40 protein-coding genes (1 of these 40 running past the window's edge) are annotated in these 47,797 nt (G+C 54.7%); 14 read left to right on the top strand and 26 right to left on the bottom strand.

What is annotated here, in order from left to right:
- Positions 1-78 precede the first annotated feature (78 nt).
- A complete protein-coding gene (locus HZS81_RS15035; RefSeq protein ID WP_277815005.1) occupies positions 79-1,686 on the top strand; it encodes a methyl-accepting chemotaxis protein in 1,608 nt (535 codons plus the stop codon).
- Between the two features lie 191 nt (positions 1,687-1,877).
- On the opposite strand, the gene HZS81_RS15030 is transcribed toward HZS81_RS15035, so the two are convergent.
- The 12 genes from HZS81_RS15030 to HZS81_RS14975 all read right to left on the bottom strand — a co-directional run bounded on the left by HZS81_RS15030 (position 1,878) and on the right by HZS81_RS14975 (position 16,690).
- Entirely contained in the window at positions 1,878-3,152 is a 1,275-nt protein-coding gene (locus tag HZS81_RS15030) for a methyl-accepting chemotaxis protein (protein WP_179931328.1), read from the bottom strand.
- Between the two features lie 113 nt (positions 3,153-3,265).
- Positions 3,266-4,111, bottom strand: coding sequence for an HAD-IIB family hydrolase (locus HZS81_RS15025; RefSeq protein ID WP_179931327.1), 846 nt, complete (start codon positions 4,109-4,111; stop codon positions 3,266-3,268).
- Positions 4,112-4,214: 103 nt separating this feature from the next.
- Positions 4,215-5,291 (bottom strand): ABC transporter ATP-binding protein, encoded by a 1,077-nt coding sequence (locus HZS81_RS15020; RefSeq protein WP_179931326.1) that lies wholly within the window; start codon positions 5,289-5,291, stop codon positions 4,215-4,217.
- A gap of 23 nt (positions 5,292-5,314) precedes the next feature.
- Positions 5,315-6,160, bottom strand: coding sequence for a sn-glycerol-3-phosphate ABC transporter permease UgpE (gene ugpE, locus HZS81_RS15015; RefSeq protein WP_179931325.1), 846 nt, complete (start codon positions 6,158-6,160; stop codon positions 5,315-5,317).
- Positions 6,160-7,041, bottom strand: coding sequence for a sn-glycerol-3-phosphate ABC transporter permease UgpA (gene ugpA / locus HZS81_RS15010; protein ID WP_179931324.1), 882 nt, complete (start codon positions 7,039-7,041; stop codon positions 6,160-6,162). The genes ugpE and ugpA overlap by 1 nt, the downstream gene beginning before the upstream one ends.
- A gap of 71 nt (positions 7,042-7,112) precedes the next feature.
- Entirely contained in the window at positions 7,113-8,423 is a 1,311-nt protein-coding gene (ugpB, locus tag HZS81_RS15005) for a sn-glycerol-3-phosphate ABC transporter substrate-binding protein UgpB (RefSeq protein WP_179931323.1), read from the bottom strand.
- A 193-nt stretch (positions 8,424-8,616) separates the two neighbouring features.
- Positions 8,617-9,468: a carbohydrate ABC transporter permease gene (locus tag HZS81_RS15000; RefSeq protein WP_179931322.1), complete on the bottom strand. Its 852-nt coding sequence runs from the start codon at positions 9,466-9,468 to the stop codon at positions 8,617-8,619.
- A gap of 27 nt (positions 9,469-9,495) precedes the next feature.
- Positions 9,496-10,383 (bottom strand): carbohydrate ABC transporter permease, encoded by an 888-nt coding sequence (locus tag HZS81_RS14995; protein WP_179931321.1) that lies wholly within the window; start codon positions 10,381-10,383, stop codon positions 9,496-9,498.
- A 98-nt stretch (positions 10,384-10,481) separates the two neighbouring features.
- Positions 10,482-11,765 carry an ABC transporter substrate-binding protein gene (locus HZS81_RS14990; protein WP_179931320.1) on the bottom strand — a complete coding sequence of 428 codons (1,284 nt, stop codon included), beginning with the start codon at positions 11,763-11,765 and terminating at the stop codon, positions 10,482-10,484.
- A gap of 8 nt (positions 11,766-11,773) precedes the next feature.
- Positions 11,774-12,922, bottom strand: coding sequence for an ABC transporter ATP-binding protein (locus HZS81_RS14985; RefSeq protein WP_179931319.1), 1,149 nt, complete (start codon positions 12,920-12,922; stop codon positions 11,774-11,776).
- A gap of 358 nt (positions 12,923-13,280) precedes the next feature.
- Positions 13,281-14,015: a response regulator gene (locus HZS81_RS14980; protein ID WP_179931318.1), complete on the bottom strand. Its 735-nt coding sequence runs from the start codon at positions 14,013-14,015 to the stop codon at positions 13,281-13,283.
- Positions 14,012-16,690, bottom strand: a complete 2,679-nt coding sequence (locus HZS81_RS14975) for a sensor histidine kinase (RefSeq protein WP_179931317.1) — start codon at positions 16,688-16,690, stop codon at positions 14,012-14,014. Before HZS81_RS14975 ends, HZS81_RS14980 begins: the two co-directional genes overlap by 4 nt.
- 176 nt (positions 16,691-16,866) lie before the next feature.
- Between HZS81_RS14975 and HZS81_RS14970 the strand changes: the two genes are divergently transcribed.
- The 7 genes from HZS81_RS14970 to HZS81_RS14940 all read left to right on the top strand — a co-directional run bounded on the left by HZS81_RS14970 (position 16,867) and on the right by HZS81_RS14940 (position 23,677).
- Entirely contained in the window at positions 16,867-17,094 is a 228-nt protein-coding gene (locus tag HZS81_RS14970; RefSeq protein WP_179931316.1) for a hypothetical protein, read from the top strand.
- Positions 17,081-18,556: a Trk system potassium transporter TrkI gene (gene trkI, locus HZS81_RS14965; protein ID WP_179931315.1), complete on the top strand. Its 1,476-nt coding sequence runs from the start codon at positions 17,081-17,083 to the stop codon at positions 18,554-18,556. Before HZS81_RS14970 ends, trkI begins: the two co-directional genes overlap by 14 nt.
- 49 nt (positions 18,557-18,605) lie before the next feature.
- Entirely contained in the window at positions 18,606-19,979 is a 1,374-nt protein-coding gene (gene trkA / locus HZS81_RS14960; protein WP_179931314.1) for a Trk system potassium transporter TrkA, read from the top strand.
- A 497-nt stretch (positions 19,980-20,476) separates the two neighbouring features.
- Positions 20,477-21,634 (top strand): hypothetical protein, encoded by a 1,158-nt coding sequence (locus HZS81_RS14955; protein WP_179931313.1) that lies wholly within the window; start codon positions 20,477-20,479, stop codon positions 21,632-21,634.
- A gap of 106 nt (positions 21,635-21,740) precedes the next feature.
- A complete protein-coding gene (locus tag HZS81_RS14950) occupies positions 21,741-22,169 on the top strand; it encodes a hypothetical protein (RefSeq protein ID WP_179931312.1) in 429 nt (142 codons plus the stop codon).
- Positions 22,170-22,213: 44 nt separating this feature from the next.
- A complete protein-coding gene (locus HZS81_RS14945; RefSeq protein WP_241697526.1) occupies positions 22,214-22,954 on the top strand; it encodes a C39 family peptidase in 741 nt (246 codons plus the stop codon).
- 15 nt (positions 22,955-22,969) lie between these two features.
- The gene (locus tag HZS81_RS14940) at positions 22,970-23,677 is read left to right on the top strand and encodes a hypothetical protein (protein WP_179931311.1); all 708 of its coding nucleotides are present in this window, start codon (positions 22,970-22,972) and stop codon (positions 23,675-23,677) included.
- Positions 23,678-23,724: 47 nt separating this feature from the next.
- Here the strand turns inward: HZS81_RS14940 and HZS81_RS14935 are convergent, their stop codons facing one another.
- The 3 genes from HZS81_RS14935 to HZS81_RS14925 all read right to left on the bottom strand — a co-directional run bounded on the left by HZS81_RS14935 (position 23,725) and on the right by HZS81_RS14925 (position 27,380).
- A complete protein-coding gene (locus tag HZS81_RS14935; protein WP_179931310.1) occupies positions 23,725-24,801 on the bottom strand; it encodes a transporter in 1,077 nt (358 codons plus the stop codon).
- A complete protein-coding gene (locus tag HZS81_RS14930; protein ID WP_241697525.1) occupies positions 24,798-26,225 on the bottom strand; it encodes a sigma-54 dependent transcriptional regulator in 1,428 nt (475 codons plus the stop codon). Before HZS81_RS14930 ends, HZS81_RS14935 begins: the two co-directional genes overlap by 4 nt.
- A 285-nt stretch (positions 26,226-26,510) precedes the next feature.
- On the bottom strand, positions 26,511-27,380 hold the full coding sequence (locus HZS81_RS14925) for a LysR family transcriptional regulator (protein ID WP_179931309.1): 870 nt from the start codon (positions 27,378-27,380) through the stop codon (positions 26,511-26,513).
- A 152-nt stretch (positions 27,381-27,532) separates the two neighbouring features.
- Here HZS81_RS14925 and HZS81_RS14920 point away from each other — a divergent pair, with 152 nt between their 5' ends.
- From HZS81_RS14920 to HZS81_RS14910, 3 genes are read left to right on the top strand one after another with little or no spacing between them, the layout of a single operon-like run.
- Positions 27,533-28,414: a HalD/BesD family halogenase gene (locus HZS81_RS14920; RefSeq protein WP_179931308.1), complete on the top strand. Its 882-nt coding sequence runs from the start codon at positions 27,533-27,535 to the stop codon at positions 28,412-28,414.
- A 54-nt stretch (positions 28,415-28,468) separates the two neighbouring features.
- Entirely contained in the window at positions 28,469-29,752 is a 1,284-nt protein-coding gene (locus HZS81_RS14915) for a M24 family metallopeptidase (protein WP_179931307.1), read from the top strand.
- A gap of 4 nt (positions 29,753-29,756) precedes the next feature.
- A complete protein-coding gene (locus HZS81_RS14910; RefSeq protein ID WP_179931306.1) occupies positions 29,757-31,262 on the top strand; it encodes a CoA-acylating methylmalonate-semialdehyde dehydrogenase in 1,506 nt (501 codons plus the stop codon).
- Between the two features lie 56 nt (positions 31,263-31,318).
- Here HZS81_RS14910 and HZS81_RS14905 read toward each other — a convergent pair whose 3' ends face one another.
- The 6 genes from HZS81_RS14905 to HZS81_RS14880 form a co-directional block, all read right to left on the bottom strand.
- On the bottom strand, positions 31,319-32,161 hold the full coding sequence (locus tag HZS81_RS14905) for a nitrilase-related carbon-nitrogen hydrolase (protein ID WP_179931305.1): 843 nt from the start codon (positions 32,159-32,161) through the stop codon (positions 31,319-31,321).
- A gap of 88 nt (positions 32,162-32,249) precedes the next feature.
- Positions 32,250-33,134 (bottom strand): glycine betaine ABC transporter substrate-binding protein, encoded by an 885-nt coding sequence (locus HZS81_RS14900; RefSeq protein WP_179931304.1) that lies wholly within the window; start codon positions 33,132-33,134, stop codon positions 32,250-32,252.
- Between the two features lie 70 nt (positions 33,135-33,204).
- Entirely contained in the window at positions 33,205-34,086 is an 882-nt protein-coding gene (locus HZS81_RS14895) for a glycine betaine ABC transporter substrate-binding protein (protein WP_422141722.1), read from the bottom strand.
- Between the two features lie 52 nt (positions 34,087-34,138).
- Entirely contained in the window at positions 34,139-34,870 is a 732-nt protein-coding gene (locus tag HZS81_RS14890) for an ABC transporter permease (RefSeq protein ID WP_179931302.1), read from the bottom strand.
- A gap of 2 nt (positions 34,871-34,872) precedes the next feature.
- A complete protein-coding gene (locus tag HZS81_RS14885) occupies positions 34,873-36,033 on the bottom strand; it encodes an ABC transporter ATP-binding protein (RefSeq protein WP_179931301.1) in 1,161 nt (386 codons plus the stop codon).
- Between the two features lie 41 nt (positions 36,034-36,074).
- Positions 36,075-36,740, bottom strand: coding sequence for an ABC transporter permease (locus HZS81_RS14880; protein WP_179931300.1), 666 nt, complete (start codon positions 36,738-36,740; stop codon positions 36,075-36,077).
- A gap of 596 nt (positions 36,741-37,336) precedes the next feature.
- On the opposite strand from HZS81_RS14880, the gene HZS81_RS14875 reads away from it, so the two are divergent.
- Positions 37,337-38,704: a peptidoglycan-binding protein gene (locus HZS81_RS14875; RefSeq protein WP_179931299.1), complete on the top strand. Its 1,368-nt coding sequence runs from the start codon at positions 37,337-37,339 to the stop codon at positions 38,702-38,704.
- Here the strand turns inward: HZS81_RS14875 and HZS81_RS14870 are convergent.
- Both HZS81_RS14870 and HZS81_RS14865 read right to left on the bottom strand, forming a co-directional pair.
- Positions 38,660-39,403 (bottom strand): Crp/Fnr family transcriptional regulator, encoded by a 744-nt coding sequence (locus HZS81_RS14870; RefSeq protein WP_179931298.1) that lies wholly within the window; start codon positions 39,401-39,403, stop codon positions 38,660-38,662. The two genes, HZS81_RS14875 and HZS81_RS14870, sit on opposite strands and share 45 nt — an antisense overlap.
- 211 nt (positions 39,404-39,614) lie before the next feature.
- Positions 39,615-40,352, bottom strand: a complete 738-nt coding sequence (locus HZS81_RS14865) for a Crp/Fnr family transcriptional regulator (RefSeq protein ID WP_179931297.1) — start codon at positions 40,350-40,352, stop codon at positions 39,615-39,617.
- A 292-nt stretch (positions 40,353-40,644) separates the two neighbouring features.
- On the opposite strand from HZS81_RS14865, the gene HZS81_RS14860 reads away from it, so the two are divergent.
- Both HZS81_RS14860 and HZS81_RS14855 read left to right on the top strand, forming a co-directional pair.
- Entirely contained in the window at positions 40,645-42,483 is a 1,839-nt protein-coding gene (locus tag HZS81_RS14860) for a putative bifunctional diguanylate cyclase/phosphodiesterase (protein ID WP_179931296.1), read from the top strand.
- Entirely contained in the window at positions 42,480-43,901 is a 1,422-nt protein-coding gene (locus HZS81_RS14855) for a GGDEF domain-containing protein (protein ID WP_179931295.1), read from the top strand. The genes HZS81_RS14860 and HZS81_RS14855 overlap by 4 nt, the downstream gene beginning before the upstream one ends.
- Positions 43,902-43,906: 5 nt before the next feature.
- On the opposite strand, the gene HZS81_RS14850 is transcribed toward HZS81_RS14855, so the two are convergent.
- The 3 genes from HZS81_RS14850 to HZS81_RS14840 form a co-directional block, all read right to left on the bottom strand.
- Positions 43,907-44,920: a GGDEF domain-containing protein gene (locus tag HZS81_RS14850; protein ID WP_179931294.1), complete on the bottom strand. Its 1,014-nt coding sequence runs from the start codon at positions 44,918-44,920 to the stop codon at positions 43,907-43,909.
- Positions 44,910-47,195 (bottom strand): putative bifunctional diguanylate cyclase/phosphodiesterase, encoded by a 2,286-nt coding sequence (locus HZS81_RS14845; protein ID WP_179931293.1) that lies wholly within the window; start codon positions 47,193-47,195, stop codon positions 44,910-44,912. Before HZS81_RS14845 ends, HZS81_RS14850 begins: the two co-directional genes overlap by 11 nt.
- Before the next feature lie 308 nt (positions 47,196-47,503).
- A protein-coding gene (locus HZS81_RS14840; RefSeq protein ID WP_179931292.1) for a PRC-barrel domain-containing protein crosses the window boundary here: on the bottom strand, positions 47,504-47,797 show its 3' end. Its footprint extends 339 nt past the window's final position; 294 of the gene's 633 nt are visible here — the last part of the coding sequence; its start codon lies beyond the right edge, outside the window; its stop codon occupies positions 47,504-47,506.

Here is a 47,797-nt window from a genome sequence, read left to right as displayed (position 1 = left end):
CGGATAGTCCGGCTGGCAGGAAAAACAGATCACCTGAGATGGTCAGAAAATGATCGCTGATGCGGTGATTTTGCTACTCTGAGCCCTTCAGCCGCTCAGAGGCTAATTGTTCAGCGGTTCCCTAATTCATCACTCGCCGAGTTAAATCAAACCGCAGTGGATCAAATGCTACCGCTAAACCGCAGCCAGCGGTCACTCGCTTACGCACAACTGTTTTATGAGAACAGCTTAGACGCCATGAATGAAGGGAACGACGCTGAGGCACAGGAGTATTTTAGCCAAGCGGAAGATTCGCTAACGACTGCGCAGAAGTATTTTGCAGTCTTTGAGTCGTCCCCCTCCCAAGCCGCGCGGCAAGTACTTGTCGATGATGTGGTTCGTGCCTTTCATAACTTGTTGGACGAGGGCTTGTTGCCTTTTGAAGAGGCGTTACAAGCTGGCAACTATGCTCAGTTTCGCGACGCAAGGCCAGAAGCAAGAGAGTATGTTGAACAACTACAGGTAGCCGTCACCGCGTACAACGACCAAGCAGCTGAGCATGGCAGCGAGTTAGTGGCAGACTTTCAACACCAAGTGGCGCTGATGGGCTATATCGAACTCGCCGTACTCTTAATTGCGGCGTTGATCGTCCTATTTGTGCGTATCGCCATGGTGGGATCTATTGTAAAACCGCTAAATGAAGCGGTAGCGCACTTCGAGCGTATTGCCAAAAATGATCTTTCAGGCCAAGTTAGTGACCGTGGCCGCAACGAGATCGGTAAGTTGTTTAGCGCCATGCAGTATATGCAGAGCAATTTGGCGAGTACGGTTTCGGAAGTACGCGACAGCAGTGGCTCGATCCATATCGGTGCGCGTGAAATTGCCAGTGGCAATGCGGATCTGTCATCGCGCACTGAGCAGCAGGCCGCCTCGCTACAAGAAACTGCCGCCAGCATGGAGCAGTTAACCACCACCGTGAAACAGAACGCTGATAATGCCCGTCAGGCGAGCCAACTGGCTAACGACGCCTCAAGCACGGCCAGCAGTGGTGGCGAAGTGGTGGAAAAAGTCATTACCACCATGCACGGTATTTCGGATAGCTCTAAAAAAATCACCGATATTATTAGCGTTATCGATTCCATCGCCTTTCAAACCAATATTTTGGCCCTCAATGCCTCGGTGGAAGCGGCACGTGCGGGTGAGCAAGGCCGGGGGTTTGCGGTCGTGGCCAGCGAAGTGCGTAACTTAGCCAGCCGCAGCGCCGATGCCGCCAAAGAGATCAAGGCCTTAATTGACGCCTCGTCCACTCAGGTAAAAGAAGGTTCCGTCTTGGTCGAAAGCGCCGGTACCACCATGCGGGATGTGGTCGCCTCGGTGCGCCGCGTGAACGATATTATGGATGAAATTTCGTCGGCTTCTCAGGAGCAGAGCGCGGGTATTGAGCAGGTCAATCAGGCGATTACTCAGATGGATGAAGTGACCCAGCAGAACGCGGCGTTGGTTCAGCAGGCATCCTCAGCGGCGAGTTCGTTGGAAGAGCAGGCAGCCAAACTTGAAAGCGTTGTTTCCTCCTTCCGTTTGGTTGAAGGGCAGGCGAGTGGCCATCGAGCGCCTTTGACATCGTCTAAGCCGCAGGCGGCATTGCTTCGTCCAGCGCTGTCTAACAAAGCCAAGGCTAACGCTGATCAAGAGTGGGAAGCGTTTTAAGCCTATAGCCCACAGGGCTTCTACGTCGGCCTTAAGCGTTTGTCGCGCTTAAATTAAGCCATACTCTTTTGTTTACGCAAACGCCACCGCCTTCACTACGTGAGGGCGGTGGCGTTATCTATTGCGTTAATTAACGTGATGCACAGCTCTACTTTAACAATACATCTATAACGAGCTTGACCTACGGCCGATCATGCAAGTCGAGCAGGGCTACTCAGCTTTTCGACGGACTGCGACACATTCTGAGCTCCGGTCAAAATTTCACCCACTATTGATTCAATCTCTCCAATACTCTCCTGGCTCTTTTCGCTATTGTTAACAACATCCTGCATTGCTTGAGAGGTTTTCTCTACCAGGGCACTATTTTCTTGAAGCACGCGCGTGATTTTCGCCACCGCTTCACTTGACCCCTTAGAAAGCTGGCGTACTTCGTTGGCCACAACAGCAAAGCCGCGTCCCTGCTCACCAGCGCGTGCTGCTTCAACTGCGGCATTTAGTGCGAGAAGGTTGGTTTGATCGGCAATTTTTGAGATATCACCTGTCATTTTATTGATTTGCTCAGATTGCTGATTCAGGGCGTACATCAACTTTTGGGCTTCAGCAAGCGTTTGTGCTGCTTTTTCAGAGCCTTTAAGCACGCTATCAAGATGTTTCAAACCATTTTGCGCAATGTTCTCTGTTTGTGAAGAAATGCTCTGTGTCGAAAGTACGGCTTGGTGCGCGGATTCGCTTTCGTTAACTGCCTGAGTGACGTCAGTGGCAAATTTGACTATCTTCGTTACGCTGCCTTGCTTGTCTTTGATCGGATTATAGGTTGCTTCAAGCCAGAGCGTTTTGCCTTGAGCATCAAGGCGTTCGAATTTACCCTTCATAAACTCGCCGTTCGCAAGTTGTTGCCAAAAATCAGGGTGATCTCGATAGAACTCATCGGGGCATAGCTTACGGTGATGGCTACCTATTAATGCTTCCTTATGATAACCAACCGTTTGTTCAAAATTTTCATTGGTATCTAAAATAGTGCCATCAGGAGTGAACTCTATTACAGCCATCGAATAATCCAGCGCTTGTAAAATAGCGTCTTGCCTTTCTGCTTCCTGATGTTTTTGAGTTACATCGTTGGCCACTTTGAAAACCCGGGTCACTTGACCTCGACGGTTTTTTATCGGCAGATAAGTGGCTTCCAACCAAATTTCATGCCCTTCAGCGTCTAAATGACAAAATGTGCCTTGATGGCTTTCGCCTGCCGCTAATGAACGCCAAAACCGATCATACTCAGGCGAGTTCGTTGCATGTGTACTGCATAAAATACGGTGATGCTGGCCACGTATTTCATTTAGTGGATAACCCACCGTGTCAAGAAACAGTTGACTTGCGTCTAAGATAGTGCCGTCGCTCTTAAAAAGAATACAGGCCGTGTGTTCAAACAGGGCTTTCTGAAGGCTGCCGGAAAGGCTTTTACTCAACATAAAACGTCCAGTGTCAATTTTTGCTTAAGATACCTCCAGGAAATGCTGTACACAATGTACAAGTTCAACGCTATTTCAAGGTAAGCAGATTGACAATGAATTCATGGCTGATATTAAGGGCCCTTGCCGTTGGCCAATATCGACCTTCCGTCGTTCCCGCCAATGTCGGCTTTCGATTCACGTCTTTGTGCTCGCAATAACAGGGTAGCCAGTTCGCTAAAGCCGATTCCCCCGCGTTGTGCAAGAAGGTAGCGCGGATGGTGTGTCATCCGGTCTAGCCACCGGCCGATATTGGCCACACCGAAAGTGTGCGTCAGGTAAGCAAACATGGATTCGTCGTTGGGTGAATCCCCGACAAAAGCGACGTATTGCTGAATATTCGGCTCGGTTAAGCCATATTTTTGCTGTAAAAGACGTTGCGCCATCGCTTGTTTGCTGTAGTCACCGAACCACGCATTGATATGAATGGAGCTAGCGCGGGCATTAGCCCCTGCCTCGCGAAACGTTGCTAACGCTCGGTCAATGTCTTCGGCAGATACGCCGCTTACATCCTGGCCGTGATCTAACGCGACATCGGACAACCGGTAGGGTTGATCTTTTGCTAACCGGAGCGCGGGTACACATGCCATGGCGACTTCAGCGATGTTAAGCAACCGTTGCCGGCTGGCGAGCCCAGCTTCTGGAGTATCCCAACTATGGAATTCGACCTTGCCGGTAGGATCGCGGACGAAATAAAAGGCGCCATTTTCACCGATCACGGCAGGCACGGGCCAGAGCCGAATCATTTGATCGCACCAGCCGGCACAGCCTCCCGTTACTGGTATCACATCGATACCGGCGTCCTCCAGACGGTACAGTGCGGCAAGTGTTTCGGGCAGTAGGCGGCCATCCGTGGTGAGTGTGTCGTCCACATCGGTCAGGAGGTAGCGAATAGAGGTGAGGTTGTCGGCAAGAGGCATCACGTGTCCGGTGTTGTATCAATCGTCAGTTAATCAAGTTTAATGTCGATGGGGGCGTGTTGGTTAATCCGTTGTAGAGTGTTGGGGCAATAGCGGCGCGACGTCATTCGGTCAGGCGCACGCCGCTGGCCGGATCGAACAGGTGTAGGGCGTCGGGGGGCAATCGCAGCGGCAGATGTGCGTCGCGCCAAACGTTCGGCGTGCCGTGCAAGCGCAGGGCGACGTTGGTCTCAACACTATTGAAGCGTCCGTGTACCAGAGTCTCGGCGCCCAGTGGCTCAACCATGTGAACGACAAATTGGATGTCGGCGGGCTCCCCTTGCTTGGCCACCACCAAATGCTCGGGCCGAATACCCAGCGTCACGTCGCGGCCGTCTGTCCCTGCGGGCGCATTGGGGCATTCCACGAGTAGGCCTTGGCCCAGCTCCAGCATGCCGCCGCGCAACCGCGCAGGCAGGAAGTTCATGTTGGGAGAGCCGATAAATCCCGCGACGAAGACCGTTCGCGGACGCTCGTAGATTTCCATGGGTGTGCCTACCTGCTCGGCCACGCCGGCGTTCATCACCACCAAGCGGTCGGCCATGGTCATCGCCTCCACTTGGTCGTGGGTGACATAGAGCGAGGTGGTGCGCAGCTCCTGCTGCAGGCGCTTGATCTCCAATCGCATCTGCACGCGCAGCTTAGCATCCAGGTTGGACAACGGCTCGTCGAATAGAAAAGCGGCGGGGCTGCGCACCATGGCGCGCCCCATGGCAACGCGTTGGCGCTGGCCGCCTGACAGCTGGCCCGGCCGGCGGTCGAGTAGATCCGACAACTGCAGGACGCCCGCCGCCCAATTCACGCGCTTTTCGATGTCAGCCTTCGACATTTTCCGCATCTTCAGGCCATAGGCCATGTTCTGGCGCACACTCATGTGCGGGTATAGCGCGTAGTTCTGGAACACCATGGCAATGTCGCGGTCTTTGGGCTCCAGATGATTGACCACACGTCCGCCGATCTCGACCGTGCCTTCGGTGATTTCCTCCAGGCCTGCCACCAAGCGCAGCAGGGTCGATTTGCCGCATCCGGACGGACCGACGATGACGACAAACTCGCCGTCATGGACGGTCAGGTCGATGCCGTGGATGACGTGGGTGGTGCCGTAGGATTTGCGAACGTTGGACAGTGTGATTGAGGCCATGTTTTTTGTGTTTTCCCTTACTTTTACTTTTCGACTTCGACCAAGCCTTTGACGAACAGCCGCTGCATGATCACAACCACCGCCACTGGCGGCAGCATGGCGAGGATGGCCGCTGCCATGGCGAGATTCCACTCGACGACATCGTCTCCCACCGCGATCATGCGCTTGATGCCCATGACGATGGTGTACATGCTCTCGTCCGTGGTGACGAGTAGCGGCCACAGGTACTGGTTCCAGCCATAGAGGAACAGAATGACGAATAGCGCCGCCATGTTGGTGCGCGACAGCGGCAGAAGCACGTCTTTGAAGAACCGCAGCGGGCCGGCACCATCGATGCGCGCCGCCTCTACCAGCTCATTGGGCACCGTCATAAAGAACTGACGAAATAGGAAGGTGGCGGTAGCTGAGGCGATCAGCGGTACGATCAGGCCAACGTGGGTGTTGAGCATCGACAGGTCAGCGATCACTTCGTAGGTGGGCAGGATGCGCACCTCCACAGGTAGCATGAGCGTGGCGAAGATCAGCCAGAAACATACCATGCGCAGCGGAAAGCGGAAGTAGACCACTGCAAAGGCTGACAGGATGGAGATGACGATCTTCCCCACTGCGATACCCAGCGCCATGACCGCACTGTTGATCAGCATCGGCCCCACCGGCGCGGCGCCTGGGGCGGCGGTGCCTTCCAGAATGACGCGCGCGTAGTTATCGAAGAAGTGTGTGCCGAAGGTCATCGGCACACCGGCAATCAGGGTTGTGGTGTCGTGGCTGGAGGCGACTAGAGCAACGTAGATGGGAAAGATCGTCACCACTAAGCCAAGCAGCAGCACAGCATGGGTGAAGAAAGTCCACAGCGGGCGTCGTTCGACCATCAGTACTGCACCTTGCGTTCGATGTACTTGAATTGGATGGCCGTTAGGCCGATGACGATCACCATCAGCACTACTGACTGCGCCGCCGAACTGCCAAGGTCGAGACCAATGAAACCGTCCTTGAATACCTTGTAGACCAGGATTTCGGTGGCGGTACCAGGGCCGCCCTGAGTGACGGTGTGGATCACGCCAAAGGTTTCGAAGAAAGCGTAGACCAAGTTGACCACCACCAGGAAAAAGGTCGTCGGCGACAGCAACGGAAACATCACACTGAAGAAGCGGCGGGCCGGTCCGGCACCGTCGATAGCGGCTGCCTCTATCAGCGAGCGCGGAATGGACTGCAACGCTGCCAGGAAGAAAATGAAGTTATAGGCAATGCGCGGCCAGGCCGCCGCCGTGATGACCAGGGCCATAGCTTGCTCGCCATTGAGGTAGTGATTCCAGTTGTAGCCGATGGTGCGTAACGCCAGCGCTAGTACCCCGTTCGACGGATTGAACAGGAACAACCACAGTACGCCGGCCACCGCCGGGGCTACCGCATAGGGCCAGGTCAGCAACAGCTGATAAGTGCGCTTGCCGCGTAGTACCCCATCGGCCATTACCGCCAACAGCATAGCCACCACCATGGTCACCACGGTGACGCCGATGCTGAACAAGGCAGTATTGATCATGACCTCATAGTAAGCGGGGTCGGTGAACAGCGCGACGAAGTTGTCGAACCAGACGAACTCGGACGATAGACCGAAGGCATCCTCGACCAGAAATGACTGCTTCAGCGCCTGCGCCGCCGGCCAGATGAAGAACACGATGGTCACGGCCATCTGTGGCAGAACCAGTAGATAGGGCAGCCAGGGGTTCTTGAAGGTGACATTCTTGTGCATGGGTATCGTCTTGTCGGAAGGACAAGTGGCGGCCAGCGAAGAGTTCGCCGCCCGCCACGTCGATGAAAGACTTAATCGTTGGCGCTCTCGAACTTGCGTAGCAGCTTGTTGCCCTGCGTGACAGCGTCGTCCAGGCCTTTTTGAGGTGTCTTTTTACCGACGAAGATGTTTTCCATTTCCTGCTCAATGATGTCGCGAACCTGGACGAAGTTGCCCAGGCGAAGGCCCTTGGAGTTGGCTGTCGGCGGATTCAGCGTCAACTGCTGTACGGCCACTTCCTTGCCCGGCTTGCTGGCGTAAAGGTTGCGCTCCTCGGCGAGTTCGAAAGCAGCGTCAGTGATGGGCACATAGCCGGTATTGCTGTGCCAGAAGTACTGCGCCTCGGCGCTGGACAGGTACTCGAAGAAGTCGGCGACACCCTTATACTCGGCCTCGTCGTGGCCATTGAGGACCCACAGCGTGGCGCCGCCGATGATGGAGTTTTGCGGCTCCTTTACCTCGTTGGCGTAATAGGGCAGCTTGGTTACACCCCACTCGAAATTGGTGCCCTCTGCGAAGGTGTCGTAGTAGGCGGAAGAGTTCATCACGGCCCAGCACTCGCTATTCATGAATAGCGGGTTGGAATCGCCACGGCGGCCGCCGTAGACGAAGATGCGGTCCTCCTGCCAGTCGGCTAGGTTCTGCATGTGCCCGACCTGGAAGTCCGAGTTGATCGTGAGCTCAGTGCTCAGACCGCCGAAGCCGTTGGCTTGGGTGGCGATAGGTTTGTCGTGCCAAGCTGACATGTTCTCGATCTGCACCCAGGACGGCCAGCCGGTAGTGAAACCGCAGGTAGCGGCATCGGCGTCTATAATCTTTTGCGACATGTCCGCTAGCTCGGTCCAGGTTTGGGGCGGCTGGTTCGGGTCGAGCCCCGCCTTCTTCATGGCGTCTTTGTTGTAGAACATGACCGGCGTCGAGGAGTTGAACGGCAGTGACAGCAGCTTGCCGTCCTGTGTCGTGTAGTAGGACGCCACCGCGTCCAAGTAAGGCTCAGAAGAGAAGTCTTTGTTGCCGGTCTCCTGCATCAGCTCGTGGACCGGATAGATCGCACCATGAGCGTTCATCATGGTGGCGGTGCCGACTTCAAACACCTGCACGATGTGCGGCTGCTCTTCGGCGCGGAAGGCGGCGATGGCGGTGGTCATGGTCTCGGTGTAATTGCCCTTGTAGACCGGCTTCACCTCATACACGTCCTGAGAATTATTGTATTCGGCCACCATCTTCTCGACGGTCTCGCCGAGTTGCCCGCCCAGCGCATGCCACCACTGGATTTCTTGCGCGGCTTGGGCCTGCACGGCTATCGCTGACAAAACCAGTGTGGCTACTGTTTTACGCAACATAATCTGCTCCATCGATTAGTCTTGAGATGACTGCTTAGGCGAACAACCACCTGTCGCCCGATGCTGAGGAGCATCTCAACAGAGGTTTGTTTCATTTGAAGGACAATAAGCTTTCAAATGAAAGACACTTTTTGCCAACGTGTGCCAAAGCGGTGCTGAAGGAAGTGAAGTTGAGGGGTAAGAACAACGAACATTAGCGAATGCCCGAACGTAAGAACGACTGCACAAACTGACGCTGAAATAGCAAAAAGGCCACTAATAGCGGGGCGATGCTGAGTAGGGTAGCGGCGCTAACGGTTGCCCAATTCACGCCAGTTTCCGGTGCTGAGAAGACCCCAAGCCCCACCGTCAATGGGCGGCTTTCCACTGAGTTTGTGACCACCAGCGGCCAGAGGAAGTTATTCCAGTGGTGGCTGATCGAGACGAGCCCATACGCCAGATAGGTGGGTTTGGCTAACGGTACGTAGACCTTCCAAAGAATCGCCATCCAGCCGCAGCCTTCAATTCGTGCGGCGTCTTCAAGTTCGCGAGGAATGGTCTTGAACGTTTGACGTAAAAGAAAGATGCCGAACGCGCTGGCGACGTAGGGCAACCCCACACCGGTGAGTGTGTCGATCAAGCCCAGTTCGCTGGCGATGCGGTAGTTTTCAACAATCAATACTTCAGGAAAGACAAACAGCTGGATCAGCACCAGCATGAAGAGCAGGTTTTTGCCCGGAATTGGAAAGCGGGCAAACGCAAAACCGGCCAACGTACACACCACGAACTGCGCCAGTACCACGCCAGTGACCAGCGCAAAGGTATTGAGGTAGTAACGCGCAAAGGGGGCCTGCGTCCATGCGTCGATAATATTGGAAAGCGTCAGCGGCGCGGTTAGATCAAACGTCACCATAAAGGCGGGCGGATGGAAGGCCGCCCAAAAGGCATAAAGGAGAGGAAAAATCCAGATCAGTGCCAGTAGCCAAGCGGCCAGTGTTTCCAGGCTGGGGAGGCGTAGGCTCGTGAAGGTAAGCGCGTTGGATGTAGAAGCAGTCGCAGGGCGCATGAGAGTCTCAACGTGACGGTTAGCGATCTATTGATAGTGGGTTCGGCGGTCGAGAACCGTGAACTTTAGCGTTGCCACCAAGGCAAGCACCAGCAATATCACTACGGTAATGGTGGCGGCGTAGGTGCGATCAAAAAATGAAAACGCGTTTTCGTACACGTAATAAAGCAACAAGTTTGTGGCGTTATTGGGGCCACCCTTGGTGAGAATGAACAGATGATCCACGACCCTAACCGCGTTGATGAGGGCATTGATCAACACGAATAGCGTGGTCGGCATTAAGAGTGGAAACGTGACGCGCCAGAAAAAGCTCCAACGACTCGTGCCTTCCAGATCGGCTGCTTCTTTGAGCTCCGGCGCCATGCTTTGCAAGGCGGCGAGATAAAAGATCATGAAAAAGCCGGCTTCTTTCCAAACGCTCATCACGATCACGGAACTTAACGCCACATTGGGATCGCCCAGCCAGTTGATGCCGCTGATGCCCACTATCGAAAGCAGTTTATTGAACAAGCCGATCTGCGGTGCGTAGAAGAACATCCAAATATTGGCCGCCGCGATCATCGGCAAAATAGTGGGGGTAAAGTACGCCATACGAACCATACCGCGACCGGGCAGGCGTGCGTTAACCAGCAGTGCCATCCCGAGGGCTAGCGCGATGGAGGTGGGAATGGTGCCGAGTGCATAGAGAAAGTTATTGCGCGCCACCTGCCAAAAGGTGGTGTCGGAGAGCAGGTCCTGGTAGTTTTCCAGCCCCACGAACGTTCGCGGCTCTCCACGAAAGCTGGGTATATAGAGGCTATTGATCAGCGTGTTAGCCGTGGGTAGGTAGGCAAACGTGATGAGGAGAATCGCCGCAGGTAGCAGCAATAACACGCCATAAAACTGCATACCGCGATACGCATTCAACGAATACATGTCGCACCTCTTACGTTGGGTCGAGGCGGGGTACCATCGATCATCGAAGAAAAGGCTCCCCACGCGCCACTCATTAGGGGAGCCATGTCGTTTCGCATTTAACGCGCGTAGCGGCGTAGAACACTTTCGGCTTCACGTTGTGCTTGCGCGAGGGCGTCGGCAGGTGACATCTGCCCGGTGAGCGCGGCCTGTACCGCATTGTCGAGCGCCTGGCGAATACGCCCGCCTTGGTAGGTGGAGAGCTCGGCCGTAGCATGCTCTAACTGATCGCGAGCAACGGCAGCCGGCGGGAACGTCTCAACGTACTCTTCTAGCGCGTCCGTGGCGTAAGCATCGGGGCTGACGCCCATGTAACCGGTTTCAATCGACCAAGTAGCGGCACGCTCGGGCGCGGTCATCCAACGGATAAAGGTCATCGCGGCCCGTTGCTCTTCTTCACTGCTGTCCTTGAAAAGGTAAAAATTACCGCCGCCGGTAGGGCTCCCGCGTTGGGTTTTCATCGGCAACATGGCCACACCGAAATCAAAGTCGGCCTGATTGCGTACCGCCGTCAAATTGCCGGTGGAATGCCACATCATGGCCGTGGACTGCTCAAGAAAATTTTGCCGCAGCGTGCCCCACTCCAAGGCCCCATCGGGCATGGCGTTGTGTTCGTTAGCCAAAGACACCCAGTATTCCAGTGCTTCAACGGCGGCTGGGTCGTCAAAGTAGACTTCCGTGCCATCAGCACTCATCAGACGGTGGCCGTTCTGGAACGCCAATGCCTGAAACATCCAGTACGGGTAGCCGGTCGAGGGGATCATCACACCCCATTGTTCCCCGTTTGAGGCGTCACGCACGGCGGCTGCCATTTGGGCCATTTCGTCCCAGTTTTCCGGCGGCGTGTCTGGGTCCAGACCCGCGTCAGCAAAGGCTTCTTTGTTCCAGTACATGACGATGGTGGAACGCTGGAAAGGAATCCCATACGTCTTTCCGTCAACTTGGCCGTTTTCCATCAATGCCGGGTAGAAGCTATCTAACCAGGCACGTTCCTCATCGGTTTCGACGACCTCATCGAATGCCATAATCGCGTCTTGTTCCAGCAGTTCATAAAGGTCGATAGAAAACATGACCGATAGCTGCGGGGCTTCGCCTGCTTCGATGGCGGACATGGCCCGAACACGAGTGTCGTCATAATTGCCGGCATAGATGGCATCGACGTTAATGTCGGGATGCTGGGCTTCAAAATCCTCGACAAGACCGTCAACGACGGCGGTGAGCTCGCCGCCGACGGCAACCGGGTAGTACATGGTCAGCTCGACCGGATCATTGGCCATAGCGCTCTGGGTGCTAAGTAAACCGGCGGCGAGAGTGCTCAACGCGAAAGGAAGTCGGGTACGCATAAGAACTCCTAAGAAGCGGGTGAATCGAGGGTGATACGTTCGGATGGCATTGGCGTGGTATCGCCATTGCCGTTTAAGCGGTCAGAGACCGCGGAAAAGGGCAGGGGGTGTATATCGTCACGGCGTAGGCCGTCCTGCCCAAAAACATGCGCAGCTTTTGCGGGCCAGCTAAGACGAAACAACTGCCCGACTGGCAAGGGATGTTGGCCCGCAAGACGAATACGTACTGTCTGATCGCCAACGCGAAAACGCCCGATGGTATCGGCACCCAAATATTCGCTGTCGATCACGGTGGCAAGGATGCCCGATGCCGAGGGGGCATGCAGCGAGACATCTTCTGGGCGAATGCCCAAATGCCCCCCAACGGCGGCCCTGGGAGCAACAGCGATACTCGGTTCGCCTTGCACGGTCGCTCCATGCTCGCCGTCTTCGAGCGCGAGCAGGTTCATCGCGGGGCTGCCGATAAAGCTGGCGGCAAAAGTTGAGGTGGGGTATCGATAAAGCTGTTCCGGCGTACCGTCCTGCACAATACGGCCGTTCTCCATCAGAATGACACGATCCCCCATGCTCATGGCTTCGACCTGATCATGGGTGACATACACGACGGTCATATCGAGGCGTGTCTGTAGTGCCTTGATTTCACGACGCATCTCACCGCGTAGGCGCGCATCGAGGTTGGAGAGGGGCTCATCCATCAGGCAAATCGGGTGCTCGGAAATGATGGCGCGCGCCAATGCCACACGCTGACGCTGACCGCCTGATAGCTGGGCAGGTTTGCGGTTAAGGTAGGCGGTTAAATCCACCAGTTCCGCTACGCGCTCAAGGTGTTTACGTTGTTGTGCTTTCGGCACTTTACGGCTACGCAGGCCGAACACGATATTGTCGGCAACGCTTAGATGGGGAAACAGAGCATAGGACTGAAATACCATGCTTAGGCCACGGTCGCCGGGCGGTAAATTAGTGACGTCACGTTGCTGGATATGAATGCGACCTTGGCTTGCCTGCTCAAGGCCCGCGATCATACGTAAGGTGGTCGATTTACCGCAGCCGGATGGTCCTAGAAGAATGACAAATTGCCCCGGGTCGATGGCGAAGCTAATGCGATCGACAGCCGTGGTGCTGCCCCAGGATTTGCTGACGTGATCAAGCTGAATCATGAAATGACGCCAAAAAGTGATGAGCTAAAAAGAGCAACGGTTAACGTAGCCGCTCTCTCATGACAGTTGGGCGTCAGTTCAGTGAGGGTTTTATGACGTTTTCGAGAATGGGGTAACTGGCCAGCCTTTAAGTGAAGCCGAGGTCGAGTTTTGGTTCGATTAGCCAACGGTAATGCGTTGGCACGTCAACGCCGCAAAGACCGCGATCACAAAAGAAACGGCCAAAAGCCTTCACCGGAAAATCGGCATTAGAAAAGCCAGTTCTGGGAAAGTCAGTACTAAGTAGCACTCATGGTACTGTTTCATAGTGCTTTCCTGCTGGGTTCAACTTGCCAGGGTTGCCTGCTTTTATCGATTTTTACTCAGCGTTATCAACGCTCTCCAGAAAGCGGTAACCCACGCCGGGCTCCGTCTGAATGTAACGTTGTTCCGTTGGGTCATCTCCCAGCTTTTGTCTTAGCCTGCCAATGAGAATTCGCAAGTAATGGGTATCCTGGGTATGGGTCGGCCCCCAGATATCTTTTAAGAGCTGCGATTGCGTGACGATTTTTCCGGACGCAAGCATCAGAACTTTCAAAACAGCGAATTCTTTGGGCGTGAGTCTGACCGAGTTGCCGTCCACCGTGATTTTTCGCATAGAAAGGTCGATATGTAATGTGCCATCGTCAAAAATTGCCGATGCATCGTTGGATGCACCACGGTTACGCCCATTATGGCGCAGCTGCGTTCTGACGCGGGCCAGTAACTCATCCACACCGAATGGCTTGGTTACATAGTCATTGGCGCCGAGGTCGAGCGCCTTTACTTTTTCCAGCTCCCGGTCGCGGACTGACAGAATGATGACCGGAACCGTGGACCACTCGCGAAGGGCGGCGAGCACATCGGAGCCATCCATATCCGGCAGCCCAAGATCCAAAATCACAAGGTCCGGCGAATGCCTGGCACACAAACCCAGCCCGGTTTCGCCATTTTCGGCCTCTAGTAGCTCGTAACCCTCGGTTTTCAGACTGATCAGAAGGAAATGCCGAATTTGCGGTTCGTCGTCGATAATCAGAATGCAGGGCTTTTCCCGGTTGTATGTTGGAACAGTCATTGACTCGGTTCTCGGTTAGACGTTGGCTCCGGTGATTCTATCAAGGGAAGAGCAATTTCGATGGTGGCGCCGCGATTATTTGGGCCTGACAGTGCCCGAATACGCCCGCCATGAGCGCCAATCATGCCGTGACAGATGGCGAGCCCAAGACCGCTACCATGGGGGCCACGGTCACCCTCGCCGCCGGTGAAGAACATATCAAATACCTGTTCCCGTTGATCTTCGGGAATACCAGGACCTTCGTCAGATACGGCGATAATGAGCTCATCGTTTGTCTGAAAGGCGCGAATACTCAGCGTCGATCCGTCTGGAGCAAACTTCGCCGCGTTTTCAAGCACGTTTACCAACGCTTGCTCGATAAGCGCAGGGTGCACGTAGAGTAAGGGCAAATCATCAGCCACGTCGCGCTCTAACCGCACCTTATCCATCAAGCTTCTAGTGCGTCTCAAGGCTGAAGACAGGATGTCCGTCAATGCAATCCAATCTCGCTCAATCTTGAGCGTTCCGTGACCAAGTTTCGTCATGTCGAGGAGGTTGCGGATGTAACGATCCAACCGCTCACCTTCTCCCAAAACCGAATCCAGAAGACTTTCCCGATCTTCGTTTGAAAGCCGGTTTGACATGGCTTTCAAGGTGCTCGCCGAGCCGATCATGGAAGAAAGCGGGGTGCGCAGATCGTGCGAAATTGAGGACAGCAGCGCCGAGCGTAGCCGTTCGGTTTCTTCGACCACCCGTGAAGCGGAGAGATTGGCAGCCAGTTGAGTTCGAAACCACGCCAGCCCCAGTTGGTGCACATAAACGCCGATGGCAAGCCCTCGATAATACTCAGGCGACATATCGTTCACCCACAAACCTAGAACGGCGTAGACCTCTCCATCCGCCTCGATAGGTTCAAAGCGCCACGGTAAGCTGTTCAGCGTATCCGAGAAAGCACCGCTGGGTTTCCCATTGCGCATTGCCCAGTCAATCGCCGAGTAAGCTGCTTCATTTAGCGACTGTGTTGGCCCACTCTGGGTGGCCACTTCCAGCTCGTTGTTGTCCGGGCTGCGTGGAACAATCACGAGAGGGATCTTCAGTTGCGCGTAAAGCACTTCAGTAGCTTCATTCTGTACCGATGTAATATCGGGTGCGGAGGCGAGGCGACGCGTGAATTGGAGGTGCGCGTCTGTCAGGTCATTTGAGGCCCGCAGCATCTGAACCTGATCTCTGAGCCTGCCAGCGAGATTGCCGCCACTTACCGCAATAATGAGGAAGAACACGACGGTGAGGAGTTCATCCGTATCCACCATGTGAAAGGTCAGACGGGGTTCCGTAAAGAAAAAGTTGTAAGCCAGAAAGCTCAGCATGGCGGTCACTAACGCGGCCCGAATGCCCGTTTTGGCGGCAACCCAGAGCACCGATGTCAGAAAGATCAGAGATAGGTTTCCGAGAGGCAGGACATCTTGAAAACCCATTGACACAGCCGTCGCGGCAACAACACTAGCGACCGCCCAAGCATAGTCACTCCCCCTTGTTTGCCTGACGGTCACTTCGGTCAGGCGCCGACGATGCTTACGTGGCACCGGGATAAAAGTGACCTCAAAAGCCTCGGCCTGTTTCAGTAGACGGCGGCTAGTAGATTTACGCAAATGCCACCAACGAGTGTAGGAACGGCCCAGAATCAGTGTGGTGACGTTCTGTTCCCTTGCGAATGCCAAAATTTCTTCCGCTACATCGTAACCGCGAAGGGTTCTGACTTCCGCCCCCAACCTGGAAGCCAAGTCAAATACCTTTTCCAAGCGCTGACGTTCAGCAGGACCCGCACGGCCATTGTCGACCGTGACGACGGTCCAGGGCGCTTTGCGACGATCCGCAATTCGCCGTCCGGCTCGAATCAGTGTTTCGCCCTGACCCGAGCCGTCTACGGCGACCAACATTCGCGATCGAATGTGCCACGGACCCTCGATGCCTCGGGATTGCATACTCTCTCGGACATCCGCATCCAGGCGTTCAGCGATGGTCTGAACCGCCAGTTCCCGAAGAGCTGATAGGTTCGAGGGGGAGAAATAGCCATCCATGGCGGCGCGAGCCTGCTCGGGCACATAGACCTTGCCCTGTTTCAGGCGCTCCAGTAGTTCTGAGGGGGTGAGGTCCACCAGCACGATGTCTCTCGCCCTTTCCAGCATCGAATCAGGCACGGTTTCCCGCATTCGCACGCCGGTAATACCCGCGACCACATCCGAGAGACTCTCCAGGTGCTGAATGTTGACCGCAGTCCAGACGGCAATGCCTTGGTCCAGCAACTCTTCGATGTCTTGGTAGCGACGAGGATGGCGGGTGCCCGGAATATTCCGGTGCGCTAACTCATCCACCAGTAGCACGTCTGGCTTACGCTTGAGTGCTGCGTCCAGGTCAAACTCATGAAATGGCTTGCCAGAGTACTCAATTTCTTTGGCCGGCAGCTGCTCTAGGCCCTCACACAAGGCCAAGGTTTCTGATCGCCCATGGGTTTCGGCCACGCCAACGACAACATCGACGCCTTGCCGCCGTAATTCGTGGGCAGCCTGGAGCATCTGGTACGTTTTCCCCACGCCAGGTGCTGCGCCAAGAAAGACTTTAAGCCCGCCACCCGCTTCGCGCTCCTGTGCCTTCAGAAGCGCATCGGGATTGGGGCGATTTTGGTCGCCTTGATTCAATCTAGGGTCTCCTTACCATCCATTTGTTGGGAGTTCTCTGCTACCAGATTAAGGTTCACTTCCTACCCCGTAAAAATGCCGTAAAAATTCAACGGCTGCCGTCCTAAATCGCCTACAGATATGGTTTGCTTATGCTTTGGTAAAGCAAATTTGGCCTTAAAAGGGGCTCGCGGGCCATGAAACCATTTCGACTAGATCAACGTATGGCTGTACACATGGTAATCGCTTCTGCCTGGCTTGTTTTTTTGGTCATAGCAAATCAACAGGCATCTCAGCCGGAGGTGTCGATTTTCTCGTATTTGGCTTTCGTCGTGTTTTTTGCTTTGGGGCATGGTGCCAAATGGGAGCAGAGCGTGAGTCGTGTTGATAGCATGCAGAGGGAAGCTTGTGATGAATTGGAATAGCGTGAGCGATCGCTGGCACCATTGGGCGCCTATCTTCAAAGTGTTGGCCATGCTGTGGCTTGTGCTTGCGGCTTTTATGACCATTCCGCTTACGGTATTGCTGTTGGAAGGTGAAGCCGATGCCTTGGCGTTCGCGCAGTCTATCGGCATTGTGTTGTTGGCCGTAGGCGTGGTAGGCGTCTCGACATGGCGCATGCCGTTAGCACTTAAACCTTGGCAAATGTTCTTGGTGACCACTTTGAGCTGGGTGTCCATCAGTGGTTTTGCCAGCTTGCCTTTGGCATTGGGGGCACCGCAACTGAGCTTTACCAATGCCGTTTTCGAGTCAGTGTCGGCGATCACGACCACCGGTTCCACGATCCTCGTGGGTATTGAACACCTGTCCGATGGGCTCAAGCTTTGGCGTGGGCTGATGCAGTGGTTGGGTGGTATTGGCATTATCGTCATGGGTATCGCTATCCTCCCGCTGTTAAAGGTCGGCGGGATGCGGCTATTTCATACTGAATCGTCCGACTGGTCGGACAAAGTCATGCCAAGAACAGGGGGCATTGCCAAAGCGACCCTGAGTATTTACTGCTTTATCACTTTTACCGCAATACTGGCTTATTGGCTGGGTGGCATGACGATTCTCGATGCCGTTGTGCATGCCATGACGTCCGTTGCGACCGGTGGGTTTGCTAACTCCGATGCCTCGTTTGGGGCTTACGCCGAAAGCCCTCATCTTCTTTGGATGGGAAGCCTGTTCATGCTTGGCGGGTCATTGCCTTTTGTGCTCTATATCCGTTTTTTGCGCAGTTCACGCTCAGCGCTCTGGCGAGATCAGCAAGTTAGAGGGTTACTGATGCTGCTTGTCAGCGTCATTGCCGGATTGACGTTTTGGCGGATTCAATCGGGGACTGACGCGTTCGAGGCGCTAACGCACACCACGTTTAATGTGATCTCAGTTGTAACCACCACCGGCTACGCCTCCGACGACTACACCAAGTGGGGCGCACTTGCGGTTGTGGCGTTTTTCTATCTGACGTTCGTCGGCGGCTGCAGTGGCTCCACCAGTGGTGGCATGAAGATTTTCCGTTTTCAGGTAGCCGCGCTGCTGTTGCGTAACCAGTTGCGCTATCTCATCCACGCCAACGGTGTTTTTCCCAATCGTTACAACGGACACCCGATGACCGATGATGTCACGCGCGGCGTGGTGGCGTTTTCGTTCTTCTTTTTTCTCACCATTGCCGGATTGGCATTAAGCCTCTCGTTGATGGGGCTGGATATGGTGACGGCACTTTCAGGCGCTGCCACCGCTGTGGCCAATGTGGGACCTGGGCTTGGCGATATTATCGGCCCTTCAGGCAATTTTGCCTCTTTGCCGAATGCGGCTAAGTGGCTTTTATGTATTGGTATGTTGATGGGGCGGCTGGAAATTCTGACTGTATTGGTCTTGCTAACGCCCATGTTCTGGCGCCGCTGAATATGAATCGTCGATCTCGACCCACCTGTGACTTGAGGGAACTACGGCTATGAAAATTATTATTCTCGGTGCTGGCCAGGTCGGCGGTACGTTGGCAGAGAACCTTGTGATGGAAGATAACGACATTACCGTGGTCGACACTGACGCGAACAGGCTGCGCGAATTACACACTAAACTCGATATTCGTACCGTTACCGGCGCGGGTTCCTATCCCATGGTGCTGCGCCAAGCGGGATGCGAAGATGCCGACATGTTGATCGCCGTGACGAATGCTGACGAAATCAACATGATCGCCTGCCAAGTGGCCCACACGTTGTTTCGCACCCCGACTAAAATTGCCCGGGTGCGGTCCACCGCCTACATGACCCGCAAGGGACTCTTCGCTCACGATGCGATCCCGGTCGACGTACTGATCAGTCCCGAACAGGTGGTCACCGACCACGTGCGCCGTTTGATTGAGCATCCTGGTGCGTTACAGGTGCTAGAGTTTGCCGGGGGGCTCGTGCAGTTAGTCGCGGTAAAAGCCATCTACGGCGGCCCTTTGGTAGGGCAAGACCTTGCCTTTCTGCGTCGCCATATGCCTAACGTTGATACCCGTGTGGCTGCGATCTACCGCCGTGATCGGCCGATTATTCCGCGTGGGGATACGGTCATTGAAGCCGATGATGAAGTCTTCTTCATCGCCGCGCGGCGCGACATTCGTTCGGTAATGAGCGAACTTAAGCGCGTCGAGGGCCACCATCACCGCATAGTGATCGCTGGCGGAGGGAACATTGGCGAGCGCCTAGCTGAATACTTGGAGCACAGCCATCAAGTCAAAATCATTGAGCATAGCCTTGAGCGCTGCACCCAGCTCTCCGAGCGGCTTGACCGCACGGTGGTGCTTCACGGCAGTGCCACCAGCAAACGAATGCTGGAAGAAGAAAATATTGAAGATTGCGATATTTTCTGCGCGCTGACCAACGACGAAGAAGTCAATATCATGTCGTCGCTTTTGGCCAAGCGCCTCGGGGCGAAGAAAGTGCTAACGCTGATCAATAACTCTGCCTACGTTGATCTCGTTCAGGGCGGTGATATCGATATTGCCATTTCTCCTCAACAGGTGACCATCGGCAGTTTGCTAACCCACGTGCGCCGAGGCGATATCGTCAATGTTCACTCGCTGCGACGTGGTGCGGCGGAAGCGATAGAGGCCATTGCTCACGGCGACAAGCATTCGTCGAAAGTGGTGGGCCGCATGATCAGCGAGATCGACTTGCCCGAGGGCACGACGATTGGGGCCGTGGTGCGCGGGAAAAAGGTGCTGATTGCCCACGGTGACGTTGAAATACAATCCGGCGACCACGTTATTTTATTTGTGATCGACAAACGCCGTATTCGTGATGTGGAACGGCTATTCCAAGTTGGGCTAACGTTCTTTTGACGTTAAGGATGGGAGTGATAATACCGCTCGTGTTTTGTGGTGATTCATCAATGAAGCACTCTTCCAGGCCTTAATAAGGTCATGGTAGATGTCCACCTATCGTCCGATAATTTTTGATTGCTCTTTAGATGGTGTTGCCCACCACTCAAATACCTTTCCGATTTGTCGCATGAATAAGGCACGTCATAAAAAATTGACGAGGCCCGTTATTACAAGCGCAGCGATAAGTTGAAAGGTAGTAACGAAGTATCCCTGTCTCAGATATAAAACATTTATTCGTTATTTTTTACCAGCGACTGTTACTTTTGATAGTATTATTCCTAATAAATATTATTAATTTCAATGTGTTAAGTGCTTTTTCTCTTCATTGGCACGGAAGCTGCTATCTACTTGGCGACTGCGAACGGAGAGCGTCATTCAAGGGTCCAGCGGTTGAAAGTCAGGACGATGTCGCGTGTTCGCAGGCTGCAGAAGATAAAACTAACGGAGACATGATCATGAAAAAGTATTTTGTAGTAGCGGGTACTCCTCTGCTGGCTATCGTAATGGCCATCTCCACGGCGAGTGCGAACCCCGGTGTTGGTACAGCTGACGAAGTAGATCAGGATGTCGATTCCAGGGCTATAGCCACGGGCGGCAATAGCGGCAATGCCAATGGTGGCGAAGGTTATGGAGAAGGCTTCGGTGGTAGTGTCTATTCCAATGTTGATGGAGGTTTCGGCGAAGACAACGACGATAACAGCCTTTCCAGCAGCGGTGATGGCACTGGCGGGGCTGCTAGCGGATCCGGCACGGGTGGTGCTGGTGGCACAACAGGTCGTGGCGGCGACGCCTGGGCTATGAGTGAGTCCTACAACACCTCTACGAATGTCATCTCAATGCAGGAGATGAGTTCTAATGTCAGTGGCGCTCGTATCGTTATCAATGGCGGTGCAGCGGCAGACGGTGCTGAAGGCGGAGACGGTGGTGACGCCTATGCCGGTAGCCTTGGCTTAGGCTTCGGCGGCGACGGTGGTGAAGGTGACGGTGGAAGAGGCGGCTACGCCAGATCCGCTGGCGGTGATGGTGGTAACGGCGGAAGAGCCGAGGGCTTTGGTGAAGGAGACGGTACCGGCAATGGTAGTGGTGGCAGTGCAAGCGCTAACAATGACGACACCGATGCCCAGGGTGGCACCGCAGAAGGTTATGCGTCTGTGCCAACAGGTGATTTCGAAGATGATAACACCAATAGTGCCACCAATGGTGGCAGCACTGCTGGCGGATCAACTGCTAGCTCTACAGTGGCAGGCGGTACCGCCGGTAGCGGATCTGGCACTGGTTCCGGCAGCGGTTCTGGCTCCGGCACCGCTGGTGACGGTGGTGATGGTGGCCTAGCCACGGCAGCCGGGGGTAACGGGGGTGCCGGTAGTGGCGGCAGCGGCGGCAACGGTCAAGGAACTGGTGGAGCAGCCACCGCGATGGCGGGTAATGGAGGATCAAGTGGCAACGGTGGCAGTGGCGGTACTGCCAGTCTGGCAACCGGCATGGCCAACGTGTCTGTTGGCGCTGGGGTGTTCGGTGGCATCAGCAACATGAACGTGTCCACCGGCCTCTACAACTCCCAGTTGGCTGGTACTAACGTCGCCGCTCACAGCAACGTGAGCATCGGCAACTGATAAGGAGCGCTTTCTGCGCTCTTACGAACTGGTAGCTGGTGGAGGGGAACTCCACCAGCTCCCTTGATGAACTGTCCCTATGGATCGGATACCGGGAGTTAAGGCTATGAAGGTGTCATCAGTCAGTTCAACTAATTTTTCTTTACTTCGCCCACCGCTGCAGTTGATGGCTATCGTTTTCTTCATGGTGCTGATCACATTAGGGGTGTCGCAGGCCCAGGCAGATAATCGCCATGCGCTTCAGGCGGAAGGCTTCGGTGCGATGGAAAGGATGGATCTAGAGGAGATGGGTAAGGCCCGCGCCAGAGAGGGTGAGGCGATCATCAACATCAATACGGTAAAAAGTGTCCAAAACATGAAATCCTCGGTGACGGATACATCCTTTGATATCGGTGGAGACATGGTTTCGGGCAACATCAGCTTCGCCCCCGATGCATTGGGAAGTTATAGCGGTACGGGAATCTTCAGCGCTGTGACAGGCAACGGAAACTCTATCAATAACGCCGTGGGCATCAGTGTCTTTATTGCCAACTGAGGCTTGGTCGGGTTCGCGGTTTTCCAGCCAGGAGATGACGTGCCATGAAACTGTCCAGGCATCTTTCCAAACAACTGTCCAGGCAACTGTTTAAGCAACTCTGCTGTGGTATGGCATCACTGCTGCTTACTGGAAGCACCTTGATGGCCCATGCCGGCCAAGTGGCCATTACTAATCGTTTCGGAAGTTTTCAGGTGGGGGCTAAAAGCCTGCAGGAGAAAGGCTGGGACAGAGTGATTCGGCAGCAGTACGACTTCAGCTGTGGTTCCGCATCCGTTGCAACGCTACTGACTTTCCATTACCAGCGTGAAACCACCGAGGCAGAGGTCTTCGAGAGCATGATACGAGCTGGGGACGCTGAGCAGATACAGCAACACGGCTTTTCCATGCTGGACATGAAGCGTTATCTGGATGCCCAAGGGCTCAATGCCGATGGGTTCAGGATCAGCTTGGATGACTTTCTGCAAATCGGGGTGCCGGCCATCACCATGGTAAACACCGGGGGCTACAAGCATTTCGTTGTCGTCAAGGGCATTGATGCCGACAATATTCTGGTGGGAGATCCCGCGGCAGGTACCCAGGTGTTGCCAAGGGAGTACTTCGAGATGCTGTGGAACGGATCGGTTCTGGGGGTGCGCGAAGCGATCGAGATTGCCCGTAACCACTTTAACCATGAGCAGGATTGGGCTGTACGCCCCGACTCACCGCTGTCGAGAGGTGTGAACCGCATCAGCATTGGTGCCAGCCTGTTGACACTACCTGCCAGCAATGAGATGGGTCGGTGATAAGGAGATATGAAGATGCTGTCGCGCGCTAGGATTATGCAAAGGGTAAGTGGAAAACGGTGGATAGGCGCCCTGTTGGTGCTGGCGACTGCGGGAGCTCAGGCGGCCCCTCTGGTAGAACATGATGCACATGCAGTAAATAGGCAATGGGCGCATGACTTTGATTATCAGGTACCGGTGACTCTCTATACTGAGATCTTGTTACTGTCTGTGGTGAGGGATGACTTCTATCGAGGAACCGTCATCGCCGAGAATGAACTCGATCAGATGCGGGCTGGGTTCAATGTTGGTGGGCTCGACGTGGATTTTGGGGCTAGGCTGCAGACGATGATCGATAATAGTATCGAGCTGATCTCGGTTGTGAACTTCACGAAGGCAGGCGTGGATATCGTGTCTCAGACGTTCCGAGATCCCTCTCTTTCAGCGAATCAAGTAGGGCCCGGTACTGGGCTTTCTATAACCGACATGACCCCCGCAGGTGTCGAGCTTTCAGGCCTGGCTGATTTTTCCGGCGTGGCTCTGAACGATCCCAAAGGCTTTACGGCGGCTTTGCACAATATCACACAAAACGCCATCGTCAGTGGTGTGGTGAGTAATGCCTCCGGGCGGGTTATACAGCAGCAAATCAAAATCGACGTGCGACTCAACAACATTGGGGCATTGAAAGCAGCCAAACTGCGGGCGTCTATTGTTGACTCATTTTCGGGTATCCTGCGCCAATAGGTAAAAATCGGCTGCCGATTTGGCAGCCGTCGTGTTTTCGCCTTTGGCTAGAAGATGCCCATGCCGATGGGCATGCGAAGGCTCAGAGTCGTGTCCGGTGCATCATCGGTGATACCCAGCTCTAGGCCCAGGTTGACCGAGACATCGGGATTAATCTGGTAGCTCCATCCGAGCAGCAGGGATCCGACGTTCAGGGTGTTGGAACTCACCTGAGTAGTAGTGCCGCTAGTGTTGTTGACATATTTTGTCTTGGTCTTGCCGATAAAATCGTTTTTGTAGCCCAGCGTGAAAGACGTTTTCGGGTTAATGGAGTAGGCCATACCGAAGCTAAGTCGCACGGCATCTCCAGGGTCGACATCACCGATGAAAAGGTCGTCTTCACCCTGGGTAACTTGCTGGTTAATATCATCTTCCAAGTGAAACACATAGCCAAGATTGGCGAAGTATACGGCCGGTGCAGAGGGAAACAGCATGGTGATGCTGGGTTCGATAGATTGGAAGCCCGTGCCGGTGGTCAGTTCCAATGGAGTTCCGGCGCTGTTGCGGCGGATATCGAAGGGCCCCTCGCCGGTAGTGCTCTTGTAGCGCAGGTTGCCGATGAAATAGGGCATGCCATTAAGACCACGGTTGAGCTGGTAGTGGGCGGCCAACTCGATATCGCCTAGTGCATCATTGGATAGCTCACGATTCAGCGTGAAGTCGGGGTCGACTTCAGAAACGGTGACGCGGTTCGACTCATCCCGGTAGACATAGGGTACCTTCATCTCCAGTTCCAGTCGGTCGGTGAAGCCTAGTCGGCCTGTTAAAGCGGCCGTGTAGTTGTCCCGATCGACATCCTCTGCCGTGAACACACCGATCAATAGGGTACTCAATACCTCCACACCCTGGAATGTCATCCTGTTGATGCTCTCGTGGGAATACTGGAACTCCGGTTCCAATACCAGCCTGCCCTTGGGCGTCAATACGCCGCCATATTCAGCTATGGCCTGGACGTCCGGTTGGACTTCCCGTTCCTCAGGCTCCTGGCCGACTGGCTGGATATTATCCTGCGCCAGAATGGGGGGAACGCTGAAAAGCGATAGCAGACCGCCGACATAAACCAAGTTCTTTTTATTTCGTATCATGGTGTGGTTCCCCTTGCTATTTGAGGGTCTTTTCCTAATGGCCGGTCGATCCCGTGCTTCTCGATCAGCCTGTACAAAGTCGCCCGTGAAACATCCAGCTCACAGGCCGAATGCTGTACTTGATACTTATTGCGAGCCAAGGATGCTCTGATGGCGCTCTGTTCTGCCAGGTCACGAGCCTGCTCCAAGGTGACTTGGCCACGAGATGGGCTTTGCCTACGCTCCAGACCAAGATCCTCTGGTCTGATCAGGCGCTGGTCGCACATCACCATGGCCCTTCGGACTCTATTGATCAGTTCTCGGATATTGCCCGGCCATGAATGCTGGCGCATCAAGAGAAGGCTTTCTTGGTTGAAGCCCTTCACTTTTGTGGCTTTCTCCGTGCGGTATTTTTTGAAGAAAAAGTTTGCTATCTCTTCGATATCTTCGCGACGTTCGCGAAGGGGAGGGGGCGTCAACTGAAGTACATTTAGTCTGTGGTAGAGGTCTTCACGAAATGTTCCATGTTCAATAGCCGCCTCAAGGTTTACGTGTGTAGCAGCGAGGACCCTTACGTCGACCTTGACTTCTTTCAGACTGCCAAGACGAAAAACGTGATTATTCTCCAGAAACCGCAGAAGACTGACCTGCATATCCAAGGGTAAATCGCCTATTTCATCCAGAAAAAGGGTGCCACCACTGGTGGATTCAATAATGCCGAATTTGCGTTGGCCTGCGCCGGTGAATGCCCCCTTTTCATGGCCGAATAGTTCAGACTGGATCAGCCCTGGGGGTAATGCACCGCAGTTGATAGCGTTGAAGGGGCCATTTCTTCTTGGTGATTGGTCGTGGATCGCCCGTGCGATAAGTTCCTTCCCTGTGCCCGACTCCCCGGTTACCAGTACCGGTGCATCTACTTTTGCAATTCGATAGATGGAGCGGTAAAGGCTTTGCATTACCGGTGAGCTGCCTACCATTCCCAAGTCTTCGTCTCGGAATGGGTTCGGAGAGGGAGATGACAGGAGAGTCATCTCCCATGCTGCTTCAAGGAGGTGTTGGGCTTTGATAGGGTCCAGGGGAAGCGTTAAAAAGGCAAAGAAATATTGGTGGATAAGTCGGCGGACTCGCTCCACTTGAAGCGAGGAGGGATCCACCACAGCTAGCAACGCTATCTCCGGGTGCATATCTATCAGTCCCTGTAGGTCTTCTAGCTGCCGTGAATCAGTATTATTTATTATGGCTATGGCCGTAAGAGATCTGCCGTCATTTTCTATAATGGAGCTGGCTTCCTGTTGGTTCCGGGCATGCCTGACATTCCATAGAGCGTTTTCCAAAGCTTCGGCAATATCATACCCATGGGATTCGCACCCCATGATCAGAAGCTTTCTCGGCAGTGTCGTTATAGGCTCATCTTCCATATTCATAAAAATTTTTTGTTTATTCATATGCAAGATAGTTCCTAGTGGAAGTCATCTTTACTTTTATATTCTAATTTACTGAAATGCATAATAAAGAAAGCAACGCTAAGGTGATGGAATGCAAGTACATAGCGTTGTTTCTAATTATGGCGTAGTTTTGTGGAATGTTAAATTTTTGTAATTTTTGAGTGGTTAAAGATAATTAGAAATGAAGCAAGCAGGATAGTTAAAACTTTTTATATTAAGACGTTACTGGTTTTTTTGTTTTTTCCGCCTGTAATGTCTCTGTTTGGTTACCTCAGTGACTCGGGGTCAGTCACCAAGGCATGCAATGGCGTCATGCTGGGTAACGACTGCTTCCAACGCTTGGCAAAATGCTTCAAACGCTTCGCTGGAATGCCCTGGGCGCTGGTGAAGCTCTATTTCCACATGCCCCAGGTCAGGCAATCCATCGGCTTCTGTCACGATTCGACAGCCTGGCGGTACACTGCGCGGTGTTTTAACAGTGAGTGCAAGCCCGTTTTGCACGGGGACATTAATGCCGGTTGGGGATTGGCTGACGTAGCGAAGCTCCCAGCGTTTCTCCTCTCGCCCGAGTGCTGACAACGCATGCGCACGAAAAATGCAGCCTTCGGGGTTTAAGGCCAGTGGCAATGTTGGCCATTGCGTCAGCGGGGCATGCTCAGCAACTACCCACACCATTGGCTCCCAACCGAGTAGTTGCCCTGACTGGGTGGGCTTATGTCTCACCGATAGCACAACATCCAGCAGCCCCTCCTGAAAGCGCTTCACCAGCGCATCGCTGATATCGCACTGTACTTCTAGCTGAATATGGGGAAACTGCGCTGAAAAGCGTGGCAGCAGATCGGGTAAGTAGGTAGCCGCTTGTTCTTCAGAGGTGCCTAGCCGAATGATTTCGCCATGCGTCCCACCCTTAAGTAAATCTTTGGCTTCATCTTCTAACTTGAGCATGTGGCGTGCGTAGGGCAGCAAACGCTCTCCGGCGGCCGTTAGCAACACGCTACGGCTAGTGCGCTCAAAGAGCGGTTGACGCATCTGATCTTCAAGGCGCTTTATTTGCAGGCTCATCGCGGACTGGGTTCGATGTAGTACCTTGCCAGCGGCGCTAAACCCTTGGCATTCCGCCACGGTGACGAAGGCGCGGAGTAAATCCGTATCCATAGTGCATGAGCCTTTTAAATGGGTGGTATCTCAACTATTCATTTCTATTATGAGGTATCCGTCACTACTCTGTCTAAAACGTTATTTAACGTGACCTCATTCAAACGACCTCATTTAAGACAATATTCGTTAATTCGACAGGAGTAGTTTTCATGCAAGCGACCGCGGTTGCTCCATCGGCGAATGCATTAGATGGCCTTATCGATCTCAAAACCTATCCTCTTAATGCGCTGGACAGCGAAACCGGACGGACGCTAATCGCACAATGCCGCCGTCAGTTAGACGAAGATGGCTGCGTCGTGCTTAAAAACTTTGTTCCCGAGGAGGCGCTAGCACGTCTTGAACGGGAAACTGAACGGTTATCGCCCGATGCTCATTACAACCAAACCGAGACGAACCCGTATAACAGTGAAGGAGACCCCTCGCTGCCAGCCAGCCATCCAAAAAATCGTTTTGATGATCGCACCAATGGTTTTGTGGCCGGGGACTGTATCGATGGTGACACCATTATCCGCCAGGTATATGAAAACCCGGAGTTTCAGCGCTTTATCGGGGCCGTGGTTGGCATGGAGGAAATTCATCAGTACGCCGATCCGTTGGCTGACTTAGTGGTAAACGTGTTGCGCGAAGGCTGCCAGCACCCATGGCATTACGACACCAACGAGTTCATCGTCACGCTGATGACGCGTCAATCGCATAGCGGTGGTCGTTTCGAGTACGTGCCGGGCATCCGTAGCCCCGAGGGGGAAAACTTTGATGAAGTAGAAAAAGTCATCGACGGTGACCGCTCACGCTTGAAAGCGCTGGATCTCCAGCCGGGGGACTTGCAGGTATTCTTTGGGCGCTACTCTCTCCACCGTGTCACGCCGGTTGAGGGCGATAAAGAGCGTCACACTGTGATTTTTGCCTACGCTAAAGAGCCTGGGTTTATCGGTCGTCCGGAACGTGCTGAGCGTATTTTCGGTCGCATGGCGCCGGTTCATGAACAAATCCTTAAAGACGGCATGCAGCGTAGCGATAGCCTAGCCGACTAAGAAACGTTTGAACGTTCCCCGTTATGCGAACCCAAACCTGACGCGAGAGATACCATGAGTATTGTTGAAAGCGAAAATCTTACCGATAACGAACCGGATCAGATCCCTGTGGTGCCGTCGGCGCCAATGGCCAACGGCGATAGCATACCCACGGCCTTTGATCCGAAGCAGCTGCGAGCCGGACGCCTCGAGCGCCTGCGTGCCATGATGGCGGAAGAAGGCTATGCGGCATTGGTGCTGTTTGACCCCAATAACCAGCGCTACGCGACAGGGTCGCGCAATATGTTTGGTTACTTCCTGCGAAACTCCACGCGTTACGTTTACGTACCGCTGGAAGGGCCGATTATTCTGTTTGAATACCCCGGCAGTGCGCACGTCTCCACCTGGCTTGAGACCATCGATGAGGCGCGCACTTCGAAGGTGGTGTGGTCGGCGGTGAATCAGCGCGACGGCATGTCATCTGACCCCTTTGGTGTCGAGATTGCCGAACTGGTTAAGGAGCACGGCAAGGGTAATAAGAAAGTCGGCCTTGACCGTTGTGCGCTTAATCTCGCGCGGGCGTTAGAAGCGCAGGGGCTTGATGTTTATGACTGCATGCAGGACACGCTGCACTGTCGCCGCATCAAAACGCCCGAGGAAATTGCCTGCCTGGCGCAGTCGATGGCCGCCAGTGAAGCCGCCGTGGCAGAAGTCGAAGCCGCGATTAAACCGGGCATCACCGAAAACGAACTGTTCGCGATCATGTACGGCGAAGTGATCAAAGGCGGCGGTGAGTTTATCGAAACCCGCCTTCTTTCTTCCGGGCCGCGCACCAACCCCTGGTTCAACGAGGCCAGCGACCGCAAGATTCGCCCTGGCGAGCTGGTCGCGCTGGATACCGATACCATCGGCTGCCACGGCTACTATTCGGATTTCTCGCGTACGTTCCACGTTGGGCCAGGCAAACCTTCTGCCTATCAGCGCGAGATCTATCGCATGGCGTACGACCAGGTTCACCACAACATGGGCTTGCTTAAACCGGGCGTTAGCTACCGTGAAATTGCCGAACAAGCCTGGAAAATCCCCGAGCGCTTTATCGATCGCCGCTATCCCTCGATCATTCATGGCGTAGGGATGCACGGCGAAACGCCGCTGGTGGCACACCATATGGATTTCGATAGGTTCTCCAAAGACGGTGTTCTGGAGCCGGGCATGGTGGTGTCGGTCGAAAGCTATATTGGCGAGGTCGGCGCGGCCGATGGTGTCAAACTCGAAGAAGAGGTGTTGATTACCGATACCGGTATCGAAAAACTCTCACGCTACCCCTTCAACGACGAGCTGCTAAATAAGGAAGTATAACCCCGTGACCGATGCATCGCTTAAGTCCGTCCCCCACTGGATAGGGGGGGACCCTATAGAAGCAACACGTTATTTACCCGTCGTAGACCCGGCGTTTGGGAAAACGGTGCGCCAAGTGGCAATGGCGGATACGCACACGGTGAATACAGCCGTGGAAAAAGCGCTAACGGCGTATCCTGCCTGGCGTGATATGCCACCTAGCAAACGCGTACAGGTCATGTATCGCTTCAAAATGCTCCTAGAACGTGACGCTGAGGCACTATGTGAGCTGATTAGCGAAGAACATGGCAAAGTGCTGGAAGATGCCATGGGAGAGCTCAAGCGCGGCATTGAGAATGTCGAATACGCCTGCGGTATTCCTGAGTTGTTAAAGGGCGAGTATTCTCACAACGCCGGACCTGGCATTGATACGTGGTCAAACCATCAGCCTGTGGGGGGCGTCGCGGGCATCACACCGTTCAACTTTCCCACGATGGTGCCACTATGGATGTTCCCCATGGCGATTGCGTGTGGCAACTGCTTTATTCTGAAACCGTCAGAGCAAGTGCCTTCGGTGGCGATCAAAATGGCAGAACTCCTTGAAGAGGCGGGCTTGCCAGCCGGCGTGTTTAGCGTCGTACAGGGCGACCGTGAAGCCGCCGACGCGCTCATCGAACACCCAAACGTTAAAGCGCTGTCGTTCGTTGGCTCGACTCCAGTAGCCAAAGCGATTTATCAGCGCGGTGCTGCACTGGGTAAGCGCGTGCAAGCATTGGGTGGAGCAAAAAATCATGCGGTCGTGCTGCCTGATGCTGACCTTGAAAATGCGGCCAATACCTTGATTGGCGCCGCTTACGGTAGTGCCGGTGAGCGCTGCATGGCGATTTCGGTGGTGGTGTGTGTGGGTCAAAATACCGCTGATGTGCTGGTAGACAAAATTGCGGAAAAAGCGAAGCACCTTAATATTGGGCCCGGAACAGAGCCTGGGTTGGATATGGGCGCGTTGGTGAACGAGGCTCATCGTGATCGGGTGGCTGGCTATATCGCTCAAGGCGAATCGGCCGGCGCGGAACTAAGACTCGACGGCCGCCAACATCCGCTGGTGGAAAACGCCCCTGGATACTTTCTTGGCGCGACGCTATTTGATCACGTCACGTCAGCGATGCGTATTTACCAAGACGAGATATTTGGCCCCGTTTTGTGTGTCGTTCGCGTGGATGATTTCGATCAAGCCGTTGAGCTCATCAATGCACACCAGTATGGTAACGGCACCTGCTTATTTACCCGCGCAGGGGAGGCGGCACGCCGCTTCGCCGATGAGATTGAAGTCGGCATGGTGGGTATCAACGTGCCGCTACCCGTACCAGTAGCCTTCCATAGCTTCGGTGGGTGGAAAGAGTCACTGTTTGGCGACTTGCACGCCTACGGCCCTGACTCGGTGCGCTTTTACACTCGGCGTAAGGCGATTTCTCAGCGCTGGCCGAAGGAAAGTGCGCAAGAATCGGCACAGTTTAACTTTCCCTCCCACTGAATGTTTCGTTACCCCTGCCCGCCGGATGTTCCCTCCGGCGGGCAAGCTGGCTGTTGCTAGCGATAACCCGCCATCAACTCCCTGACCAATGGTGTATCGGCATCGCGATGCGTAGGTAACTCAAAGCGTGCTTTGGCAATGGCGGTGCGAGAAAGATCCGCCACAATCAGCGCCTCTTCGTCGTCGGCCTGCGCGAGGGTTTCACCACCCGGGCCGAGGATTCGCGAGCCGCCCCAAAAGTGGCTCTCGCCCTCCGGCCCAAAGCGATTGGCCATAATGACTGGCGTGCCGTAGGTCATGGCGTAAAACCGCGTATTCAACGCCCAGTTTTCTTCATTGGAAAAGTCGTCGCTGACGATGCCGCTGGCCGAGTTAATCGGCGCGCAAAGCACCGTCGGGCGGGCGAGAAGGGCGGCGTGCACGAGCGCCGGATTCCATAAATCGGCGCAAATCAGCTGCGTGGCGGACCAGCCAGGGCAAATGTCGGTGTGGGTGAGTTCGCTGCCATGGGTAAACCATTTGCCTTCTTCCAGCCCGCCATAGGTAGGCAGATTGAGCTTGCGATGCACGGCCATCAGCTGACCGTGCTGAAAAATGGCCAGTGCGTTGTAATACTCACCGGGGCTCGCCTCTTCCACAAAACCCACCACCACTTGCATAGAGCCGCATGCATCAGCCAGGGCTTTCAGGCGAGGGTCTTCCAGCGGCATCGCCACCTGCATCACTCGGTTCGCCAGGCGGTAGCCAGTTAATGAAAGCTCGGGGAACACCAGCAACTCCACACCTTTACGCTCCGCCTCGGCAATAAGTGCCAAATGGTGGTCAATGTTGGGGTTCAACTCACCCAGTGTGGTATTGATCTGCGCGGCACCGACGCGAAGTTTGTCTTGATAATGCATTGGCTCCCCCATTGAAAAAGCCGCTCCAATGGAGCGGCTTTGTGGCGATATTCTAGCGAGGTATTATGCCAGCGCCATGCACGAGCGCCTAGAGCAGATCATTCTCTCGTAGAAAGCTTTCTGCTACGTCTTCGACTGACTCGCGATCAACATCCACGCGGGCATTGAGTTCGGCCATGGTCGCGTCGTTTAGCAGTGCTGAAAGACGATTCATCTGGCCGGCTAGCTCAGGGTTGGCTTCCAGCGTATCTTCACGCACCACAGGCGTTAGAGCGTAGTCGGGGAAGAATGCCTTGTCATCTTCCAGCACTGTTAGGTCTAGGGCTGGAATGCGCCCGTTGGTGGCGGTGGTCATGGCGACGTCGACCTGTTTGTCATCCAGTGCGGTCAAGGTGAGCCCTTGGTCCATGCGTGAAACGTTGCGCCGACCGAATTCGAAGCCGTAGGTTTCCTGCATCGGGCGTAGGCCATCATCACGGGAATAGAAAGTGGCGTTGGAGGCCAGTGTCAGGGCGTTGCCTTCGTTGATTACACGAGCCAAATCGGAGATGCTGTTGATGCCCAACGATTCAGCGTGGCCCTCGCGCATGGCCAGCGCATACGTGTTGTTCGCGTCGGAAGGATCGAGCCAAACCAGCCCTTTCTCACCATCCAGTTGCTTGACGCGCTCGTAGGTTGCCTCGGGGGATAGTTTCTCTTCCACTTTATTGTAGCTGATCAGCGAGGTGCCCGTGTATTCCCAGTAAAGGTCGATCTGGCCGTTTTCCTGGGCTTGACGCAACACTGAAGTGCCCATACCTGATCGTTCGTCGACATCATAGTCTTGCCCTTCCAGGTATTGGCTGGTCATGGAGGCTAGGATCAGCTGTTCGGTAAAGTTTTTGCCGCCGATACTAAGCGTCTCGGCTTGGGCCAAACTAGAAAAGCAAAGAGTGAGGGCGGATAGCGCCAAGGCTTTCAGTTGGGTTTTCATGAATATCCTAGAAGTTGAGATGCTGGTGGAGTCCGCCCCGAGGTATTCGGGGCGGTAACTTAAGCAGCGGTTACAGCAGATCATTCTCTTCGAGGAAGCCCCTTGCCACGTCTTCAATTGACTCGCGCTCGACATCCACGCTGGCATTGAGTTCGGCCATGGTTTCATCATCTAGCAGTGCCGAAAGGCGATTCATCTGCTCGGCAAGTTCAGGGTTGGCTTCCAGCGTATCCGTGCGAACCACTGGGGCGAGGGCGTAAGACGGGAAAAAGCCCTGATCGTCTTCGAGCACGTAAAAGTCAAACGCAGGGATACGGCCGTCGGTGGCAAATACCAGGCCGACATCGACTTCTTCATTACGCAGTGCTTGATAAACTAAGCCCGTATCCATGCGGCTCACTTCGCTGCGACCCACGCGAAAATCATAGGCTTGCATCAGCGGGCGCCAGCCATCTTCTCGGGCGTAGAATTCGGCGTTAAGCGCAAAGGTTAGGCCTTCTTCATTATTGACCGCTTCGGCCAGGTCGGAGAGCGTTTCGATGCCTTGTTCCTCGGCGGCAGCTTCGCGCATAGCAAGCGCATAAGTGTTGTTGGCATCCGACGGCTCAAGCCAGGTAAGCCCCTTTTCGGCGTCGAGTTCCTTGACCCGTTGGTAGGTCTCTTCAGGGTTTAGGCTTTCGGTAATGTCGTTGTAGTTGATCAGGGACGTGCCGGTGTATTCCCAATAAAGATCAATCTGACCGTTTTCTTGGGCTTGGCGCAAAATGGCCGAGCCCATACCTGAGCGATTATCGACGTCGTAACCCAAACCATCCAAGTACTGTGTCGTCATGGTGGAGAGGATCTGCTGCTCGGTAAAGTTCTTACCGCCAACGCTGATTTCGTTGGCATTAGCGAGCGAGACGCTGCTCGCAAGGGCAATACTTGTCAGTGCGGTGGTTAATGTTTTCATCATCGGGTCCTTCTTTTGTTAGTGAAGCTTAGAGGTTAATGGAGCTTAAGCGCTAGGCCCGGCTGGGGTTGACCCCGCGGGGAACTAGGAGAAACGCGACAAGCGCGATCAGCGCATCGACCACAATGGCCAAAAGTGCCGTAGGAATGGCGCCTGATAGCATCATGACCGGGTCGTACAGATCTATGCCGGTAAAAATTAGCTCACCAAGACCGCCAGCGCCGATCAAAAACGCCAGGGGAACCGTACCCACATTGATGGTTAGCGCTGTACGCATCCCCGCAAAAATCACGTAGAGGGCGTTGGGCAGCTCGACTTTGAAAAGCCGCTGCATGGGTGACATACCAATACCCGCGGCCGCTTCCATGAGGGCTGGGTTAACCCCCTTCAATCCCGTATAGGTGTTACGGGTAATGGGCAGCAGCGTGGCCACAAACAGGCCAAAAACGGCCGGTACCGTACCAATCCCTAAAAAGCTCATCGACAATGCGAGCACGGCAAGGGTAGGGATGGTGGTACCGACGTTGAGCACTTGCATGAGTGACTCGGCTACGTTCGCCATTTTGGGGCGCGACAGCACAATACCCAGCGGAATGGCAACGAGGATCGCCAAACTACCCGACATCACCGTGAGCCAGATATGCTGCACCATCAAATACTTAACGTCAGGCAGATACCACACAAACTCATCGATGATGCCGCTAGACTGGCTCCATACCCCGGCGAAAAAAATAGCCACCAGCACCAGTACCTTAAGCGCCCCTTTTATGGATCGAATAGGCATGGTTACTCCTTAATGGCCGCCGATGGCTTGCGATCATCCCCCTGGCGAGCGCGATAGCGTGCGCCTAAGTGGCTGGTCATGGCGCGCTGGGTAATTTGCCCGCACACCGTGCCTTCATCATTGACGCAGGGTAGCCAGGTCTGGTCGTGGGCAAACATCAGCGAGGCGGCTTTGCGCAGGTCGTCGTCAAGATCGACAACCGCCGGGACGGCCTGGAAGTGATCGCGGCAATAGCCTTTGGTAGTTCGAGCAACGGAGCGGTTAATAATGCCGACGGGTTGCTTTCGCTCGTTGACCATTAAAATGGCATTTTGATAGCCGTAGTCATCGATTTTCGCCATCGCTGTCTCTAGCGTGTCGCTTGGTACGACTGTGGCGATTTCATCGGTGACAATTTCGCGCACTTTCACCAAGTTTAAGCGCTTAAGTGCGCGGTCTTCGCCGAGGAAGGATTCCACAAAGGCGTTTTTGGGTGCCGCCAGCAAGTCGTCGGGCGTGGAATACTGAACCAACTTCCCCTCACGGAAAACCGCCACGCGGTCGCCCATTTTGATCGCTTCATCGATGTCGTGGCTCACGAACATGATGGTTTTGTTGAGCTCCTGCTGCATTTTAAGGAACTCATCTTGAATGACCGCACGGTTGATCGGGTCGATGGCCCCAAAGGGTTCATCCATCAGCATCACCGGCGGGTCGGCGGCAAGCGCGCGGGCTACACCAATACGCTGCTGTTGTCCGCCCGATAATTCACTGGGAAAGCGCTTAAGAAACGCATCCGGCTCCAGTGCGATCATCGCCATCATCTCACGCGCCCGTGCCTTGTACTTGGCTTTATCCCAGCCCAAGAGCTTCGGCACAATGGTGATGTTTTCCTCAATCGTCATGTTGGGAAACAAGCCGATCTGCTGGATCACGTAGCCAATATTGCGGCGCAGTGTTTGGGTATCGAGACCGGTGGTATCGTCGCCATTGATAAACACTTTACCGGCAGTGGGCTTAACAATGCGGTTGATCATTTTGAGCGTCGTGGTCTTGCCGCAACCCGAGGGGCCTAAAAGGATACAAATTTCTCCTTCCGGCACTTCCATATTGATATGGTCAGCGGCTACCACGGCGCCTTTTTGCGTATCGAACACCTTCGTCAGGTTATCCAGTCGAATCATAGGGGTGTCTCTTATTTAGAAATGACATCTGGAAAGAGGCTTTAGCTCGCTGCGGCCTCACGGCTCATCCCTTTGGGGGTTAGGCGCTTTTGTAAATACAGCAGCGAGTAGTCAACGATAATGGCCAGCAGGCTCACGGCGATTGCGCCGACAATCAGTTGGCGCGGATCTGATTGAGAAATACCCCGGCTGATGAAGGTACCCAAACCGCCTGCACCGATATAGGCAGCAATCGCCATGACACCGATATTGAGCACCACGGCCGTGCGAACCCCCGCCATGATGACCGGTACTGCAAGCGGGATTTCGACCAAACGCAGCCGCTGATTGGGGCTCATGCCGATGCCCCTAGCGGCTTCTCGCAAGGCGGGATTAACGTTATTAATCGCCGTGTACGTGTTGCGGATGATGGGTAGTTGGGAGTACAGCAATACCGCGATAACCGCTGGCACATAGCCGATGCCATGCCCAATGAGCGACAAAACCGGAATCATAATCCCGAAAAGTGCGATTGAAGGGATGGTAACGATAATGGACGCTAGGTAGAGGACACTCTGCGCGACACGCTCATTTTTGGTAATGGCGATGCCAATCGGTACGCCCGTCAACGCGGCAATGCCAACGGCGACACCCACCAGCGCAATATGCTCGATCGTGCGTGACAGCAGTAGGCCTGCATTATCCAAGGCGAAGTGAAATAGCTCCAAACGCTGCCTCCTGATTATTCATAGTTATTGAAAGCCGTTATAAAAAACTGCTCATGCACGTTAATGATGGTCAGAGCGAAGTTCGTCAGGGCACGGCTGCTGTGTGTTTAGAAGAAAAGAAGCTTAACAAAAGGATAGCGTGATTATTGGGAATTGGTATGACGATGGGTAATGGGCACAATCATGGGGCGTAATAGTTAATTTTTATGAAAGCAACGCACCTTACTTACCGCTCCGCTTGCGCTAAAAAATAATCCTTTTAGCTCTGTTCGTTGGCGCACAGATGGAAGGCCACTCATGGCATATCCTCAACCTGGGTGTAGCAAGGGAACGAGGGAGACGCTTTACAGGGATCTGTTGCACCGAGCGTCGCAGGGACGGCGACGCCATCAAAATACGATGTATCACGCAGCATCCTGAAACAGGAGCTTGCGCTAAACCGGAGAGTTTTTATGAACAATATTGTCTACATAATCGGTGCAGTCGTCATCGTGATGGTGATTTTGTCCGTTCTCGGCCTTCGTTGAGGCAGTACGGCGAGCCTTCATCAAGAGGGTGAAAGTCGAAGATGCCGCCCAACCCACGGGAGAAGCCCCATGATGATCATCAAAGGATTTATGATCCTGCTCCTTCTGTCCGGCCCCGCCGCGTTGGCCAGCGCCGATTACGCCGAGGCCATGCGCCATTACGAGCGACAAGAGTATCGCCAAGCGCTGCAGGCGTTTGGCGCAGTGGCCCGTAGCGGTGATGCCGATGCGCAGTACATGCTGGGTCGCCTGCACGAGGCGGGCAGCGGGACACCACAGGACTTCGTGCTGGCTCACCAGTGGTATAACTTAGCGGCGGCTCGAGGTAATCGCCATGCCGCTGCGGCGCGTGATTCTCTAACAGAACGCATGACGACTCGGCAGATAGCCGAGGCGCAGCAGGCGGCGCGTGCCTGGAAACCGGAAGAGGAATCTGCTTCACAGGCGACATCGCGATCCCGGCCCGACATCGCGACGTTGTCGGATCGGGAAGGGGTGGCCGAGATACAGCGCGAGCTTAACCGGCTCGGTTATGATGCCGGCCCGGCGGATGGTCTAATGGGAAGCCGCACTCGCAGCGCGATACGCGAGTACCAGGGCAATAGAGACATGGCCCGTGACGGCAATGCATCGGCTGAGCTACTGAAACGCCTGCGCCAGACGGATCAGGAAGCCTCGGAGTCGCCAACTATAGCCTCGCGCCGCGTCGCGCTGCAGGATAACTTTAGCGACGGCGATTTTCGGCGGAATCCACCTTGGACCGTACTTAGCGGCGACTTCGAGGTCGATGACAATGGATTACGCAGCATCGTTGCGACTCAGCGGTCGTCTGGTCGCGAATCACGTAGGCTCAGCGCCGAACGCCCGGAAGAGATTGGCCTGGCCATGCTGGAGCTGATCCAAAATCAGCTGGGCAACGCCCAACGAGATGACACGCCCACTAATGCAGAACCGGCGCGCATCTTCGTCAATGCCCCGGTCGACAATGCCTTCAGGATGGAGTTGGAAATCGCTTCTCGTCAGCGGCCGGGCAGTCTGGAGCTGGGGCTCTTCCAGGGCAATCGGCCCAACGGTACCGGCTACCGATTGGTCTACTCTGCTGGCTCGCGCCCGGGGCTTCGCTTAGTCAGGTTGACGTCCACGAGTGTTGAAGAGGTGGCCCGCCATGAAGGCAGGCTGGATCTTGAAGATGGCCGCTTCCACACTATCGCTTGGACCCGTGACCAGAACGGCATAATGCAAGTCCATGTGGATGACCAGCGCCTCTTGCGAGTACAGGACTCAGGACTGCGCGATGGCTTCCAAGGCTTCTTGCTGATCAATCAAGGCGGCGACTATACCCTGGGCCGCGTGCAACTCCAGGAACAGGAGCAATTAGCCGCACTGCCGCCGCTATTTATGGGCGCTGGTATGCATAGGACACGCTACCTGTTCTAGCATCTGGTCATAGATATTGCGATCAGCGACGTAGCAGCGACAAGACGCTTCTTCGAGGCCGGCACGATCCTGCACGATGATCCGGCCACGTTGATAGCTGATCAGGCCGCGATTCTGAATCGCCTTGGCGGCCAGGGTGACGCCCGCACGACGCACGCCTAGCATGTTGGAAAGAAACTCGTGGGTGATACGTAGCTGGTCCCCGCGAGTTCTGTCGTGGGTCATGAGTAACCAGCGCGCCATCCGCGCTTCTAGCGGATGGTAGTGGGTACAGACGGCAGACTGAGATATTTGGCTCATCAAAAAGTTGAGATAGCGCTTCATGAGCCTCTCAAGGGTGGGACTCTGCGCCAGGTGATCCTGGAAGCAAGCCGACGACATGCGCAGCGCCGGCCCCACTCCCTGAATAAGCGCTTGTAGTGAGCTTGTCTGTGCCCCGAGCATCAGGGGGATGCCCATCATGCCTTCATTGCCGACCATGGAAACTTCCAGCCGACCGCCGCTTTCTAACGTGGCTATCAGAGAAACGAGGCAGTCGAGGGGGAAAATGGCATGCGAGATAATTTCACCCGGCTCGACTAGCATCTGGCCGAATTCCATCTCTACTATCTCGCAGTCAGCGAGAAAGCGTTTTCTCTCCTCTTCAGGCAGGCTTTCGATAAGTCGATTGGTCGGTAAAAAAGGGGTAGTGAAACCCATGTGCTTGCTCCTGGCGTGAAGAAAAGGCCATCGGCACATGGAAAAAAAAACAATATGGTACTCCGATGTCAGAGACCGATCAGGAAAAATAACTTCCCGCCGACGACATCACTCACGGTAGCACTGAAGTGCTTATTCAGTCGGTACGCTGTGGAACATAAAAAGAAGAAAATATAGGTCGTTAAGTTTCCTTAACTTGTTGTTTTTACATTTAATCGCGGAGAAATGCTTTGCCGCTATGAGTGTAGGGCAGCAAGCGATCATACTCCTGCTTGACGGTCTCGTAGCACTCGCAGACCCGCTCTTCCAAGCCGGCCCTATTCAGAATGGTGATTCGCCCGCGATGGTAGGCAATCAGGCCGTCTTTTTGCAGCTTGCCGGCCGACTCAGTGACGCCCTCACGGCGCACGCCAAGCATGTTGGCGATCAGCTCCTGAGTCATGAGCAGCTCGTTGGTCGGCAAGCGATCCAGGCTTAGCAACAGCCAGCGACATAGTTGCTCATCCAGGCTGTGGTGCCGATTGCATATGGCTGTCTGCGCCATCTGGGTGAGCAGTGCCTGAGTGTAACGCAGCATCAGGCGCTGCATTGGCCCAGCACGGTAGAATTCGTCCTTCAGCAGGTGTCCCTTAAGGCGATAAGCCGTCCCGCCACTTTGTACGATGGCACGGCTTGGGGTGGTTTCGCCGCCCATGAACAGCGAAATGCCGACGATACCCTCAGGGCCAACGACGGCGATTTCCGTCGAATCGCCATCTTCCATGACGCACAGCAGGGAAACAATGGAATCCGTCGGGAAATAGACGTAACGCATTGCCTGCCCCGACTCGGCAAGTGACTCGCCTAGCGTCAAGTTGACCCGCTCAAGGTTGGGCGCCAAGCGCTCGTATTCCTCATCTGTCAGAGCTGCTAGTAGATGATTTTGACGCGGATCGTGTTGCTGGTTCATGACGGTTTCTCCTATATCGAACAAGCTATGTGAGGTATGCGTGCTCAACTGCCGATAGGTTTACATAAATATAAATGCATGCTCTGTACGCTAGCGCACAGAAGCAACTTCGTCACGGAACTACCCTCACTAAATATTGGATCAGGCCTAAGGCATAAAGCCTAAGGGCCTAATTCTTAAGGCTCAGACAATACCTTTCACGTACCAATAAACCTGGTTCGGCAAGCGAAGGTCTTGTCCCTACATAACACGGTAGCACCCAAATAGTGGTGCGCTACCAAGAGGGAGTGTCATGAACCAGCCCAACGTCATCGCCGCACAGCCCCTTGATAAAAACCAGCCCTTTGACGAGAGGGAGCGCCTTGCCGAACTCCACTCTCTCGGCATTCTGGATACGCCACCCGAGGAGTACTTTGATCGCTACACGCGCCTCGTGGCCGAGATATTTAAGGTACCCATGGCCGCGGTAACGTTGATTGACGATGATCGTCAATGGATCAAATCATCTGTCGGGCTTGAGGTGAATGAAACGCCTCTCGAAGAGTCCTTCTGCGTGCATGCCCTCGAAACGGACATGCTGGAAGTGCCCGATACCTTGGAAGATGACTTTTTCTGCCACCATCCTTCGGTGGTAGGTAGCCCGTCCCTGCGCTTTTACATGGGTACCGTGCTGCGCGGACCCACCGGCCAGCCCCTTGGCACCCTCTGTATTATGGATACCCACTCACGCTATCTCACCCGAGTGCAGCGAGCTTGGCTTCAGACCTTTGGCAACCTGGTGGAGGAGTTGATCCACCATGGCCATGCCATTACCGCCGCCCGTCAGCAGAACAGTCAACGTGGCCAACGCAATACTCGCACCGGCCTTCCCGACGAGACGCTGTTCGGGGACTCGCTCACTCACTTGCTCAATTTATCGAACAAGGAGGAGCGTTATCTCGCCGTCCTGCATCTGCGCTTAAACAAGCTCGACGAAATCACGCGCATCAATGGGCGCCGTGTTCGGGACGCCATTGTCAACTGCCTGGCCAAGCGTCTGACCGCGCCCGATATCAAGGTGTTGGCCGCCGGCCATTTGAGTATGGCTCGCTTTGGCGCCGTGGTACCGTTGAATGCGTTGCGTGATTTGTTTGACGTCATCACCCCCATCGTCAACAAACTCTCCCATCCCATCGAAGTGGACGAAACGACGATTCGCCCGGATATCGACGTGGGTATCAGCTTGTCTCCCCTGGATGGTCTGACGCCTGAAGACCTTCTCGAAAGGGCCCATGCCGCGCTCAATGGGCCAAGATCCCATCACGGCGTGCATGTCTTCAGTCACGAAGCAGAGGAGATATCGCTACGCTGCCACACCATCGAACAACGGCTGGAACAGGCCCTGATTGATAATCGCCTGATCAAGCATTATCAGCCGTTGGTGACTGCCGACGGCAGTCGCATTGTGGGATTTGAGGCACTGGCGCGCTGGGAGGATCAGAAACTGGGCCAAGTCAGCCCTGGGGAATTTGTACCGGTGGCTGAAAAAAATGCCCGGCTGTCACGGCGGATGACCGACTGGTCGCTCAGGACGGTCTGTGAGAGAGCGCCGCACTGGCCGCTACAGCCCTGCGATGCGCCCTTGCGGATGGCGATCAATATTCCCGCTGCGCAGTTTTATCAAGAAGGTTTCGTTGATCGTGTTCTCAGTACCCTCGAGGCGCATCGGGTGGCTCCCGAACGCCTGACGTTAGAACTCACTGAAGAAAGTTTGCTGTCCCATGTCGACCAGGCCATCCAGACCATGCGCGTTCTTCGTAGCCACAACATCGCCGTGGCGCTCGATGATTTCGGTACCGGCTATTCGTCGCTGAGCTACCTCAAGAACCTGCCGCTCGATACCCTCAAGATCGATAAAAGTTTTATCGACGACGTACCTCACGATTCGCGCGCCGTCGATTTGGTCGATGGCATTATCCGTATCGCCCGTGGCCTGGGGTTGAAGACGGTTGCCGAGGGAGTCGAGCATGAGGCTCAGCGCGCCTTGTTGCATCAATTAGGGTGTGATGTGATTCAGGGGTATCTGTTCAGTCGCCCGCTCTTGGCTGATGACGCCTTGGCGTTACTCAAAAGCTGGCCACGGTCGTTATGACGGCGTCAGGCACCGAAGGAAAAGCCGATGCCATCGTTCGGCGCCTGACGGGGGGCTATCTATGCTTGCTGGGGATACTGATTGCCCTGTTGCCGCTAATGGCGATCAGCTATTTGGCGCTTTTCCAAGACCCCAAGCGGCGCTTTGAGGCGCCAGGCCTGTATGAGGCGAGTTCTCTACTGGCTATCGCCCTAGGGGCTTTTATTACCTATGTGACCTGGCGCTGTTACCTTGCGTCCGGCGAGGTATTTTTGCGCTGGCTGGTCCTGGCGTTTATGAGCTTCACCCTGATCTATCTGCCCCATGCGCTTCTTAGCCAGATTTCCGACGACATGATGGACGTGTTCATCGCCTATGGCCCGGCTTCCCGCTTGGCTATGGGTGTTTGCTTTTTGGTCGCGCTAGAGCGCCTCGGTGTGCCGCCGGATTCTCCTGAGACACGCCGACGCCCGGCCACCTGGGGCGTGGCGCTGGGCATTATCCTGACCATCAACCTGGGGCTTGCGGCCCTCATTCTGAACCCGCTGGTCCGTGCGGAGAACATGATCCAGGCGATGGAAGCGCTGGCATTCGTGCTCCTTGTGGTCAGTATCATCGTCATTATCCTACGGCGCATTCGTCTGTCGTTGATGATCGTCTACATGCTCTCCATGGCGGTTTTCGCCCAGGCGTCGGTTGCTTTCATGATCTCCGATTTGTGGAGCCATCTATGGTGGCTGGCTCATGCCATTTTCCTCGCTGGTTTTTTCCTACTCAGCTATGGCGTCGTTCACGCCTTCCATACCACGCGCTCTTTTTCCACCGTCTACAGCCAGGCGGAAGTGATGGAGCAGCTTCGCGAGCAACAGGCTCAGACCCAGGAAGCCCTGGCAAAACTCGAGGCAATCAATGCCCGCCTAAACCAACAGGCCGCCACGGACTGGCTCACTGGCGTGGCTAATCGACGCTACTTCATGAAGCAGGCCAAAGGGGAGCTAGCTCAGGCCAAGCGCGACGGCACGCCGCTATCGCTTCTGGGCCTGGACCTTGATCACTTCAAGAAGGTCAACGACGTATATGGGCACCAGGCCGGTGACGAGGTGCTCAAGCGCGTGACCTCAGTGATAGCGGAGAAGCTGAGACCCTCCGACCTGCTGGCTCGTGTGGGGGGTGAGGAATTTCAGATATTGCTGCCGAATGCCGATATTCAGCAGGCATACGAGATCGCCGAGCGTTGCCGCTTGGCTGTTCACGACTTAGCGATCCGGCTACTCGACAAGGAAGTTAAGATCACCATCAGCATGGGGTGTGCCCAAATGGGCCGTGACGGCAATGACATGGATTCACTCATGCGTATCGGTGACCAGCGCCTCTACGAGGCTAAAGCAGGGGGGCGTGACCGGGTGGTGACGGGGGCAGGCGAGGTCTTCCATGTGTAAGGCATTTATTGCGCCTCACAGACCGTACGGTTGCGGCCTTGAGCCTTGGCTTGATAGAGAAGCTTGTCGCTTCTCTGCAAGCACTCATCCATGTTGCTGGCGCTTGTCAGGGAGCACACGCCGATGCTGGCTGTGCTGTAAAATGCAGGGGAGCTGTTTTTCAGCATTGGTGTCGTGGCTAAGCGCTGGTGAAGCCGTTCGGCGGCACGCTGTGCTTCCGCCATGTTGGTTTTGGGCAGCATGACCATAAACTCATCTCCGCCCCAGCGGGCAATCACATCGGCTTGGCGAAATGTCTCACGACATAACTCGGTGAAACGCTCGATAACCTGATCCCCGGCGTGGTGGCCCAGGGTATCGTTGACTGTTTTGAAGCCATCTAGGTCGATTAGCATCAAGGCGGTGGGATCGCCTCCACGCTTGATCAGTGCGACCTCTTGGTCAAGGCGCTGTTCAAACGCGCGACGGTTGAGTAGCCCGGTTAGCTGGTCGGTGGTGGCAAGCTTGGTCTGTTTGCGATGTGCCTGTATCAGTTCCATGTGCGCCATCACCTGATTGGCGAGGGCCTGGAGCGCGAAGCGTTGGCGCTCGCTCAGCTCACGCGGGTGATAGTCGAGTACACATAGTGTTCCCAGCGGATAGCCATCTCGGCTTTGCAGTAGGGCGCCAGCATAAAAACGCAGGTGGGGGTCGTGGGTCACCAGAGGGTTGTTGGCGAAACGCGAGTCTTGGGTGGTGTCAGGTATAACGAACAACCCCGGCTTCAAGAGGGCATGCGCGCAGATTGAGACATCTAGCGGGGTTTCGCAAACATTGAGCCCCTTCACCGACTTGAACCACTGGCGATCACGATCAATAAAGTTGATGACGGCGATGGGCGTCTCGCAGATGAGCGAGAGCAATTCGACGATCTCATCAAACGCAGGGTCCTCTGGCGTGTCGAGGATATCGTAGTCGGACAGCGCCTGTAAGCGTCGCGTTTCGTACTCGTCCGAGCAGTGGTCAGTATTATGAGACATCGGCGATAAGGTATTCCGGTAAGGTGATAAGGTCATTCAAGGGCAGTGGCCGTGAGAACAGAAAGCCTTGCAGTACATCACATTGGCGAAAGATCATGCCCTGCTGCTCTTCTCGGGTCTCGACACCTTCGGCGACCACGATCATCTCCATATGGTGTGCCATGGTGATCACACCCTGCACGATAGCGGCAGTGCGATGGTCATGCTGAGCCTTCTGCACAAAGCTGCGGTCGAGTTTGAGCTTGTGCGCGGGTAGGTCACACAGATAGCTGAGGCTTGAAAAACCTGTACCGAAGTCGTCAAGCGCAACCCGCACCCCCATTTCCTTGAGCGTCTCCATCAGCTCAATCACCTTTTTGGCGCCGTCCAGTAGGACACTCTCGGTAATTTCCAGTTCCAAGAGTTCCGGCGGCAGGCCTGAGCGTGCCAAAACGTCTTTGACCTCATCAAGAAAACCATCGCGGTAGAACTGCAGCGATGAAATATTCACCGCCACCGGCAGTTCCCGGCCTGTGTTGGCTCTTAGCTCGGCGAGATCGCGGCAGGCCTGATTTAGAATCCAATTCCCTAACGGAATGATCTGCCCCGTCTGCTCGGCCAGCGGGATGAATTCGCCCGGCGATATCATTCCACGGGTAGGATGGCGCCAGCGTACCAGCGCCTCGACGCTGCATATACAGCCGCTTTGGGCATCGATCAGGGGCTGATAGTGCATCTCGAACTGGTCTTCGCGTATCGCCGTGTGCAGGTCATGGCGCATTAGTACATTGTGCCGAGATTTCTCTGCCTGGCGCCCGCGATACCACTGCCATGTGTTGCGCCCCTGGCGCTTGGCCTCTTCCACGGCCAGATCAGCATGCTGGACGATTTCGTGGGACTGCTCCAGCGGCAGGCAATTGCAAGCGATGCCGATGCTGGCGCTGACCTTGAGGAGTTGATCGTCCACTTCGATGGGTTGTGACAAGGTATCAAGGATGCGCTCGGCCAACTGGATCACATTATTGCGGTTGCCATAGTGAGTCAGAAGTATGCCGAACTCATCCCCACCCAGGCGTGCTAACACGTCAACCGGGTTCAGCAGTGTTACCAGACGCTTGGACACGGTGTCTAGCACCTGGTTGCCGATATGGTGTCCAAGCCCATCGTTGATAGCTTTGAAGCCATCCAGATCGAGGTACATCATCGCCATTAGCAATGATTCTTGTTGGCTACGCTGAAAGGTGTCTTCGAGCAGATTCGTAAAGGCCGTTAGGTTATATAGCCCCGTCAGCAAATCATGCGTCGCTTGGTAGGCGATGCGCGCTTCCTGCATTTTTTGCTCGGTGATGTCCTGCTGAATGCCGATAAAGTGGCTGCACACATAGTTGTCGTCGAAGACCGGTCTGACATCCAGCTGATTCCAGAACGTGGAGCCATCCTTACAATAATTGAGCAAAGTGACGCTGACACCGCACTGCTCGAAGATGCCGGCGCGAATCTGTTCAATCGCTGAGGCGTCGGTTTCCGGCCCTTGTAGGAAACGGCAGTTACTGCCTATCACCTCATCGTGTGAATAACCGGTCATGGTCAAAAAGGCCGGGTTGGCGAACACAATGGGCATATCGGGTTCGAGGGCATCGGCCATTACCACGCCGTTGGGGCTGGCTTCGATCCCGCGGCTGAGCAGCCTCAGCGTATCGTTCTGGCGCTTTCGCTCGGTGGCATCGCGGCAGTTCCCATTCAGAAGTGATCGGTACTGTTCAGCGAGTTTTCGATGGCGCTGGGTATCTCTGTCACTCACCAGCGCTAGTGAGATCAGCGCGGCGGCATAGCGCAGCCGTTGCTGATGATGGGCAGTGGGCACTTTAGGGGTACGGTAGTAGGTGCTAAAGGTACCCAGCAACTCACCTTCGGGCGCGATCACAGGGCTGGACCAGCAGGCGTGAAGCCCCTCAGACAGGGCAGCGTCGCGGAAAAGGTTCCAGCGGGAGTCAGAGGCGATATCCTCCGTAACCACCAAGTTGCGGTCATGCGCTGCGGTGCCGAAGGACGCCACATCAGGCGCGACCTCAACCCGCTGCAAGCTTTCATGGTAGTTAGCGGAAAAATGCGGACTGGGGAGTAGGCGCAGGGTGTTTTCTTTCGCGTCGTAAACCATGAATGCCACGATGGCATCGGGCAGCAACTGCTCTATCCATTGAGCAATGCCGTCCAGCGTTTCAGGTAAGGGTGCGCGCCGTGCGATTCGCTGGTGAATGCCTTTTTGGGCTTCCAGTAGAAGGAAATCATCGTTCATAGACCGTACCTGCCGAGGATACCAGGCTTGCTAAATTATTATTCGCGGAACACTTAGCACAGTATCACTGCCGTATGTGTCCAATCAGTACGGTGTAGTACATAAGCAAAGAAAATATAAGCTTTCTATGAATAGAAAATTTGTCGGGCTTGGCTTTCAATGCGCTGGCACCTGATAGGCGGTACCGGAATTTCCAGCCAAAAACGCGGCATGAATCCCGACACGGCTACTTGGCAGCTAGGGCGGGAATTCATGCAGCGTCTATTTAGTAACTTATTGAGATGTATTTATTTGCTCTGCTGCGGATATTAATTTTCCCAATCCGAACCCGACTGCTCGATATCACTCTGCGAGTAGGGCATGGTCATTACCCAATCCTCGTTGATCCAGCCGAAATCGGTGGGTATCCAGTAGTTGTCGGTTTCCATGCCATCCGGGTCGATGACCGCGCTAGTGACCTGCCCCTGATCATTCAAGATCAAGTCCTCAATCTCGGCATAGGGTGAACCTTCCACATGTACGCCCATACCAAGCATGGCTCTGGCACTGAGTTGGTTTTGGCCGAAAAGCTCCACCGACGAAAGCGTGACCTGCTGATCACC

This window comes from Vreelandella salicampi, from assembly GCF_013415105.1.
Lineage (GTDB): Bacteria > Pseudomonadota > Gammaproteobacteria > Pseudomonadales > Halomonadaceae > Vreelandella > Vreelandella salicampi.
The sequence above is the reverse complement of the archived record's forward strand: the minus strand, read 5'-3'. Positions and strand labels throughout refer to the sequence as shown.

Coding starts and splice junctions, on each gene's coding strand:
- HZS81_RS15030 (WP_179931328.1), bottom strand. CDS start 3,152: ATGTTGAGTAAAAGCCTTTCCGGCAGCCTTCAGAAAGCCCTGTTTGAA.
- HZS81_RS14940 (WP_179931311.1), top strand. CDS start 22,970: ATGCTGTCGCGCGCTAGGATTATGCAAAGGGTAAGTGGAAAACGGTGG.
- HZS81_RS14950 (WP_179931312.1), top strand. CDS start 21,741: ATGAAGGTGTCATCAGTCAGTTCAACTAATTTTTCTTTACTTCGCCCA.
- HZS81_RS14870 (WP_179931298.1), bottom strand. CDS start 39,403: ATGGGTTTCACTACCCCTTTTTTACCGACCAATCGACTTATCGAAAGC.
- HZS81_RS14875 (WP_179931299.1), top strand. CDS start 37,337: ATGATGATCATCAAAGGATTTATGATCCTGCTCCTTCTGTCCGGCCCC.
- HZS81_RS14855 (WP_179931295.1), top strand. CDS start 42,480: ATGACGGCGTCAGGCACCGAAGGAAAAGCCGATGCCATCGTTCGGCGC.
- HZS81_RS14970 (WP_179931316.1), top strand. CDS start 16,867: ATGAAACCATTTCGACTAGATCAACGTATGGCTGTACACATGGTAATC.
- HZS81_RS14865 (WP_179931297.1), bottom strand. CDS start 40,352: ATGAACCAGCAACACGATCCGCGTCAAAATCATCTACTAGCAGCTCTG.
- HZS81_RS14900 (WP_179931304.1), bottom strand. CDS start 33,134: ATGAAAACCCAACTGAAAGCCTTGGCGCTATCCGCCCTCACTCTTTGC.
- HZS81_RS14860 (WP_179931296.1), top strand. CDS start 40,645: ATGAACCAGCCCAACGTCATCGCCGCACAGCCCCTTGATAAAAACCAG.
- HZS81_RS14850 (WP_179931294.1), bottom strand. CDS start 44,920: ATGTCTCATAATACTGACCACTGCTCGGACGAGTACGAAACGCGACGC.
- HZS81_RS14925 (WP_179931309.1), bottom strand. CDS start 27,380: ATGGATACGGATTTACTCCGCGCCTTCGTCACCGTGGCGGAATGCCAA.
- ugpA (WP_179931324.1), bottom strand. CDS start 7,041: ATGCACAAGAATGTCACCTTCAAGAACCCCTGGCTGCCCTATCTACTG.
- trkA (WP_179931314.1), top strand. CDS start 18,606: ATGAAAATTATTATTCTCGGTGCTGGCCAGGTCGGCGGTACGTTGGCA.
- HZS81_RS14895 (WP_422141722.1), bottom strand. CDS start 34,086: ATGAAAACATTAACCACCGCACTGACAAGTATTGCCCTTGCGAGCAGC.
- HZS81_RS15025 (WP_179931327.1), bottom strand. CDS start 4,111: ATGCCTCTTGCCGACAACCTCACCTCTATTCGCTACCTCCTGACCGAT.
- HZS81_RS15000 (WP_179931322.1), bottom strand. CDS start 9,468: ATGCGCCCTGCGACTGCTTCTACATCCAACGCGCTTACCTTCACGAGC.
- ugpE (WP_179931325.1), bottom strand. CDS start 6,160: ATGGTCGAACGACGCCCGCTGTGGACTTTCTTCACCCATGCTGTGCTG.
- HZS81_RS14990 (WP_179931320.1), bottom strand. CDS start 11,765: ATGCGTACCCGACTTCCTTTCGCGTTGAGCACTCTCGCCGCCGGTTTA.
- HZS81_RS14885 (WP_179931301.1), bottom strand. CDS start 36,033: ATGATTCGACTGGATAACCTGACGAAGGTGTTCGATACGCAAAAAGGC.
- HZS81_RS14915 (WP_179931307.1), top strand. CDS start 28,469: ATGAGTATTGTTGAAAGCGAAAATCTTACCGATAACGAACCGGATCAG.
- HZS81_RS14920 (WP_179931308.1), top strand. CDS start 27,533: ATGCAAGCGACCGCGGTTGCTCCATCGGCGAATGCATTAGATGGCCTT.
- HZS81_RS15020 (WP_179931326.1), bottom strand. CDS start 5,291: ATGGCCTCAATCACACTGTCCAACGTTCGCAAATCCTACGGCACCACC.
- HZS81_RS14890 (WP_179931302.1), bottom strand. CDS start 34,870: ATGCCTATTCGATCCATAAAAGGGGCGCTTAAGGTACTGGTGCTGGTG.
- HZS81_RS14945 (WP_241697526.1), top strand. CDS start 22,214: ATGAAACTGTCCAGGCATCTTTCCAAACAACTGTCCAGGCAACTGTTT.
- ugpB (WP_179931323.1), bottom strand. CDS start 8,423: ATGTTGCGTAAAACAGTAGCCACACTGGTTTTGTCAGCGATAGCCGTG.
- HZS81_RS14905 (WP_179931305.1), bottom strand. CDS start 32,161: ATGCATTATCAAGACAAACTTCGCGTCGGTGCCGCGCAGATCAATACC.
- HZS81_RS14845 (WP_179931293.1), bottom strand. CDS start 47,195: ATGAACGATGATTTCCTTCTACTGGAAGCCCAAAAAGGCATTCACCAG.
- trkI (WP_179931315.1), top strand. CDS start 17,081: ATGAATTGGAATAGCGTGAGCGATCGCTGGCACCATTGGGCGCCTATC.
- HZS81_RS14985 (WP_179931319.1), bottom strand. CDS start 12,922: ATGATTCAGCTTGATCACGTCAGCAAATCCTGGGGCAGCACCACGGCT.
- HZS81_RS14980 (WP_179931318.1), bottom strand. CDS start 14,015: ATGACTGTTCCAACATACAACCGGGAAAAGCCCTGCATTCTGATTATC.
- HZS81_RS14995 (WP_179931321.1), bottom strand. CDS start 10,383: ATGTATTCGTTGAATGCGTATCGCGGTATGCAGTTTTATGGCGTGTTA.
- HZS81_RS14955 (WP_179931313.1), top strand. CDS start 20,477: ATGAAAAAGTATTTTGTAGTAGCGGGTACTCCTCTGCTGGCTATCGTA.
- HZS81_RS14930 (WP_241697525.1), bottom strand. CDS start 26,225: ATGAATAAACAAAAAATTTTTATGAATATGGAAGATGAGCCTATAACG.
- HZS81_RS14935 (WP_179931310.1), bottom strand. CDS start 24,801: ATGATACGAAATAAAAAGAACTTGGTTTATGTCGGCGGTCTGCTATCG.